General features: G+C 34.7%; 51 protein-coding genes. 16 read left to right on the forward strand and 35 right to left on the reverse strand.

Features of this window, described 5'->3' with window-relative positions; translation table 11 throughout:
* The first annotated feature begins 78 nt into the window (after positions 1-78).
* A complete protein-coding gene (locus ACQKP0_RS20180; protein WP_427407635.1) occupies positions 79-879 on the forward strand; it encodes a CPBP family intramembrane glutamic endopeptidase in 801 nt (266 codons plus the stop codon).
* Between the two features lie 438 nt (positions 880-1,317).
* Here ACQKP0_RS20180 and ACQKP0_RS20185 read toward each other — a convergent pair whose 3' ends face one another.
* From ACQKP0_RS20185 to ACQKP0_RS20205, 5 genes are all read right to left on the reverse strand, one after another.
* Positions 1,318-1,506: a hypothetical protein gene (locus ACQKP0_RS20185; RefSeq protein ID WP_427407636.1), complete on the reverse strand. Its 189-nt coding sequence runs from the start codon at positions 1,504-1,506 to the stop codon at positions 1,318-1,320.
* Between the two features lie 331 nt (positions 1,507-1,837).
* Positions 1,838-2,509, reverse strand: coding sequence for a DUF899 domain-containing protein (locus tag ACQKP0_RS20190; RefSeq protein WP_427407637.1), 672 nt, complete (start codon positions 2,507-2,509; stop codon positions 1,838-1,840).
* Positions 2,510-2,644: 135 nt separating this feature from the next.
* Positions 2,645-2,815: a hypothetical protein gene (locus ACQKP0_RS20195; RefSeq protein WP_427407638.1), complete on the reverse strand. Its 171-nt coding sequence runs from the start codon at positions 2,813-2,815 to the stop codon at positions 2,645-2,647.
* Positions 2,816-3,098: 283 nt separating this feature from the next.
* Positions 3,099-3,974, reverse strand: a complete 876-nt coding sequence (locus ACQKP0_RS20200; RefSeq protein WP_427407639.1) for an aminoglycoside 6-adenylyltransferase — start codon at positions 3,972-3,974, stop codon at positions 3,099-3,101.
* Between the two features lie 304 nt (positions 3,975-4,278).
* Positions 4,279-5,244, reverse strand: a complete 966-nt coding sequence (locus ACQKP0_RS20205; RefSeq protein ID WP_427407640.1) for a helix-turn-helix transcriptional regulator — start codon at positions 5,242-5,244, stop codon at positions 4,279-4,281.
* Between the two features lie 110 nt (positions 5,245-5,354).
* On the opposite strand from ACQKP0_RS20205, the gene ACQKP0_RS20210 reads away from it, so the two are divergent.
* Positions 5,355-6,188, forward strand: coding sequence for an SDR family NAD(P)-dependent oxidoreductase (locus ACQKP0_RS20210; RefSeq protein WP_427407683.1), 834 nt, complete (start codon positions 5,355-5,357; stop codon positions 6,186-6,188).
* A gap of 97 nt (positions 6,189-6,285) precedes the next feature.
* Positions 6,286-6,681 (forward strand): DUF3224 domain-containing protein, encoded by a 396-nt coding sequence (locus tag ACQKP0_RS20215; protein ID WP_427407641.1) that lies wholly within the window; start codon positions 6,286-6,288, stop codon positions 6,679-6,681.
* Between the two features lie 278 nt (positions 6,682-6,959).
* Here the strand turns inward: ACQKP0_RS20215 and ACQKP0_RS20220 are convergent, their stop codons facing one another.
* The 6 genes from ACQKP0_RS20220 to ACQKP0_RS20245 all read right to left on the reverse strand — a co-directional run bounded on the left by ACQKP0_RS20220 (position 6,960) and on the right by ACQKP0_RS20245 (position 11,994).
* Positions 6,960-8,240, reverse strand: a complete 1,281-nt coding sequence (locus ACQKP0_RS20220) for an MFS transporter (RefSeq protein WP_427407642.1) — start codon at positions 8,238-8,240, stop codon at positions 6,960-6,962.
* A gap of 287 nt (positions 8,241-8,527) precedes the next feature.
* The gene (locus ACQKP0_RS20225) at positions 8,528-9,982 is read right to left on the reverse strand and encodes an Msr family ABC-F type ribosomal protection protein (RefSeq protein WP_427407643.1); all 1,455 of its coding nucleotides are present in this window, start codon (positions 9,980-9,982) and stop codon (positions 8,528-8,530) included.
* A 277-nt stretch (positions 9,983-10,259) separates the two neighbouring features.
* Positions 10,260-10,304: an erythromycin resistance leader peptide gene (locus ACQKP0_RS20230; protein ID WP_121128006.1), complete on the reverse strand. Its 45-nt coding sequence runs from the start codon at positions 10,302-10,304 to the stop codon at positions 10,260-10,262.
* 151 nt (positions 10,305-10,455) lie between these two features.
* Complete coding sequence (locus tag ACQKP0_RS20235) at positions 10,456-10,782, reverse strand: hypothetical protein (RefSeq protein WP_427407644.1); 327 nt, start codon at positions 10,780-10,782, stop codon at positions 10,456-10,458.
* A gap of 166 nt (positions 10,783-10,948) precedes the next feature.
* On the reverse strand, positions 10,949-11,413 hold the full coding sequence (locus tag ACQKP0_RS20240) for an NUDIX domain-containing protein (RefSeq protein ID WP_427407645.1): 465 nt from the start codon (positions 11,411-11,413) through the stop codon (positions 10,949-10,951).
* Positions 11,414-11,481: 68 nt separating this feature from the next.
* Entirely contained in the window at positions 11,482-11,994 is a 513-nt protein-coding gene (locus ACQKP0_RS20245; protein WP_427407646.1) for a hypothetical protein, read from the reverse strand.
* Between the two features lie 193 nt (positions 11,995-12,187).
* Between ACQKP0_RS20245 and ACQKP0_RS20250 the strand changes: the two genes are divergently transcribed.
* On the forward strand, positions 12,188-12,424 hold the full coding sequence (locus ACQKP0_RS20250; protein WP_427407647.1) for a hypothetical protein: 237 nt from the start codon (positions 12,188-12,190) through the stop codon (positions 12,422-12,424).
* 74 nt (positions 12,425-12,498) lie between these two features.
* Here ACQKP0_RS20250 and ACQKP0_RS20255 read toward each other — a convergent pair whose 3' ends face one another.
* The 4 genes from ACQKP0_RS20255 to ACQKP0_RS20270 form a co-directional block, all read right to left on the reverse strand.
* Entirely contained in the window at positions 12,499-13,023 is a 525-nt protein-coding gene (locus ACQKP0_RS20255) for a GNAT family N-acetyltransferase (RefSeq protein ID WP_427407648.1), read from the reverse strand.
* Positions 13,024-13,029: 6 nt separating this feature from the next.
* Complete coding sequence (locus tag ACQKP0_RS20260) at positions 13,030-14,931, reverse strand: endonuclease MutS2 (protein WP_427407649.1); 1,902 nt, start codon at positions 14,929-14,931, stop codon at positions 13,030-13,032.
* Positions 14,932-15,393: 462 nt separating this feature from the next.
* The gene (locus tag ACQKP0_RS20265) at positions 15,394-15,561 is read right to left on the reverse strand and encodes a hypothetical protein (protein ID WP_427407650.1); all 168 of its coding nucleotides are present in this window, start codon (positions 15,559-15,561) and stop codon (positions 15,394-15,396) included.
* Positions 15,562-15,591: 30 nt separating this feature from the next.
* Entirely contained in the window at positions 15,592-15,720 is a 129-nt protein-coding gene (locus tag ACQKP0_RS20270) for a hypothetical protein (protein WP_427407651.1), read from the reverse strand.
* A gap of 415 nt (positions 15,721-16,135) precedes the next feature.
* On the opposite strand from ACQKP0_RS20270, the gene ACQKP0_RS20275 reads away from it, so the two are divergent.
* A complete protein-coding gene (locus ACQKP0_RS20275) occupies positions 16,136-16,306 on the forward strand; it encodes a hypothetical protein (RefSeq protein ID WP_427407652.1) in 171 nt (56 codons plus the stop codon).
* Positions 16,307-16,560: 254 nt separating this feature from the next.
* On the opposite strand, the gene ACQKP0_RS20280 is transcribed toward ACQKP0_RS20275, so the two are convergent.
* Positions 16,561-17,544 (reverse strand): nuclease-related domain-containing protein, encoded by a 984-nt coding sequence (locus ACQKP0_RS20280; protein ID WP_427407653.1) that lies wholly within the window; start codon positions 17,542-17,544, stop codon positions 16,561-16,563.
* Positions 17,545-17,892: 348 nt separating this feature from the next.
* Here ACQKP0_RS20280 and ACQKP0_RS20285 point away from each other — a divergent pair, with 348 nt between their 5' ends.
* Positions 17,893-18,333, forward strand: coding sequence for a YtoQ family protein (locus ACQKP0_RS20285; protein ID WP_427407654.1), 441 nt, complete (start codon positions 17,893-17,895; stop codon positions 18,331-18,333).
* Positions 18,334-18,479: 146 nt separating this feature from the next.
* On the opposite strand, the gene ACQKP0_RS20290 is transcribed toward ACQKP0_RS20285, so the two are convergent.
* From ACQKP0_RS20290 to ACQKP0_RS20325, 8 genes are all read right to left on the reverse strand, one after another.
* Entirely contained in the window at positions 18,480-19,295 is an 816-nt protein-coding gene (locus tag ACQKP0_RS20290) for a M55 family metallopeptidase (protein WP_427407655.1), read from the reverse strand.
* The gene (locus ACQKP0_RS20295; protein ID WP_427407656.1) at positions 19,295-21,007 is read right to left on the reverse strand and encodes a sigma 54-interacting transcriptional regulator; all 1,713 of its coding nucleotides are present in this window, start codon (positions 21,005-21,007) and stop codon (positions 19,295-19,297) included. The genes ACQKP0_RS20290 and ACQKP0_RS20295 overlap by 1 nt, the downstream gene beginning before the upstream one ends.
* 52 nt (positions 21,008-21,059) lie before the next feature.
* The gene (locus tag ACQKP0_RS20300) at positions 21,060-22,019 is read right to left on the reverse strand and encodes an ABC transporter ATP-binding protein (RefSeq protein ID WP_427407657.1); all 960 of its coding nucleotides are present in this window, start codon (positions 22,017-22,019) and stop codon (positions 21,060-21,062) included.
* Positions 22,016-22,999, reverse strand: a complete 984-nt coding sequence (locus ACQKP0_RS20305) for an ABC transporter ATP-binding protein (protein ID WP_427407658.1) — start codon at positions 22,997-22,999, stop codon at positions 22,016-22,018. The genes ACQKP0_RS20300 and ACQKP0_RS20305 overlap by 4 nt, the downstream gene beginning before the upstream one ends.
* Before the next feature lie 17 nt (positions 23,000-23,016).
* Positions 23,017-23,925, reverse strand: coding sequence for an ABC transporter permease subunit (locus ACQKP0_RS20310; RefSeq protein ID WP_427407659.1), 909 nt, complete (start codon positions 23,923-23,925; stop codon positions 23,017-23,019).
* Between the two features lie 19 nt (positions 23,926-23,944).
* On the reverse strand, positions 23,945-24,862 hold the full coding sequence (gene gsiC, locus ACQKP0_RS20315; protein ID WP_427407684.1) for a glutathione ABC transporter permease GsiC: 918 nt from the start codon (positions 24,860-24,862) through the stop codon (positions 23,945-23,947).
* Between the two features lie 78 nt (positions 24,863-24,940).
* A complete protein-coding gene (locus ACQKP0_RS20320) occupies positions 24,941-26,530 on the reverse strand; it encodes a glutathione ABC transporter substrate-binding protein (protein WP_427407660.1) in 1,590 nt (529 codons plus the stop codon).
* Between the two features lie 149 nt (positions 26,531-26,679).
* Complete coding sequence (locus ACQKP0_RS20325; protein WP_427407661.1) at positions 26,680-27,714, reverse strand: asparaginase; 1,035 nt, start codon at positions 27,712-27,714, stop codon at positions 26,680-26,682.
* A 544-nt stretch (positions 27,715-28,258) separates the two neighbouring features.
* Between ACQKP0_RS20325 and ACQKP0_RS20330 the strand changes: the two genes are divergently transcribed.
* The 4 genes from ACQKP0_RS20330 to ACQKP0_RS20345 all read left to right on the forward strand — a co-directional run bounded on the left by ACQKP0_RS20330 (position 28,259) and on the right by ACQKP0_RS20345 (position 31,721).
* Entirely contained in the window at positions 28,259-28,558 is a 300-nt protein-coding gene (locus ACQKP0_RS20330; protein WP_427407662.1) for a hypothetical protein, read from the forward strand.
* A 107-nt stretch (positions 28,559-28,665) separates the two neighbouring features.
* The gene (locus ACQKP0_RS20335) at positions 28,666-29,727 is read left to right on the forward strand and encodes a sulfite oxidase (protein WP_427407663.1); all 1,062 of its coding nucleotides are present in this window, start codon (positions 28,666-28,668) and stop codon (positions 29,725-29,727) included.
* A gap of 511 nt (positions 29,728-30,238) precedes the next feature.
* Positions 30,239-31,417, forward strand: coding sequence for a formamidase (gene fmdA / locus ACQKP0_RS20340; protein WP_427407664.1), 1,179 nt, complete (start codon positions 30,239-30,241; stop codon positions 31,415-31,417).
* Positions 31,418-31,448: 31 nt separating this feature from the next.
* Positions 31,449-31,721: an FmdB family zinc ribbon protein gene (locus tag ACQKP0_RS20345; protein ID WP_427407665.1), complete on the forward strand. Its 273-nt coding sequence runs from the start codon at positions 31,449-31,451 to the stop codon at positions 31,719-31,721.
* 144 nt (positions 31,722-31,865) lie between these two features.
* Here ACQKP0_RS20345 and ACQKP0_RS20350 read toward each other — a convergent pair whose 3' ends face one another.
* Positions 31,866-32,288 carry a DUF1801 domain-containing protein gene (locus ACQKP0_RS20350; protein ID WP_427407666.1) on the reverse strand — a complete coding sequence of 141 codons (423 nt, stop codon included), beginning with the start codon at positions 32,286-32,288 and terminating at the stop codon, positions 31,866-31,868.
* Between the two features lie 251 nt (positions 32,289-32,539).
* Here ACQKP0_RS20350 and ACQKP0_RS20355 point away from each other — a divergent pair, with 251 nt between their 5' ends.
* Together ACQKP0_RS20355 and ACQKP0_RS20360 are read left to right on the forward strand one after the other, a co-directional pair.
* Positions 32,540-33,103 carry a PadR family transcriptional regulator gene (locus tag ACQKP0_RS20355; protein ID WP_427407667.1) on the forward strand — a complete coding sequence of 188 codons (564 nt, stop codon included), beginning with the start codon at positions 32,540-32,542 and terminating at the stop codon, positions 33,101-33,103.
* Entirely contained in the window at positions 33,100-33,567 is a 468-nt protein-coding gene (locus ACQKP0_RS20360; RefSeq protein ID WP_427407668.1) for a DUF4188 domain-containing protein, read from the forward strand. The genes ACQKP0_RS20355 and ACQKP0_RS20360 overlap by 4 nt, the downstream gene beginning before the upstream one ends.
* Before the next feature lie 125 nt (positions 33,568-33,692).
* Here ACQKP0_RS20360 and ACQKP0_RS20365 read toward each other — a convergent pair whose 3' ends face one another.
* The 3 genes from ACQKP0_RS20365 to ACQKP0_RS20375 form a co-directional block, all read right to left on the reverse strand.
* Positions 33,693-34,343 carry a DUF3995 domain-containing protein gene (locus ACQKP0_RS20365; RefSeq protein ID WP_427407669.1) on the reverse strand — a complete coding sequence of 217 codons (651 nt, stop codon included), beginning with the start codon at positions 34,341-34,343 and terminating at the stop codon, positions 33,693-33,695.
* A 416-nt stretch (positions 34,344-34,759) separates the two neighbouring features.
* Entirely contained in the window at positions 34,760-35,548 is a 789-nt protein-coding gene (locus ACQKP0_RS20370; RefSeq protein ID WP_427407670.1) for an ABC transporter permease, read from the reverse strand.
* Between the two features lies 1 nt (position 35,549).
* The gene (locus ACQKP0_RS20375) at positions 35,550-36,431 is read right to left on the reverse strand and encodes an ATP-binding cassette domain-containing protein (protein WP_427407671.1); all 882 of its coding nucleotides are present in this window, start codon (positions 36,429-36,431) and stop codon (positions 35,550-35,552) included.
* 250 nt (positions 36,432-36,681) lie between these two features.
* Here ACQKP0_RS20375 and ACQKP0_RS20380 point away from each other — a divergent pair, with 250 nt between their 5' ends.
* Positions 36,682-37,503 (forward strand): TetR/AcrR family transcriptional regulator, encoded by an 822-nt coding sequence (locus tag ACQKP0_RS20380; RefSeq protein ID WP_427407672.1) that lies wholly within the window; start codon positions 36,682-36,684, stop codon positions 37,501-37,503.
* Between the two features lie 253 nt (positions 37,504-37,756).
* On the opposite strand, the gene ACQKP0_RS20385 is transcribed toward ACQKP0_RS20380, so the two are convergent.
* Both ACQKP0_RS20385 and ACQKP0_RS20390 read right to left on the reverse strand, forming a co-directional pair.
* Positions 37,757-38,299 carry a GNAT family N-acetyltransferase gene (locus ACQKP0_RS20385; RefSeq protein ID WP_427407673.1) on the reverse strand — a complete coding sequence of 181 codons (543 nt, stop codon included), beginning with the start codon at positions 38,297-38,299 and terminating at the stop codon, positions 37,757-37,759.
* Between the two features lie 345 nt (positions 38,300-38,644).
* A complete protein-coding gene (locus ACQKP0_RS20390; protein ID WP_427407674.1) occupies positions 38,645-38,797 on the reverse strand; it encodes an anti-repressor SinI family protein in 153 nt (50 codons plus the stop codon).
* Between the two features lie 289 nt (positions 38,798-39,086).
* On the opposite strand from ACQKP0_RS20390, the gene ACQKP0_RS20395 reads away from it, so the two are divergent.
* The gene (locus ACQKP0_RS20395; RefSeq protein ID WP_427407675.1) at positions 39,087-39,911 is read left to right on the forward strand and encodes an aldo/keto reductase; all 825 of its coding nucleotides are present in this window, start codon (positions 39,087-39,089) and stop codon (positions 39,909-39,911) included.
* A 160-nt stretch (positions 39,912-40,071) separates the two neighbouring features.
* Here ACQKP0_RS20395 and ACQKP0_RS20400 read toward each other — a convergent pair whose 3' ends face one another.
* Positions 40,072-40,944 carry an alpha/beta fold hydrolase gene (locus ACQKP0_RS20400; protein ID WP_427407676.1) on the reverse strand — a complete coding sequence of 291 codons (873 nt, stop codon included), beginning with the start codon at positions 40,942-40,944 and terminating at the stop codon, positions 40,072-40,074.
* A gap of 269 nt (positions 40,945-41,213) precedes the next feature.
* On the opposite strand from ACQKP0_RS20400, the gene ACQKP0_RS20405 reads away from it, so the two are divergent.
* Both ACQKP0_RS20405 and ACQKP0_RS20410 read left to right on the forward strand, forming a co-directional pair.
* Complete coding sequence (locus tag ACQKP0_RS20405; protein ID WP_427407677.1) at positions 41,214-42,353, forward strand: hypothetical protein; 1,140 nt, start codon at positions 41,214-41,216, stop codon at positions 42,351-42,353.
* 298 nt (positions 42,354-42,651) lie between these two features.
* Positions 42,652-42,759: a hypothetical protein gene (locus ACQKP0_RS20410; RefSeq protein ID WP_427407685.1), complete on the forward strand. Its 108-nt coding sequence runs from the start codon at positions 42,652-42,654 to the stop codon at positions 42,757-42,759.
* A 536-nt stretch (positions 42,760-43,295) separates the two neighbouring features.
* On the opposite strand, the gene ACQKP0_RS20415 is transcribed toward ACQKP0_RS20410, so the two are convergent.
* The 4 genes from ACQKP0_RS20415 to ACQKP0_RS20430 form a co-directional block, all read right to left on the reverse strand.
* Positions 43,296-44,090, reverse strand: coding sequence for a DUF692 family multinuclear iron-containing protein (locus ACQKP0_RS20415; protein ID WP_427407678.1), 795 nt, complete (start codon positions 44,088-44,090; stop codon positions 43,296-43,298).
* Between the two features lie 197 nt (positions 44,091-44,287).
* Positions 44,288-44,578 (reverse strand): immunoglobulin-like domain-containing protein, encoded by a 291-nt coding sequence (locus ACQKP0_RS20420; protein WP_427407686.1) that lies wholly within the window; start codon positions 44,576-44,578, stop codon positions 44,288-44,290.
* A gap of 447 nt (positions 44,579-45,025) precedes the next feature.
* Positions 45,026-45,748: a MerR family transcriptional regulator gene (locus tag ACQKP0_RS20425; RefSeq protein ID WP_427407679.1), complete on the reverse strand. Its 723-nt coding sequence runs from the start codon at positions 45,746-45,748 to the stop codon at positions 45,026-45,028.
* Between the two features lie 44 nt (positions 45,749-45,792).
* The gene (locus tag ACQKP0_RS20430) at positions 45,793-46,662 is read right to left on the reverse strand and encodes an Hsp33 family molecular chaperone HslO (protein ID WP_427407680.1); all 870 of its coding nucleotides are present in this window, start codon (positions 46,660-46,662) and stop codon (positions 45,793-45,795) included.
* Positions 46,663-46,955: the final 293 nt, after the last annotated feature.

The following is a 46,955-nucleotide window of genomic DNA, read 5'->3' on the forward strand; positions in this document are numbered from 1 at the left end:
CAAACATTAAGTGATAAAAATCAAAGCGTCCATCCGTTAAAATTTAATGTATACTTTAAAATGTGAGGTGAAGAAATCGTGACAGACAAAAAAATCACAGTACAATTTACGATGCTGACATTTTGCATAGCCTATCTTGTGTCAGGTGCTTTGATTGCTCTTGGGCAATTCGGATATTCGGTTCACAATTGGGTTCACTCGTTACAGCAATTCGGGATGAATATCCCTTTTGCAATCTATATTTTGTCGCCCGCTATTGCTTCATATATCGTTCTGAAGAAAAATAACAAAATAGCAGGTTTCAAGGAATGGTTGAGAACTGTTTTTTATGCCAAAAATAGTATATCTCTCTATTTGTTCGTTGTTGCAGGACTTGCACTGTATTTTTTGATACATATTGCAGTTTCAGGCCGCACGGAAATGGTGCTTCCATTTTATACGTTCTTCCTTTCCCTGCTTGGTAATCTTATTATCGGTGGCTTGGAGGAAGCTGGATGGATGTACATATTGCAGCCTGAGCTTGACAAAAAATACGGTTTTGTTTTGTCTTCTGTTTTTGTTGGAATCATTTGGAGTTTATGGCATATCCCTCTCTTCTTCATTCCGGGGACGAATCACGGAGAGGGACTCATTAACTTTTGGATGTTTGCAGTTCAACTCATTGCGTTTCGGTTTTTCAACGGGGCAATCTACAAAATATCAGGAAAAGGCCGTGTGTTTATGTGCGTATTATTCCACACCATGTTCAATGCGGCATCCCCCATCTTTGGCACCATGACTATGACTTGGGCGGGAACCATTGCCGCAAATGCTGTGATTGTTCTTGTTTCAATTGTAACCGTTGTGATATACGACAAAAAGAACAGGCGAATAGTATAAGCATAATCCGTGTTCGCCAAATTCCAGTTTTGTTGAATAGCCGATAAAAATATATTAGAGTTATGTAGGGCAAAATAGGAGGAATTTCATGACAAAGCATATTAACAACACTGAATGGGATGCTACATATTTTATAGGTGATTTAAGTGATTTTATGATTGAGATATATTATGGTTATTCCATTAAACCAGCTAATTGAGTAATGGAAATAGCCTAGTTTCTTCGCATTGTACTGAGAAATTAGGCTTTTTAATATTGAAATTTCCTTAACGTTGTAAATGCGGTTTCCTGGCGCTACCCCTTATTCAACTCCTGTTTTTTCTTAAAAGGATATAACTAAATAAATAAAAAAAACTGGTGATTCCAAACAAAAAAAAATTCCTGGAGTCATTAGCATATATAGACTTAAAGGTAAAGACCAAATGAAGGCAATTAGCATTAATAATTTTCTTGATGTAAAAAAGAGATTATTGCTGTAATTGCGGGTAAAACTAACATAAACAAAGTTATTAATGTCGTACTATTATTTGTTTCATTCGAATAAGGATTAAAGAAATTTAATAATAGCCATAAACCAATAGAAATTATTGCAGCGACTAACCCCAAAAAGGATGCCTTTTTTAGCATTTAATTGACACTCCCCCCTCCATTAGTATTTCTGTTTTTAATATACCACATATATCCAATTCTTTATTGACCCATTCAGCCAGTTAGTTTAAGCGAAAACATTCACAATCTTGTTTTACCTTAACAAAATCTAATCCCTTATTGTGTAGAGGCATATCAAAAAGACGCCTTCTTATTAAAGAAAAGCGCCTATTTGTGGAAAACTGAAAAAACTTTAAGATTAAATTTGTGTTGTGTGGCAACTAATAAAAAAGCTGATATACAAAGTTTTCCTCATACTATGCCCCACTTTTGCACGTATCTCGGACATAACCTTTAGACTACTCCTCTTTCAATCACCATATTCGTCGTGTAGGCGCCACCACGTATAAGGCGGGGTTTGCGGCCACCCCTCAGGTGAATCCTCCCAGTCTTCCTGGCGACCGAAGGGTGTCAGGTCGAGGAAATTGAAGTCGGATCTGATCCTGTCGACTCCTCGTGCCGTCGTGTAATAGGTGCGGTAGACGCTGGCGCCATCACAGAGGAAGACACTCAGGCCGAATCCACTGCCCGCACCGCAGTCGACGTTGAAGTTGTCGCCGTTTGAAGAAAACCAGGGCACAGTCCAGCCCATTCGCTTCTTGTAGGGCTCGATCTGTGACAGTGGTGCGGGGGAGACTATAATTAAGGTGGTATCTCGGGCATGCAAATGAGCTAGATGGCCAATGTTATCTACGAAGGACGAGCAGCCCGGGCAATGGTGGTCGGAACCCGGAGCCATCATGAAGTGGTAAACGATGAGCTGGCGACGTCCATTGAAAAGATCAAACAGGCTCGCTTTGCCATTTAGGCCCTCGAAGACGTAATCTTTGTCAATCCGGACCATCGGCAGCCTCCTACGCTCTGCGGCCAGAGCGTCCAATGCACGAGTGAGTTCCTTCTCTTTGATGAGCAACTTTTCGCGAGCAGCCTGCCACTCGTCTTCTGACACGACTTGCGGAAGCACTGATTTGTTCTTTGGCATATGAATTCTCCTCTCTAACTAATTGTAGCTTTGTAAAAAAAGTATAAAATGAAATATGCGAAACTCGTTGATCGAGCATCATAGTTTTTATCTTTTTTAAATAGATTGAGAAAAATATTTAACTTTACCTAGTTTCTAATCACCTATTTTATAAAAAAGTTTAATCAAAAGCACAGCTAACAAAGTGGCAGCGTTTAACGGTGGTCGACTTATTTTTTTATAAAAATGAAATGGTACATCTTTTTTAAAAACGATACAACTTTCTTTTACACCTTCATGATCTGTTCTATGGATTTTCGGATCCATCCCTCCTTGTTATTGTTATTTTGCAATATCCTGCATTATTGATAAGTTTGTTTGTAATTCTAATTCGTTAAAAACAGAAAATTTCCTTCTAAAACAATCTGGAAGTTTAATGGAATAACTTTATTATCACTTAACAGGTTCTTAATCCACAAGAAAAACCAAAACCCCATCTTTATAAAGATAGGAAATTCCGGTTTATTTTTTTTATAAACGGTTCAAATTTTTTATAAACAGTTCAATTTTATTTCAAAGCCAAAACAACAGCTTTCTTAAAAAATAATTTTTAAAAATTAATAATCTTTTTAGCATCTCTTGGTAAAGATTTAATATGTTTTAAATGATCATATACTTTAGAATATCTAGCTTTTTGGTAGTGGAATTTTAGGTTTTTTGAAACATATTCTGCTGTACTGGAAAACAGATCACACATTGAAAACAATGCCCTCCAACAATCTTCATAATTTCCATTGGTATAAGTGGAAAGAAGCTCTTGCCAACTTTTTTGAGAGAGGAAATTATCTAAATATTTACCGTTTTTACCCACGCTTACTAAAAAGTCTGTTTGAATACCTACCTGCCATTCTAACATTTGAATTAGCATTTCTCTAACATTATTAAGATGCTCCTGTGCATAAAGAAATTCTTCTCTCCATAAGCCCTTTGCAACATAATTTGATACCCACCAAAACTCATTGCAACAATCATCGAAAAATTCAGTAGTTGGGCGTTTTACCCAATAATCCTCATCTGTTGGTTCGGAGATTGGAGGAAGTTGATTATCTTTGTCCAATAAAATCTTTGTAAGCTTATCCTCTTTACAATACACGTCTTTTTCATTTACGGGAACTAATAATAAATCAATACGGTTCCCATCAGAAAACTGCATCAAATAAGAGAATCTTCCTCCTAACTCTGGAGGAAACATGGACATAGCTTCGGGCGTTTGCATAATAAGTTGTTCACCAAAAACATTTATCCAACTAGGATCGGATATGAAGGAATCCATATCGGTTACAAGATAAACAATATCATAGTCCTGAAACAAATCTTTTGGAACATTTGGGTTCACTCGCGAGCCATTCATACCAACGCCACGAATTCGTTTATCATTCATAGCGACTTTTAATATTAAATCCATCATTTCTTTTTCAGTTCTCATTTATTAGTCCTCCAATATTATTTTAGTCTTTTGTAAAAAGGAATATTAGGAGGTCCCCTAGATAAATAATAAATTCTATATAAACGTTATAACTTATTGAATGTTATCTTCATTTGTTTTTCCTCCTTAATACTTAAATCGTATTTGTTTGTTTAACATAATATTTTTTCAAAAAGGAACCCTTTATGTCTGGCACTGTTCGTTATTTTTTCAATTTCAAACATATACCTTATTATTTCAGAAAAAGGGATTTCATTTTCAAAAGACCGAAGCCGATTGTCTTATGATAGAAATAACGAGTGCTCTAGGTTAAGTTATAAAACGAAACAGTGGCTTCAGCCATCTTAAGAATCTTATTGTGTAGCTCTTTGGGTTGAATCACCTTCATTTGATTGGCAAACCCTAATATGTATCCCTTTGCCTCGTCTTCTGTATTGAAAAAAAGCTTTACTGTTATCCATCCCTCCTGATTTTTATTGAGAACCTCTTCAATTTGAACAAATCGGTCGGTAAATTGTAACCTCGGTAAAATGGATGACGCAGCCTCTACCAACACTTCATATTTTGGCAAGTTTTCTATAAAGGCTTTTGTTGAAGATCTCCAGTACCCGGCAAGATTAAAATCTTTTGGTCTTTCAAATGTTTCACTAATAGGTTCTGCAGATTTAATCCGTGAAACCCTGTAATTTCGAATTTCATCGCTATCTTTGGCTGCAATAAAGTACCAACGATTCCCCTTTGCGACTAATCCTAGTGGATTTACAATACGTTCATTTGTTTCTCCGTCTGCACGTTCATAATCTATTTTTAATTTGTTTTCATTCCATATGGAATTTTTCAGGACTTCGAAGGTCTCCATTTTTTCATTCCGCTTGCGCCATGCACTCGTGTCAATATGAATTCGGTTCCATACGTCTTTGGCATTTTCACGATAAATTGAAGGAAGCGATGCGATAAGTTTATTTCTTGCTTCTTCAGAAGTACTTGTCATACCTAGATCATCTAGCAATTGTGTAGAAGGAGACACTAATAATGTACGTATTTCAGATTCTTTTAAACCCGTTAAATTTGTCCGATAGCCTTCCAACAATGACCATCCACCATTTTTTCCACGCTCAGCAAAAACCGGGATACCAGTTCCGCTTAATGCTTCCATATCTCGATGGATGGTTCTCTCCGAAACTTCCAATCTCTCCGATAATTCTTTAGCTGTCATTTGTCCTTGTGATTGTAATAAAAGCAAAATAGATAGCAGTCGATCCCCTCTCATGGCACTCACCTTTACGATTGATTTTTTCTTTATTTAATAAAATATGACAAAGGATGTCAAGAATTCTTCTTTATGATAAAAATATCTTGTAAATGAAAGGAATGGAATATATGAAACCATTAGAAGGAAAGGTCGCTCTTGTAACAGGAGGAAGCAGAGGCGCTGGGCGCGGTATTGCCGTCGAATTAGGTAAAGCTGGAGCAACGGTTTATATCACAGGACGTAGTACCAAAGGATTTCCCACAAATGATTGGCCAGGAACGATTGATGATACTGTTTCACAAATTGAAACCTTTGGTGGAACAGGAATAGCAATTCGTTGTGATCATACGAACGATGCAGAAACGGAATCTGTAATCTCCCAAATTCGCAAAGAACAAGGAAAATTAGATATCCTTGTCAATAATGTTTGGGGTGCGCATGATCTCGGAATCGAAGCAAAACCATTTTGGGAATTGCCATTGAAACATTGGGATACGATGTTCACTGCAGGTGTGCGTGCCCAGTTGGCCACAAATCACTTTGCCATTCCGTTGCTTCGTAAAAATAAGCAAGCACTCATCGTTCATACCACTTTTTGGGATGAAGACAAATACACTGGTCAATTTTATTACGATTTAGCCAAGAATTCATTAGTTCGCATGGCATATGGGCTGTCAATTGAATTAAAACAAGATAATATTGCCGTTCTTGCCGTTTCACCTGGTTTTATGAGGACGGAGCTTGTTTTAAAGCATCATAATATAGATGAGGAACATTGGCAGGAAGCTGGAGAGTTAAACAGAACTGAAACCCCCTATTATGTTGGTCGTGGAATAAAAGCTTTGGCTAGTGATCCCAATATAATGGAGAAGAGTGGTCAGGTACTCAGAATTGGTGATTTAGCTAAAGAATATAAGTTCACAGATATAGACGGCCGATTAATTCCGCCATTTACATTATAGAAGTACCTTAAAAAATATGATTGCTAGTACGGACTAAATGGTATAATGTGGGGAGATTACACGTTCAAATAATATTAATGAAGGGAGTTTTACGCAAATGGAGGTAATATTTACTGTAAGTAAATGGGAAGAAAAGCCAGTAGATGATAGTAGAAAAGATTTCCCTATTAATATTGCCCATGTTGAATATGAAATTGACGGTGAATTAAAAGGGAGAGCTTTTGTTGAGTATTTGCTATATTATTTAGAATCGAGTATAAATGATGGTCACTTAGCAACCGCTAAGATTTCCGGTTTTCTACATTTCGAAGGAACTTATAAGGGAAAACAGGGGACATTTACAGCTATAGAGCAAGGAATATTTGATAAAGGGAATCTAGATTCTCCGGCAACAATCATTAAAGCTACCGGTGACTTAAAAAGTTTGACAGGGTCTTATAATTATCAGTTTACAGGTCCAACGAGTAAAATGATTTTAGACTTTGAATTCTAAAAAAACGATCTATTTTTATAAAAAAAGGCATTCCCTTTGCTTAATGGAATGCTTTTTTCTTTAAACTAAGTTGTTTAATAATACCACATTGCCATTACTTTTAATTTGACACTTTTTTGATAGCGTAATTTTATAAGACAAAATGTATTGTCTTGATCAAATTATGCTTTTGATAGTCCTGGAAATGATAATTAAACTGACGTGAGCTAATAACCCAGGTCAGTTTTATTGTGTTATATCATTAATATTATTCATGCTTTGAAATTAATTCATTAGTATTAAGCCGTTAATTCCTTTGATTGACTCACTTCTTGACGTTGTTCAGTTATAAGTATTCCGCCAATAAGACCTAGTAATGAGAAGATAACTGGAACTATAAAACTATAATGGTATCCTACTGTGCTTGAAGCGGTATGAAAATGATCTAAGACTCTCCCAAAAATACTAGGTAGTAAAACAGCACTTAGAAAACCACCTGTATTAGCAAATCCTGAGACAACACCAACCTCTTTTATAGCAAACGATTTACGAACAACCGCAAATGTAAGAGCACTTCCTCCATTACCATATCCAATGATGAAGAAAAGAACAACTAATATATAGAATGGCGGCTTCCCGCCGAATAAAAGAAAAGCAGTCCAACATAAAAAGATCATCAAATGAACAAGCATATATGGTCGTTTGATGGTTCCTAAACGACTTGAAATCCATGTTGTAAGCGGAGCGCCGATAATTGCCCCAATGAGACCAATCATAATAAGTTGACTCGCACCAGAACGTGTCATTCCATACACATGCATTCCATATGGAACTGCCCATGAACCGATAAATCCAACATAAGTACCGACAGCACCAAAGTGACACAAGAAAGTAGCCCATGCTTGGCGACTAGTGAATATACGTCGTAAGGTAACAAGCGTTTTTTCACGTTTATTCTCTATTTTAACAGATGAACTGCTACTTGATGTCTGGTTTATCAGCATTTTCTTTGGATTCTTAACAAGGACAAAATAAAGAAGAATTCCACAAAGACACAAAAGAATTCCAACTGTGAAAAATGGTGTTCTCCACCCAGTTAAGCTAATCCAAGTAGAAAAAGGAACAGTCGCAAACAAGAAACCGAGGCTCCCTATCATTCCTGCCATGCCAAGTAATTTAACAAATTCATTTACTTTAAACCATTGGCTTAATATTAGCACCAAATTGATCCAAATCGCTGCATCACCGATACCTACTAATAATCTAGCAAAAAGAAGGAACCATTCATTCGATGCGAGACTATAAAGCAATGTACCTAATCCATTCAGTAGAGTTCCTACAATTAGAAAAAAATTGGGACCAAAACGATCTGACAATATTCCAATAGGAATTTGTAAACCAGCATAAGCCAAAAATTGAATACTCGTCAATAATCCGATGGTAGATGCGGTAACATTGAACTCCTTCATTAATTGATCGGAAATTAATCCTGGGGCTGTTCTTTGACTCACTATTAATAAATACGAAAGCAATACTGCAGCAAAAACAACCCATCTATACCTACTATTTTGTTTTTCCAATGACCTCTACTCCTATAATTCTGTTCTTCTAAAGTATTATACTCTACTTTTTTACCTTTAGATGAACGAAATATATGTGGAGGCGTTTTCATTAGAAATATTTTTCTTACATTATTTTGTTGTTAAATTCAAAGTATGATTTTTTAAATTAATAAAAATAAACCAACAATTACAACTTGGTTAAACCATGTAAAAATAAAAATCCTTTTTCAAAATAAAAATCATGCAAATTAACAAAAGATAACCACCAAGATTATCTCGGTGGTTTTACTGGTTTTAACTAATAATCACTTTTGTATAAGCTTTTTCTCAGAAATTTGAAATTGTAAATCGGCAACATTTGTTATAAACTTCTTATCGTGTGAAACAAATATGATTGTTCCTTTATATGAATGGATAAAGTGTTCCAATGCTTCAATGGCGTGGATGTCTAAGAAATTAGTTGGTTCGTCTAATAGTAAAATGTTATATTTCCCTAAAAAAAGCTCACAAAGCTGAAGTCGAATTGATTCTCCTCCACTTAACGATTTAACACTTTTTTGAATATCTGTTCCGACAAACATCATAGAATGTAAAACACTCAGTAGAAAACCTTCATCATATTCTGAGCGATTTTTCAAAAATTGGAGTACCTTTTCTTCGCTAGTAAATTGATAACTCATTTGACAGAAATAACCTAATTTTACTTTTGGCGAAATCGTTAAACCTTCCCCCTGATTTATAATATGCTGCAGAAGAGTACTTTTCCCGCTGCCATTGCTTCCAGTGATCGCTATTTTTTTCCCTAGTGGCATTTGGAAACTTACATTATCTAGTAACACATTGTTATTTATATGGAGAGTTAAACGGTCTGCCATAATTGGAAATTTATTATGCAATTCCAAAGCTTTTGACTGGCGGAACGCGATCGTCCTTTCTTCTTGTACAGCATCAACTTCCTGCAGCTTCTCCATTCGATGTTCAATCGCTTTTGCGGCACGCTGTAAGGCTTTTTGACTCGTGCCTTTAGATTTCGTTTCAAACATTCGATTCGCTTTTGCTTTTGATTCTTTTTTCGACATAGAGGCAGCTTTTGCAATTTTTTCAGCCTTTTTCATTTTTTCTTGGGCTGCTTTTTCGAGCCGACTCTTTTCTCTCAAGTATTGTTCATGTGCTTGCCTTTGTTGGTCATGTTCCAACTGCTTTTGAGTCATATAATCACTGTAATTTCCTGAATATACTTTAACCTTGCCTTCGTTAACTTCCCATATTGTTGTTACGAGTTCATCTAGTACAGCACGATCATGACTGATAAGCAATAGAGCTCCATAGTAATATCGCAGTTCATCAATTAAAAACGAAATGCCATCTTCATCCAAGTGTGTAGTCGGCTCATCAATTAATAAGGATTCGTAATAATGTGTAAACAATTGTGCAAGCTTTAGCCTTGTTTGCTCTCCACCACTTAGCCCATCCTCATTTTGTGGGACATGCAATTTTCCTAGTAACTTAGGATCAGCTTCATCGGTACTTGGAGCCTTCACTTGTTCAAAATATCCGAAGTCTATATGACAATTCACTTTTCCTCTTGACGGCTGAACAATACTTGCAAACAACTTTAATAATGTACTTTTTCCTACTCCATTTTTTCCAACAATGCCGATGCGGTCATATTGATGTACAGCTAGACTGTCAACTTTTAATATCACTTTATCCAAATAGCTAACTTCAACATTTTCTAATTCAAAACAGATTTGTTCCATCTTTGCTACCTCCCGAAATATTGTGATTTCGTATCGATAGCTAGGATCGATACGAGCTTCTAAATCAAGCTCGCATCAAAAAATAATAAAAAATGCATAGTATTTCTCCTCCTACTTTGCTTTCCATGTAATAACTGCATTTAAAATAAAAAAAAGAAAGACAGAATATTCGTCTTCCTTCACATTGCAAAATAATATTTGAATTGAAGATTATTAAAAAAGGACAGACTAATCCCATTTACTCTGTTACACAAACAGAGCCTTTGACCATATTCAATTACTGGTTCAAAGCTGGAAAACGTAGTCTCATTGAATGTGTCATTTTTTAATAATCCTCCTTAAAATTTAAAATACACTGTATATTATAAATACTTACTAAAGAAAAGTCAAAATTATTTGATCTAAGTACCACCGTTTTTGGTTTATGTAGATGGCCTTTTTAAACCCCAAACAAGAAGTAATTTAGATTAAAATTAATTACTTATATCTCCTACTGCTAGTTTTTTGTTTAATAGCACATAATCATTTTTGTTAAAGGTTACCGTTACTCTATCTAATCTATCTCCATTTGGATATAAATATAGCTGTTGATTGAATTTGATACCTAAAGGTACGACTGTTTGATAAATAAGATTTAAAATTTTAAAACATTCTAAATCAACTCCTTCTTTTAAATGATTTTTAACGTGAATAATTACTACATCTTCAATATTTTCAAATCTAGGTTTTCGAGGAGAAATATTATGAGCTTTGCAAAGTCTTTTTAATAGATTTTGATAATAATCATGATTTTGTTTCAAATAAACTACCCCACATTTATATTTGTGTTTTTATTTTTAAAATGCATTATGTTAACACTTTTCATACTTTTTTCTTTAATTTTATTTAAAGAAAATTTGTTCGTAATTTTGAAATATCAACATTCTTAAATAACATTGCCATTACATAAAATCGAATTAATCAATTTTAATTAACATCACCTAGATAGATTGGCGATTTTTCACCATTTAAATAATTGATGATATATTCTTTTAAGTGATTTGGATAAAATCTACATTGGCATAAATCATTAATCGGTATCCATTCAACACCAATTTGGTGAACATCAGGATTTGACGGTTGTCCATCAATCTCCTTGAAATCTTTTAGCTCACAAGCAAAATAATATCCTACTTGATGAACATTGAAATCCACTGATGCATGTTCATGGTTTTTACCTATATATTCTCGTATGAATAGGAGTTCACCCACTTCTACGTCAACTCCAACTTCCTCCAAACATTCTCTTAATAAAGTTTCATGAAATGTTTCACCATGCTCTTGACCGCCGCCTGGACAAAGATAAAAATAGCCTTCATGATCTTGATTTTTTGTTAATAACATTTTCTCTTCATTTATTACGATAGCTTTTACCGAGTTTCTGATATGCATGTGCATCCTCCGAGTAATTATTTATGTAACTACTTGTAATTTAAATAACTATTTATACTAAACCTTCTTTAAACTAAATAATTCCTCCAGTTTTCAATAAAATCAGCCAAAGAAACTATACCCCAAAATACTATAAATACTAAAAATGGAATTGCTAAACTTCTGATAGCTTGTCCCCATTTGTATACACGACTTCCCCTACTTAAATACCTATCGACCAAAAAATAAACGATAGATGCCGTAAGACTTATCCAAAGTAAAATTAAACCAAATATTATATGAAATAGAGCTGAAATAATTACTTCCGTTTTATTCCCGTAATTCCTTGAAATAAAATTAGAAAGATAATCACTTATAATAGAAGAAACCGTTCCATAAATTAAGATAACGGGAAAGCTATATAAAAGGTACATAGGTACAACACCAACAAATTCCAATAAGTATTCCCCTACTGTATTCATTTCCCCGCCAAAAGGATTTGGAACAAATACTCCCAATAGAATAACGAATATTGATCCTGCGATCGAAGCAGATATTATTTTTCGAGGTAGTACCTTTTTAATGGCAACTTGAGATGACAAAACCCGACACCCCCTATGTATCTACCATAAATATTCTTGATCATTCTAATGATTTCCTTCTTTTCTATAATTAACAGGTGTGAGAAACACTCCCTAAAGTTTCAGTTAATAGGAAGCTCTATGAATAACATAGAAACAAACGGGTAAACTAACACAACACGAAAAATTATCGGAAGACAATGGTGGTGTTAATATGTCAGATTTTGTAGATCCAATTCATTATGAAACAGGTACAGCGATTCAAACATTTAATATTATTGAAACAAATAAGAATAATGACGGGTATGAGGTTCTGTTAGATATGGATTTAGATAGCGGTTACGCATTAGAAGGAGTTAAGTTACATATTTCTTACGAAGACCTAGAAGCATATGAGACGAACGATATTCATGAAGGGGTTAAATATGCACTAGGATTCTTTGATAAATAATTGTCAAAGGTAATTTTAAAGGAAAAGCTGTCTAAATGGCAGCTTTTCCTTGCTTTTCCTAAATACCATATTATTCAAAAAAATGCATTCGAATATTGAACAACACCATAGACATTTTGAAGGGAGTTTTCTGTTAATTCAAGGGCCATAAATACCTCATCTGCCACATCAAATGGTGCTTTTATATTCCATAAACTAGCGGGTTTGAATCCAAATCTCGGATAATAATCCTTATGGCCTAAAACAATTGCAGAATGAAACCCGAGCTCTTGTGCCTTCCTTAATGCACTGGAAATTAACTGACTTCCAATCCCTTTATTCTGGTACTCTGGTACAACAGAAACTGGTGCAAGGGCCAATGAATCAACAGATTTATTTTCATTTACTATTTTAATTTTAGATAATAGAATATGCCCAACAATTTCTTTGTCTACAGCCACTAATGAAAGTTCAGCAAGAAATGCATCTGTTTTTCTAATTCGATTTACAAGCTTATGTTCTGTCTGATCGCTTATGCTTTCATTTATAAATGCTTGTTTTACAACCTCTTCAGTCTTGCTATAATCTTCTACATGCTCTTGTCTAATAATGATATTCATATCATTTCACCATCTGTTCTTTTTAATTTCTTGTTGAATTTTCCGAAGCGCTTTTTTGGATCCACGCTCGATATCATGCTGCATTTTCCGTGTCTGATAATCGACAAACAAATTATCTAAATCATACCCTTCTGGATATAAGTCCTTTGCTTTTACCTCCAAAGAAAGACGCTTATCATTTATTTCAATTAATTCCCCTTGATAAAACACGACAACATTATAGAAATGATTTTTTTCCTTATAGACAATCCCGAAGTCATCGTAATCTAATAATTTTACGCGGTCACCTTTTTTGTATTCATACTTCTCATCTATTATTTCTTTGACAATCTTCGGTTTCCGTGTTCTATTTTCATTTATTCGTTCTAAAGAATATTCTTTATTTTCCATGTATCCTTTAGCTCTTTGTAATACTGTATCCCGTACATTCATTTTTTTTGAAATCCAAAGGGCATTACTTTCTCCGGACTGTCCGATGATTAATTTATACATCGGTTCCAATGTTTCATTATTAAATTGCATCGCTGCATTCATAAAATCACTATGCAACTCTGAAAAGCGTTTAATTTCACCATAATGTGTTGTCGCAACGGTAATACACCCCATATGATAAAACTCTTCCAAAATAGAAATTGCCAATGCCGCTCCTTCATTTGGCTCGGTACCACTTCCTATTTCATCAAAAAGTAGAAGTGTATGATTATTTGATAGCCTCATAATTTCGGAAAGGTTTTTCATGTGAGATGAAAAAGTACTTAGTGCATTTTCGATACTTTGATTGTCACCAATATCTACAAAAACATTTTCAAAAACGGAAATTTCCGTTTCCTTATCTGCGGCAATATGAAAACCAGACATTGTCGCTAGCGTTAAAAGTCCTATCGTTTTAAGAACAATCGTTTTTCCGCCAGCGTTTGGTCCTGTAATTACTAATCCTCGATAAGTTTTCCCGATTTCAAAATTAAGCGGTACTACGTCTCCTGACAAAAGCGGGTGTTTGCTGTGGACTAATTTTACATATCCATAATCATTTATTCTTGGCTCCACTCCGCCGATATGTTGACTAAATTTCGCCTTTGCAAAGACCATATCGTATTGGCTAATAAGCTCGATATTAACCTTGATATTATCAAGGTTCTCTAAAATCATTCCTGATAAAGTGGCTAATATTTGATATTCTTCCATCGCTTCCTCTGCTTTTAAGCTTGCTAATTCACCATTTAATTTTGTAACTGTATTCGGCTCGATAAAAACCGTTGATCCTTTAGAAGAAACTTCTACTATTGTTCCAGCGACTTGATTTTTATATGATGCTTTTATCGGAATGGTATATCGCTCATCTTTTTTACTAATAAAGAATTCTTGAATATATTTCTTATTAGCACTGCTATTTAAAAATTTATTTAAACGCTCTTTAATTTTTTCTTCAGTTGATTCAATATTATTTCGTATCCGTTTTAATTCTCTGCTTGCTGAAGAATCAACACGATTTCCTTTAATGGAAAAATTAATTTCTTCTTCTACATTTTTAAATTCGGACATTGAATTTGCATAAGACGCTAGTACAGGAGCATAAAATTCTTTATCCAGCATAAACTTTTTAATTTTCCTGCATCCTCTTAAAAAGTCCGAAATATTTACTAACGCATTGGGATCTAAAATAATGCCTTTTTCAAGGTTTTGAATAATACTCTCAATATTGGATATCCCTAAAAATGGCACACGACCTTCTGCATCTAAAATCGCGCGTGCTTCAGTTGTTTCATTCAGTCGGTTTTTAACTACTTTTATGCTTGAGCTCGGGTCCAATTTATCCAACAATTGTTTACCCAATCCACTGGCACAGTAGGATTTTACCATTTCCTTTAGTTCGTTATATTGCAATTTCTCATAAGTCATTTTATTCACTTTCTATTCTCCTCACTATGATTTACTCACATCATAAATGAAGATACCTACCCATTAGATTTCAATGAGCATTGAATGATTATTTTTTTCATAAAAAAACAAAAAGCCGCGGTGATACCGCAGCTTTCCTTACTTTTACAAGGCATGTGTAAAATACATATATAACGAAATAAACCATCATAAAAAGAGTATGGTTATTTTAGCATAATACACGCTTTATAAAGTATTGTAGGTATCTTCATAGGTTTTGAAATAAATCCATGACAAAATAAGGGGTTTGAAATACATAAATTCCCCCAATTATCATCAAATTTATTTCATTCAATTTTTTCCTATTTAGAACCTACCGCACTCACAAAAAGCACCTCTCATTAATATAAATTTATGCTCATTGAAATCTAATTTATTTAAATTATCATACAATATTTTATTAATTTAGTAAAGGATTAACCTTAATATTTTTTACAATCCTCCACAAGATTGATTCCTATTTTTTGTTTCTTCCGTATCTTTTGAAACAGATTCTAATCCATATCCTGTTGAACTAATTTCTAACTCTTCTTCATTTGCCTTTCTTTTCACATAATTATTTGATTCATCATGATTTTGAGCTAAATGGATTTTTTCCATAATGTATAATCCCCCCTGTAAACTTTGTTTTCATTTGTTTTGATTCTGTTTTTTTGAAGATACTCCCTTATTAGCTTCCTCGTTGGTGATATTTTCAAGTGCTTGACTTACTGTAGTTGTAGTATTTAATTTATGTTCTGGAATGCGTTGACTTTTCATCTTAAAATGCCTCCTTTTCACTTTTATTTTCTTCTTGTTAAGTAGGTTTATACATCCTCTCACCCTATAAAAGCTAATATTGCGTGATAAATGTACTCAACCTTCACATATCTGTTAAAAAAGAAATTGTAGTCGGTAATAAAATTAATTTTAATTATATGTTTAAAATACATTTTGAGAATGAAAAACGGGTAAGGTAAACATATAAAAATACTTGAGGAAATTATATATGCCTTTTCTAAAAGTTTTAATATAAGAATTTCTTGGACTAAGCATTATATCGCGTCATAAAGAAAAAATGGATAAAACTGATAAATATATTAATCCTATAATTTTTAGGTGAATTTCTGAGTAAAAGTAACAAACCATAAAAATAAAATAGATGAAAAATTTCACTAAGAAAGAAGGAAAAAACATGTCAAAAGATAATAGAAATAAATCAAACAAACCTGTAGAAAAAAGCATTAAGGGGTTAAACAGCGAAACAAACAGTTTAAATAGTGATAATGCTTTTAGCGAAAATGGATTAGAAAATGAAAGTCTACTTCGTGAATCAATTAAAAAAGGGAATTCCACAATTATTTAGATTTCCTTAATTTTGGGGATATTTTCAACAAGTAATATGTTGTACAATACCGAACCGTGGATCTAGAATCATATTTTTGTGCATTACGGAAAAAAGATTCCCTATTATATGAAAATAATAAGTATTTTTTGAATCATTATAATATTACTGTAGTGATTCGCACGAATTTGATCGTAAACTGCTCGAAAAATGTTTTAATCCGCACGAAATAACATTTAAACTGCACGATATAGGGACTGAACCGCACCAAACAATCATAAAGAGCTATCTAATAAAAGCTTACTCAGTTCATATTTCCTTGCTTTTCCTTTTCCTGTGCCTGGTAAATTTAACAATGTAATTATATTTGTAGCAATAGTTCTAGAAGGAAGTTGGAGAAAGTTGCGGAGATCCCGGTTGGTAATTGTAGGGCTTATCAGTAGTGCGTAATCTCTTAATGCTGCTAGATGAGCTGTTTTCGAGTAGCCATGACATGATGGACACAGCCAATTTCCATGGACTCTATTCATTGGGATAAAAAAACAACTTGGACATTGCACGCCGGTTAGGAGTTCATTTTTATCTATTTTAAATCTATGTAGTACATCATCTTCTTCAGGTGTATGTTTTTTTACTAGTAACTTCGAAAGCTTTGTCAGTTCTTTTTTTGTGAGTATTTCATTTTTGTATATTTTTTCATATTTTTCAATCTCGAAAATAAGATTAATACTCTTTGTAATATGAGGATAATTTTTAGGGTTACCAATTGTTTTAATTACCGTAGAGGGGTTGCTGATGACGACAAGAGGCAGTATAGGAATGTTAGGAAATTTATTTTGTTTTAACCATCCTTTTAATTGTAATTGATGCCGTTTCACTTGAACTACTGGATCTTCATAAGCTCTTTCTATTTCAACATTTTGTTGAATAAGTTGATGGAATTGATTATCGAAAGTAATTGTCCCACCATAATTTTTCGCTTCAATAATAGGGATAAAAAATGGGGTAAGGATTAAAGTATCGATTTGAAAATATTTATTATGCTGATTTAAGAGTCGGAGTCCGTGCAAAATGTGGTAGGGCCTATCTAATAAAAAACTCAAATGATAATCTAAGGATTTCTCCCCTTTATAGCCGGATCTTCTTCTGGACAATTCATCTAAAATAAATGACTTTTTCGGATGAAAAGATGGTGTTCTTCGCTCTAATGCCTCGAGTTTTTGGATTTTAATCGGTATTGTTCGGCTTTTTTTAATCATTTATTCAACTCCTTAGCTTTTATACTATCTAATTTCTACTAAATGATAAAAATTCCTTCTTATAATCTCCTGAAGCGCATGAAATTTTATGTGAGTTGCATGAACTGGGGTTTGAAGTGCACGAAAATCTATATGAACTGCACGAAATAAAAAGAAAACCGCACGAATTTGATATATAGACCCTGATTCCTTACTTTAAAAGAACTTTATACTTACACAAAATATATTCGATAAGAATTATGACTTGTCCCAACTATTTACGAGTCATACTAGAGTAAATACTTGAGTTTTCTAAAGAGATGTTTAAAATGGAACTGATAATGAGTTTATGAAATCGGAGGAATCAAAATGGAATTAACAGTTTATCTTGCAGGACAAATACATGATAATTGGCGGGAACAGGTTGTACAAAAAGCAAAGGAAAGAAATTTACCGTTGAAATTTGTTGCACCGCAAACCGATCATGAACGTTCCGACAATATCGGGGAAGACATTTTAGGAAAACAACCTAATAATCTATTTAAAGATGATGCAGCATCAAGTATCAATAATTTCAGAACACAAGTACTTATGCAAAAAGCGGATGTGGTTATCGCTTTATTCGGAGAAAAATATAAGCAATGGAATACCGCTATGGATGCAAGTACTGCCCTGGCATTGGGTAAACCAACCATTATAGTGCGTCCTGAATCTTTAATCCATCCGTTAAAAGAGCTTTCTAATAAGGCGAATGTTACCGTGGAAACTATTGATCAAGCCATAGATGTTTTAGCATATATATACGAATAAGTATAATACAGCTGTATCTTATAACTTAAAAAAAGCATAACCCACTCTTCTATATAAATGTATAGAAAAGTGGGTTATCCTTCCCCTCGATGCAATAGCTTGTAAAACTTCAATACCTGTACAATCTTCAAAATTCGAAATAAAAATTAACTTGCAATCATTATTAAACTGCGAATAAATCGATAGCCTTCTATGATATTATTTGCCTTGAATGAAACAGTTGACGGATCAATCTGCTCTACTACCGGTAAAATAGCAGCATTTTCTGCATAGCCTGTCGTGTTAAATGTCATCTCAACCGAAACGGGGCCTTCAATAGAACACGGGACTATATTCTCACGATTTTTCCATGATTTTTGTGTTTCGGATTCAATCATTTCCTGTGCCTTTTTCGGGTGAACACTTTTAGCAGTAAACTGATTAATCGTTTGTTTGACTACTGCCGTGTTAATCATAGGGATGAGTTCACGCGCTTCTAGTGCTAGACGATCACAACCAGAAACACATATAACCGGTATACCGAAGTGGCCCGCAACTAAGGCATTTAAACCAAATTCTCCATATTCTTTCCCGTTTACGACGATGGAACGAACGACTTTCCCATTAAATGTATGGTTTAGTAAGCCGAAATCTCCCTTTTTTGTGTGATAACCTAAAAATATTGCCGCATCAAATGTTTCATCTAAGCCTTCTACCATCGCTAGTTTTTTGGGAGAACCTGAAATTAGCTCTGCCTCAGGATGCAATAGTTCAGGTAATAGGTTCCGCATCGTTCCATGAGAATCATTGACAACTATTTCCGATACACCTACAGAAAGTGCGCCACGAATACAAGCATTCACCTCTTCGGTCATTAACAATCTTGCGCGGTCATGCTCTCTACCATCACGAGCAGTATGCTCACCATGGACAACCCCTGCTACACCTTCAATATCTGCTGATATATATAGTTTCATTTCCATCACCTGTTCTCATATTCTTCTAAAAATCGTTCACCGAGTCTAGAAATAGTTGTACCCGATCTCCCCTGTCTAACATTTAATAGCTTTAGTTCCTGCAGAACCTCTAATCTCATGCGTAACTGTTGCTCAGTCAGTTTTATTTCTTTTTCGATTAATTTTTCCTTTAGCTTTAAGCGACCATATGATACTCTTTCACGCTTTCCTTCATGAAACACCTTTAAAATCCCTATGCTATCTTCTATAAATCCATGCCCCTCGATTTTCTCAATGATCATGTCCATATTTATTTCTTTGTGGGTAAGATCTTGATCGAATGGTTCTTTATCCTCTTGTAAATACAATGGCAACATTTGAATATCAATAATAGTCTCATCCAAAAATGATAGATAAGAAATTGAATTATATAATTCTTTTACATTACCTCTCCATTCATAGTTTTTCAATCGATCCATCACCTTATTTGTAAATGTTAAATCTTGGCGATGTAATCTTTTTTTAATATTTTCTATTAAATCATCTAAATCTTCTATTCTTTCCGATAAACTTGGCATATGAATCTCATATGGAGCAAGAGACAGGGCCAAGTGCTGATCAAAATGTTCCTCATTTTGTAATTTTACAAATGGATGAATGCTGCTGGTAATAATCCTAACATCAACGGAAATCACTTGGCTTCCATTCATACGTACGATTTGTTTAGTTTGAATTAGCTTTAATAAACGCCTTTGCAAAAACACTGGAAGCTCATTGATTGCTTCTATATAAAGTGTTCCTCCGTGAGCCATTTCAATTAATCCGATGGTAACATCTTCACCATTTTCAATTCCGAATAAATCTTTCTCAAACACATCAACCGTACGAAATGCGCAATTGAATACAACAAATGGGCCTGATTGATGGGAGGAAGCATTATGGATAGCTTGGGCCAGCATATTTTTCCCCGTCCCTTCTTCCCCATATATATAAACTGGATGTTTTTGTTTGGAAAAATTAATGGCTTGCTGCATTGGTTCTTTCATAACTGAACTTTGAGCGATAATATCAGAAAAATGATAACCTGCTGTATCACGAACATCCTTTACAATATTCTTTCCATTTTTTCTATCATTAGGAGAAAAACCTTTTGATAGTGAAATAAGCGATTTCATATACCTTTTATATAAGCTTAATGAATCTATATTTAAATTTAGTCGTTTTTTCACTTCTAAAAATACATCAATATCCAGAAGGCGCATGCCAATATCAATCACTTTTCCAAATCCAGTTGGTAAGAGATGTGTTTCATCCGGTGAAATAATATAATCAATAGAAGATGGAAATGGCTTAGATGGATCATACGCAAAGTATTGATGTTCAAAAAATGTCTCCTTTAATGATTTAACCGTTTCTTTGGTGTTTTTCAGCGTATCGTTAACGACAAGGATGTTTCTACCCGGTGGTAAGTCAATGACTTCTTTCATATTTGCGTAGTTTATTTCTCGCTTCGCAATAATACATGGACAACCTTCTGGGATAAATTGTGAAGCAAACCCAAAAATGATATCACTGGAAAGAATGACAATGTCCCCCGGTTCAATCGTATTATTTTGCAAATCTTTTATTGTTGTCGGTGATAGCTGGATTAAATCACGGAATACTTCTTTTAACTGCTTAGTAATTGTTGCTAGGTATCTTTCCTCTATTGAGATAATATGCAGTTTAGATACCGACATATTAACACCTTCCTACCATAATTATTTAGTCCTATAATCTATTATTTATTATCTAATATAAATGGCAGGAAACATAGTGATTTTTTCTTACTTCTTTCCATTCTGGTGCCTTCACTTTACATTCCTCTGTCGCAAAAGGGCAACGAGTATGGAAAGTACACCCAGATGGTGGATTAGAAGGACTCGGAAGATCCCCCTTAAGTATTATCCTTTCTCTTTTAGCTTTCGGATCGGGTACGGGCACTGCAGATAATAACGCTTTTGTATATGGATGTAACGGTTCTTTAAACAACATTTCTTTATCTGCTAGTTCAACCATCCTGCCTAAATACATGACTCCTACTCGATCACTTATATGTTCAACAACACTTAAGTCATGAGAAATAAATAAATACGTCAATTTAAACTGTTTTTGAAGGTCTTTTAATAAGTTTAAAATTTGTGATTGAATCGATACATCCAGTGCTGAAACAGGTTCATCTGCAATAATTAATTTTGGATTGACCGCTAATGCACGTGCAATTCCAATACGCTGTCTTTGACCACCACTAAATTCATGAGGAAACCGATCAGCATGGTGAGCATTTAATCCTACAACATCTAATAATGTTTCAACTCTCTTTTTACGTTCTTCCTTTTCCACCCCATGTACAATAAGTGGTTCCTCGATAATATCGCCTATTTTCATTCGTGGATTTAACGATGCATAAGGATCCTGGAAAATCATTTGAAACTCTTTACGAAAAGTCCGTAATTTATCTTCTGAAAACGCAGTTATATCTTGTCCATTAAAGAACACTTGTCCCTCCGTCGGTTCAATCAGACGCATAATCATTCGTCCTGTTGTTGATTTTCCACAGCCACTTTCGCCGACAAGACCAACTGTTTCACCTTTCTCAATCGTGAACGATAAACCATCTACGGCTTTTACGACAGATCCTATTTTTGAAAAAATCCCTTTTTTCACATCGAAATGTTTTTTTAGATTTTTCACTTCCACTAATGCGGTCATTGTGCCACCTCCGTTTGATGAAGCCAACATCTCGTTGTATGATTATCATCAATTGCCTGTAATTTCGGCTCATTCTCCCAACATGTTTCCATAGCATATGGGCATCGCGGAGCAAATTTACAACCTTTAGGCATTTGATCTGGCGCTGGAACATTTCCTTTAATCGATTTGAGGCGATCAATTTTCACACCAAGCTTCGGAATGGACTCTATTAAGCCTTTCGTATATGGGTGTTTAGGAGCTTCAAATATTGTATTAACATCTGACTCTTCAACAACTTTTCCTGCATACATGATAACGACACGATCACACATCTCTGCCACGACACCAAGATCATGGGTGATTAATAAGATAGATGATTGACTTTCTTCGCGTAATTTGCGCATCAAGTCCAAAATTTGAGCCTGAATCGTAACATCTAAAGCAGTCGTCGGTTCATCTGCAATTAATAATTTCGGACTGCAGGCCATCGCCATTGCAATCATCACGCGTTGACGCATACCACCAGATAATTGGTGTGGGTATTCCTTCATAATTTCACGTGCACGAGGAATACCTACAAGCTCTAACATTTTCACTGCATGTTCTTTTGCTCCATGTGAATCTTTTTTTAAATGTAAACGGATCGCTTCAACTAGTTGTCTACCAATTTTATATACCGGATTAAGAGAAGTCATCGGTTCTTGGAAAATCATAGCAATCTCATTTCCACGAATCGAGCGCATACTTTTTTCCGATAGGTCTATTAAGTCCTTCCCTTCAAAACGAATTTCACCATCAACAATTTTTCCTGGAGTATCTTTTAATAACCGCATAATAGAGAGGGAAGTAACGCTTTTTCCACTGCCAGATTCCCCAACAATCCCGACCGTTTCACCTTTATTAACGGTAATGTTCACTCCATCCACCGCTTTGACCACACCTCTATCACTAAAAAAATGTGTTTTCAAATCCGTTATTTTTAATAGTTCCTTTTCCATTTTTTGCGCTCCCTCCATTAGTCTTTGATTTTAGGATCGAGTGCATCACGTAAGCCGTCACCTAATAAATTGAAAGCCAATACCGTTAAGAAGATAGCGATACCAGGAAATAGAGTGATATGTGGAGCCATATTTATATAATCACGTCCCCCACTTAGCATCGCTCCCCATTCTGGCGACGGAGGTTGTGCTCCTAAACCTAAAAAGCTTAAGCTTGCTGCTGTTAAAATGGCACTGCCGATTTTCATCGAGAAATTAACAATGATACTCGTAATCGTTCCGGGAAAAATATGCTTCCAGATTATTCGTCTAGGTCTAGCACCAATCGAACGTGTCGCTTCTACATAAAGGGTGGACTTGATCGTTAATGTACTTGAACGGACAATCCTTGCAAATGTTGGTATGCCAAAAATAGCCACAGCAATAATGACATTTCCAAGACCTGGACCTAAAATAGCAATGATCCCAATAGCTAGTAAAATACCAGGAAAAGCAAATAATAGATCGCAAAAACGCATAATGATTCCGTCAATCCATTTTCCATAATATCCACTAATCAGCCCTAAGACTGTACCGATAACCGCCCCAATTATTACCGAAACTAAACCGACAAATAAGGAAATTCTCGTTCCAACAATAATACGGCTAAAAATATCACGTCCATAAGGATCAGTCCCAGCCCAGTGCTTGAAAGAAGGCCCTTCTAGAACATGATTATAATCTGGTTCCGCTATTTGATAAGGAACGATATATGGACCAAAGATGGTCAAAATGATTAATATGCCAATAAAAATGGCAGATATAAAGGCTAACCGTTGTTTCTTGAACTTCCTCCAAAACTCAGAAAATGGGGATGACTTTGACTTTTTAATAGAAACATCCCTTGTATGTACGTTTACATTTGTGTTTCCTTCTAGTTCAGGCATCTAATTCTCCGACCTCCCTCTAATAGCGAATTTGTGGATTCAAAAAGCCGTATAGTACATCAACAATTAAATTAATTAGTATAAATTCTAGAGAAAATAAAAGCATTTCCGCTTGAATGACAGGGTAATCTCGGAAGCTTACAGAATCAATTAATAATCTACCCAGACCCGGCCAGCTAAAAACTGTCTCGATGACAACTGAACCTCCTAATAGAAATCCGAATTGTAATCCTGTCATCGTTACAACCGGTATTAAGGCATTTTTTAAAGCATGTCTTTTAATGACTTTCCCTTCTGTCAAACCTTTAGCCCTTCCAGTACGAATATAGTCTTCTTTCAAAACATCCACGACAGACGAACGAGAAAATCTAGCAATGACAGCTGCTACACTCGTTCCTAGTGTTAATGAAGGAAGAATATAACTTTTCCAAGAATCAAGACCACCTGTAGGGAACCACCCGAGCTTTACCGAAAAAAGTTGAATGAGTATTAGCCCTAACCAAAAAGATGGAAGTGAAATTCCAGATACAGCACCAAACATACCTAAGTAATCTTGCCACTTGTTCCTTTTCTTTGCCGAAATAATACCAATAATCAGACCAATGATTACGGCCCACACCATACTCCATAGGGTAAGCCAAAATGTCGGCATAAACCGCATCCCTATTTCAGTAAAAACTGGTTGTTTTGTTTTTAATGAAGTACCTAGATCACCGTGAAAAATATTCACAATGAAGTGAACATATTGTTCATATAGTGGCTTATCTAGTCCAAGATCTTCCCTTATCAATTTAATATCTTCATAACTTGCATCAGGACCCGCTACTAATCTAGCTGGATCACCAGGTATTAAATGAACAAATAAGAATATAAAAATGGATACAAAAAAGAGTATGGGGATAATTGTAATCAGTCGTTTAATTAAATAACGAACCATCTTTACACCTACCTTCACGAAAAAGAATTAAGGTGCCTCATTTGTGTTTAACACTTTTCCTGAGACACCCCATAAATGTTATTGCTTAATTTCTAATTCATTAACACTTAATGAACCATCAGGTAATAGGTAAATCCCGTCTAAGTAATTTTTCTTTCCTGCTAAATTTTGTGGTACAGCTAATGTTACCCATGGAGCATCTTCCCAAATTAGCTTTTGGGCATCTTTATATGCTGCTTCACGTTGGGTTGAATCAGCTGTTTTTAATGCTGCTTTCAGAGCTTCATTAACTTTTTCGTTATTGTAATATGAAACATTATAGTTCAATGGTGGAAATGCTTCTTTCCCTCCAAGAAGTGGACGAATTCCCCAGTCTGCATCTCCAGTAGACGGGGACCAACCACCATAATAAAGCTCTACCTGAGAATCTTCAGGCTTTTGTGGGCCCCAAAGCTTATCAGACATAGTTCCAGATTCCATAGGCACAACCTCAGCCTTAATGTTAATTTGCGCCAATTGTTGTTGTAAAAACTCTGCTGACTTAACAGAAGTAGAACTGTTCCCTACCCAAAGAGTTGTTTTAAACCCGTTTTCGTATCCCGCATCTTTCATTAATTTCTTTGCTTTTTCTAAATCAAAATTGTATGGTTCTTGTTTTGAATAAAACCCTACTTTTGGTGCAATAATAGATGACGCTTTTTCTCCAAAGCCATTCCAAACCACTTTAATAAACGCATCCTTATTAATCGCATAATTCATTGCTTGACGAATACGTACATCATCAAATGGTTTTTTTAGTGTATTCATTGATAAATAGTAAACAATAATAGATGGATCATTCTCGATGACGATGCCATTTTTCCCTTCAATTGATTTCACTTGTTCTGTTGGGATCGGATAAGCATAATCCACTTCACCGGTTTGTAACATTGCTACACGCGAACCGTTTTCAGGAACTGGTTTAAATGTGATTGAATCCACCTTTGGAAAATCCTTTTTCCAATAGTTTTCATTTTTCACAAGTTTTAAATGATCACTTTGATCCCAATCCCCAAATTTAAATGGACCTGTTCCTACTGGGTTTCTCGCAATATCCTTTCCATATTTCTTTAGGGCTGCAGGTGAAATCATTGCCGCTGAAGGATGGGCAAAATTATTTATCATCGCTCCAAATGGTTCTTTTAAAATCACTTTCACCGTATTTTCGTCAATTACCTTTGTTTGTTTAACGAGTTCAAACAAACTATAACGCTTTAAATGGTTATCAGGATTCGCCAAACGATCAATATTATATTTTACGGCTTCTGCGTTAAAAGGAGTTCCATCCTGGAACTTAATTCCTTTTCGTAGTGTAAAAGTAAATTCTGTTGCTTTATCATTTACGTCATATTTTTCCGCTAAGACAGGTACAACATTCATTTCCTTATCAAAACCAAGCAAACCTTCCATCATCATTCTTTCTGCTGAAAGACCTAATGTATCATTTGAATCATGAGGGTCTAAACTAACAAAGTTGGCAGCAACGGCAATCGTAACGTCCTTCCCTACTTTTTTAGCTAACTTTTCTGAACCATCTTTTCCAGATGATTGACTGGAAGAATTGGCGCAACCAAAGAGTAAAAGTGAACAACAAATGAGTGAAATAATTATTGTAAAACCTTTTTTCATATTCTATCCCTCCATATATGTAGATGATTTTCTAACAATCGGTGTCACTATAAAAATAATTGAGTTTCCTAAATTAATAGATAACTACTTAAACAATACAATTTAGTTCTTATTCAAAAACAGGTTGAAACGGGATTAAATATAACCCCCTACGCTTCTTTTAACGTGAAGGTTGGAATCAGTTCTCCTACTTTTTCATTTCTCGCATTAGTCACCTGTGGTCGATGATGATGTTTCAATTGTTCGAGCTCTTTATTAGATAATAAATTTAACTGTTTTAATACCTCAACTGCGGCGGGTTCAGTCGCTCTGCCAAAGCCATCTTCTATTTTGATCGCAATTCCAACACCTGTTTGTAAATCTCCAATACAGTACACTGCTTCTGCGCCTGCTTTCCCAAACATTTTTCCATTGGCAACTTTCATGAAATTAGTACAAAAGCGATCAGTTCCTCCTACCATTTCCGGAGCAGCCATCATCGCAGAAGTAATTCTTTCGACCGCTTGACCACGTGTTTCAGACAATTCTTTAGGTCTTGTCATTTTTGCATAAGCATAAGCGATTCGTTCAAGTGGTAAACCATGAACAGGAACCCCACAACCATCCACCCCTAATTTTATTTCCTCAATTGGATATTCAGCCATTTCGCTAATAACTCGAAGAATTCTTTGTTGCACAGGATGTGATAATTCATGATATGTTTCTGTAGGCTCATTCATATATTTGGCAGTTGCTAACATACCACTATGTTTACCTGAGCAATTATTATAAAGCGGTGTTACTTCCTTACCTTGGAGAATGAGATCTTTAAACACGTCTTCTCTTCGTAAAGGATGTGTTCCACACTTCAAAGCATCGTCATACAATTCAGCTCTTTTTAAAATGGATAAAACTCGCTCTGTATGCTGTTTTTCTGCACTATGCGATGCACAGCAAAGAGATAAATCTGCATTGTCAAAATGATAATAATCTGCCACACCCGTTTCAACGACCGGAATAGCTTGTAATGGCTTCATCGAAGAACGTGCGTATACGGTTCGATAAGGATCTCCAGCGTATTTTATAAGTTTCCCTTTAAAATCCACCACCGCAATATGCCCTTTATGTATACTTTCAACCAAATTTCCACGAGTGACTTGTACCAATTCTTCTGCTACTATTGTCTCCACCTTCTTAATTTTCATTATTTTTATAAAATTCTATAACACATTTCAACCTATTTCAACCTAAAAATATAAAATTATTAAAAAAATCATAAAATATAGTTCATATGTTAGGGAGTTTATCCTGTTTCAACCTTTTTTTAGATTAGGTTTTTTTGTACTAGCGTTGTGGTATTCATTTTTGTTGATGCATTTACAAGCTGAATAAGCCTAGTAGCATTTTTTATATGGCAAAAAATATATTCATTCCCCCCCATATGTATTTATCAGTAACTAATAAATTGTTTTACATGACAAAATGCAAAAATAAAACACCCTATTCTTACAATTGAATTGGGTGTACATTTAAATTTTATTATTTTTTTGGCTATGATAATTAATTTTGTTGTTGTCGATATGATGATGCTTCAATAATTAAATGATAGTTTCTTAATTCCAATTAATGAAACCTATTTCTCATTAAGAACGTATCAATATTAGGATTCCCATAGTTCAATTATAAAAAGGTGAATGAGTGAATGGGGAAATTAAAATGTGAAAATAAAGACAGAAAGGAGCAGTTATCTTGAAAGAACATCAAGAAAATAGTAAAGAATTTCATCCAATCATTTTATCTTTTGTTTTGTTCTTAGTTGCATTATTCGTTTTTTTTACTGGTCGGTCATTTCCAAATATAAGTCTATGGATCCACATCTGTTTGTATTTTTTGATAGACATTGGTTTTATTGTTTCGCTAATTTTAGGTGTCAAAGTTAAAAATACAAGTGTAAAAATATTCAGTATCCTATTAAATACTATATTTATCATACCACTATCAGTATTTTTATTTCTATTATTATTGGCCAATGGAATCTCAGAACCATAAAGACGACTATATCTGAAAATATGTCTGATAAGACAGCCTTAAAACTTTCCTAATTGAAATATTTACCACATATGTATTATTAAAACCTTTCAAGTTAGGAGGAAATTATGTCTTATCCAATTTCGAAACCATACCTAATAACACATAGTTTGCTGCCTGAAAATCAAGAAACACCCATTCAATTTATTACTTCTGATCTAATAAATAAGCAATTCTTTTATAAACGGAACCACTTTCCTTATCCGACATTTTCTCATTTAAACTTTTGGTTACCAGTAAATGGATTAGTAAAGCGACCAATATTACTATCCATGCAAGAGATCCTTCAATTCCCATCAAAAACGGTGAAAGCTGTCCTCGAATGTTCTGGAAACAAACGAAATCTATTTAAGCCTAAAGTATATGGAGTACAATGGGGAAAGGGTGCAATTAGCCAAGGTTATTGGAAAGGTGTCCCCTTACGTTCCCTTCTTGAACGATCTGGAATAAAAGAAGGTGCAAAAGAAATTGTCATAGAAGGATATGACTTTGGAAAAAGAACGGATCAAGATAAGGTTTCCGGTTATGCTAGAAGTTTACCTATTGAAAAAGCTCTCCATCCTGACACTATCATTGCTTATGAATATAATCATCAACCAATTCCATTTAAACATGGTTATCCCCTTCGACTAATCGTTCCACAATGGTATGCAATGGCTTCAGTAAAATGGATTAAACAAATAACAATCATTGATGATAATTTTTCAGGAGCATTCCAATCAATTGATTATGTGTATTATCCAAATAAAGTGAATAACCAAGGAGCTTTCCCCGTCACAACTATACATGTAAATTCAACCATTCAAAAACCATTAGACATGGAAATTCTAAATACCGGTATGCATAAAATAAGAGGCATTGCTTGGACAGGAGACGGTAAAATTACATCGGTAGAAATCAGTACAGATAATGGGCGTTCATGGTCAAACGCAAAAGTTAATTTTACAGATTACAAGAGTTATGAATGGGTAACTTGGTCTTATGATTGGGAAATTACAAAAAAAGGTGAATATACAATTATGTCTAAAGCAACAGATTCAAGCAATCATGTTCAGCCTCAAATTCCATTCTGGAATAGAAAAGGATATGGATATAATGCAATTGATCAAATTAAGGTGAAGGTAGAGTAGTTGGCTGTCCCTATTTTGTCTTTTAGGAACATAGAAGTTTTTTATATTGCATGAGATTTTTACATTCAACATCTACAACCCTCCTAATTTATTCCATCAACTACAATTTTATGGTCGTACATTTTTTCGTAATCTTCAATCTAATATGTACATTAATATCTAAAATCATATTTGGAAGGACTTCCATTCAGTGGATCTATTTTTGGAGAAAGCCTAGCCTGATTCACTAAAACAAGTTTTTTGCAGCTAAAAGAACTTGTTAATATGGAAAACTTACAAAATCAAACCATTATTTTATTTATGAATCTTTCAATACGTTACTTCATATAGTGTATAAAATGGGGACGGACTATAATATTACAATACTTTTTGACTATGGTGCTAAATTCTCTACAACAAAATATTATAAAAGAAACCAAACTGCGATGGTGGATTAATGGTTATTATTTTCGACCTCATTTTTTTACGAAGCAGTAACTAAACTATTCCAAACTTGAAAAGGAGGAATAAAATGCCAAAAACATTATTTGAAATTGATTTAAGTAAACCGATGCAAGAACAAGCACATCCGGGACATAACAGATGGCATCCGGATATTCCTGCTGCTTTTTCTGTCAATCCAGGAACATCTTTTCGAATGGAATGTAAGGATTGGACCGATGGACAAATTAGTAATAATGACAATCCAAACGATATTCGGGATGTCATTTTATCCCGTGTCCATGTTTTAAGCGGTCCAGTTTATGTAAATGGTGTAGAGCCAGGTGATTTATTAGTCGTTGATATTTTGGATATTGGTGCATTGGCAGATTCAGAATGGGGTTACAATGGTATTTTTGCAAAAGAAAATGGCGGAAGCTTTTTAACTGAACATTTTCCAAATGCCGCAAAATCAATTTGGGATTTTCATGGGATATATACTACTTCAAGACATATTCCTGGAGTGAAGTTTGCAGGAATCATCCATCCTGGTCTTATAGGTGTTGCGCCTTCCCTAGAACTTCTGCAAAAGTGGAACAAGCGTGAACAGGAACTAAAAATGACCGATCCTAATCGTGTCCCAGAATTAGCAGCGAGCCCTGATCCGCGTAATGCCGTGCTTGGAACATTAAAAGGTGCAGAATTTGATCGGGTCGCACGTGAAGGTGCAAGAACAGTACCACCAAGAGAAAATGGCGGAAATTGTGATATCAAAAATTTATCTAAAGGTTCACGAATATACTTCCCTGTCTTTGTCGATGGAGCCAAGCTTTCAGTTGGTGATATTCATTTTTCACAAGGTGACGGTGAAATCACATTCTGCGGAGGTATAGAGATGGCGGGGTGGATTGATCTTCGTGTGGATGTGATTAAAGGTGGAATGGAAAAATATCAGATCAAAGAAAACCCTGTTTTCAAACCGGGACCAGTTGAACCACATTACTCTGATTATTTAGTCTTTGAAGGAATATCAGTGGATGAGACTGATGGAAAACAGCATTATTTGGATGCACATATTGCTTATCGCAGAGCGTGCTTGAATGCGATCGAGTATTTAAAAACACTAGGATATACAGGGGAACAGGCATATATGATTTTAGGGACAGCACCAGTTGAAGGACGAATCAATGGAATTGTGGATATACCGAATGCCTGCTGTACAGTGGCAATCCCTACTCAAATATTTGACGAAAATATTTTGCCGAAATGATAAAAGAGATTTCATAGGGAGTGACCATACCATGCCTAGCTATACATTTCATTGTAACAATTGCGGAGAATTCACCCTATTTTTTTCATCAATGAGCGGCAATAAATCACATGCAAAATGTCCAAATTGTCAACTTGATTCCAATCGTGTCTACCTACCACCAAATCTTTATTCATATAGTCAAGAAATTCGAACAAGAATAGAAAAAGGAATGGAACCACGTATAATGACTAAAGAAGAATTAGGTCCAAAAATGATCAAAAGGAATTCGAATTTACAGAGGCCCTGGCAAGTGGGAAATTAAAAACGATTAATATGGTATTTTTGATCAAAAGTAGTTTGCCTTAAAAATAATAATCTATAGGTAAAAAGCCTTATACCTACATTAGTATAAGGCTTTTATTAGTGATTAAAGGACATTCAGTCATGTTCCATAGATTTTAACAATTTACTGCTTGGGATACGTTTCCTTCAAAAAATTTACAGAGCCTATAATTAACTCTTTTAATACTTCTACATCTATATCTGCAAATTTATTGATATAGACACACCCTTTCCCTACCGTATGTTTCCCAAATTCCTCTAACAATTCCTCTCGCTTTGGGTCTCCAGGAGAGAAATATAAACTGATTTTCGCCTTTCTAGGTGAAAATCCAACTAGAGGTGCATCACCTTCGTGACCTGATTCATATTTGTAATGATATGAACCATATCCGATAATACTTGTTCCCCACATTTTCGCTTTATACCCTGTTACCTCCGTAAAGATATCTAATAATTGGTATGCGTCTTCACGTTTCTTAGGGTTTTCGATATTTTCAATAAATTCAATGACACTGCTATCGTTTTCTTTCGTTTTTAATTCGTACATAATCTGTATCTCCCCTCTTCAATAACGACAAAAGTCTAAATGTGATTAAAATTCACTAATTTAAGTACTTCTACAACATTACCATTAATCCCTACTGTGAACAAAAACAATTGTAAAATGTGCAATTTCATATTTAAGTGTATTTATTTCAACTAAAAATTCAATTATTCTTATAATTCACCTTTTCAATAAAATATCTATGTGTTACTATATATCTAAATGATATATATCAAAATGATACAGGTGATTAAATGACAACAATAAATCATACAAAATATGCTATTTTAGGTCTGCTAACTGTTGGGTGTCGATCCGGATATTCGATTAAGCAAATGATTGACGGCAGTTTAAACCATTTTTGGAAAGTAAGCTATGGGCAGATTTACCCCACGTTAAAACAGCTAGTAGATGAAGGTCTTGCAACAGTAGAACAGACAACACAAGATGGGAAGCCAGATAAGAAGGAATATAATATTACACCTAAAGGACAAATAGCCCTACAAGAATGGATCCAAACACCATTGAAAGAAATTCCAACAGAAAAAAATGAACTCCTATTGAAACTATTTTTCGGTAATCATCAAAGTGATTCCACAATCCATGATCATTTAGCACAATACTTACAAAAACTCCTAGAACGGTACAACACCTATGATTCCATTGAACAAATGATTCATAAGAACTTATTAGATCAATCCGGTGCTAAATTTTGGCTAATAACATTGGATTATGGAAAACGAACCACACAAGCATCCATTGAATGGTGTGAAAACACAATGAAAAAAATAAAAAATGTACAGGAGGAAAAGGGATGAGTAAAATATTTCAAGGTCGCTTCACTGCTGATCAAGAGGATGAGATCGTTGTGTTCATTATTGGTATGCGCGTGAACAAATGGTGGGCTGTCCATAAATGGTTCCCTGTCTTTAAAGCGATGCCCCCTATGATCAAAGAACTTTATACAAATAAAGATCTTGGTTTTCTATCCATGGAATCATTTTTTGGGTTTCGAACTACTCTTATGCTGCAATACTGGCGGTCTTCAGAAGATTTATTATCTTATGCGAAAGGCCAAGTACACCTGACCGCCTGGAAAAAATTTAATCAAATAGCAAGAAATAATGACGCAGTCGGAATATATCATGAAACCTATATCATTCCGAAAGAAAACAGCGAAACCCTTTATGGAAATATGCCGTTATATGGACTTGCACGTGCCCTTGGAAATAAGCCTGTTACACCTGAACTTAATACGGCGCGTAAACGACTAAAAGCATAACACTAAGGACCCCATTGAAAAACGATTCAATGGGGCTTTTTAATACTAGAATTTGATTTTCCTAGTACCACCACTTCCCCTTTAATTTCTTTACATTTGAAGAAACTATGAAATGTATCCTACTTTTAAAGTTTAAAAATAATCTGATACACAAATAGTAAAATTAGGAGAAAAAGAAAAGTTAGAAAAATTTTTGTACCCCTTCTCAATACTAATACTGGTATACCTGATGTATGAGCAAAATGAAAAGCCGTTAATCCAGCTAAAATTCCCATTGTGAGAAACCACGGCTCATAAAATAAAAGATCCCATAAAACTAAACTTTTCGCATTGACTACACTCCAGCCTTGAAAATGAATCGTGATAATGCCTAGTAAATGAAGAATCTTTGTAATGATTCCGCTAACACCATGCGCAATTAAGAAGGCGGTACCAGCAAGAGTCGGGAGCAATAATAGTAGTCTAGGAATTTTTCTCCCTCCAATTATTGGCACCCGATAAGGAACAATTTTTCCCCAAGGCTTGATTAGTAAAAGCAAAGCAAATCCACATGCCATGATGACGACACCAGCAACGTAACTTGCCATATATCCAGATGCTGGGTCTTCGAATTGACCAGGCAGTCCTATCGATCCACCTGCAGCTTGATAAAACCGAACAAATACTGCGTACATTAAAGCCCAAAGGAAACCTAAATAACCTGGCCATACTGATTTCTTCATAAAGCGCTCAAATTTATTTAATTCATCTGATGGAATATGTTCACCTTTTATCATGTTTTTCATTCCTTTTTTATTCGGTAAATAAACCTAAATACTTCCGATAATGTGAGAAAAACTAAAAAACAACAAATACAAATTCAGAGAATTATCGCTCATTAGCTGAAGAAATTAGTAATTTAATATCAAAAGCGGACATTGAGTCCGTTATTTTTATTAAATGGCCATAATTTAAGTGCTAAGCAGGCTTCGACTTTACAATTGGATTTTAGCTGAAATTATCTGAGTTGGATAGACACTAGTTCCGTTATTTAAGACAAAATGGGTTAATTTATTATATGTGGTTAAAACAGCATGTAGATTGTATCTTCCGCGGTTCAACCGTTGATTAAACTATTTTTAATCTACATAAAGTTTTCTCTATATTTCTAAAATATCCTTCTATAAAAAGGGACACGGAGTCCCTTTTCTCTCTATCGTCGTCCTGTTTTCCTACGAAACATCCATGTGCACCAAATAAAGGATCCAAGAAGAATAATTGTGCACCACCCTATTGCCCACCATGCACTATTATTAATTGGCGTGTTAGTAAGTAACCCGCGAATGGTTTCTATTACTGGTGTTATAGGCTGGTGAGCAGCTACCCCTTGCAGCCATTTAGGCATCGTTTCTGTTGGAACAAACGCACTAGAAAGATACGGAAGGAAAAGCAATGCAAATCCGTAACTACTAGCTGCAGAAGGACTAGAGGCAGCTAAACCAATTGCTGCGTAGAGCCATGTAAATGTCAGAATGAATAGTGTAATAACTCCAATTGCCCCTAGCCATTCCACCAGGCTTGCAGATGGTCGAAATCCAACTAAAAGTGCAACACCAAAGACTACCGCAGTTGCAAAAAGATTCCTTACCAGACTGGCAATAACATGCCCAGTGATAACATGAATGCTTTTAATCGGCATCGTTCTGAACCGGTCTATAATCCCATTAGTCATATCCTCAGCAACATCCACCGCTGTACTCGATGATCCGAATCCTGCACACAACAGGATAATACCTGGAACCACATATTTGACGTAGTCTCCACTTGGATCAATTGCCCCTCCAAATACATACGTAAATAACAACATAAGCATAATTGGAAGTGCAATAGCCATCACCAGTGCCTCAGTGTTGCGCAAACTATGTCGAATGCTCCTTCCAATAAAGACAGCATTAGTCACACCAAAAGAAGGCACTTTTGTTTTTGTAGTTGGGATATTCATCCTAGGATACCTCCTTTTTAGAAGATGTTAAGTCAAGAAATACATCATCCATGCTCGGACGGCGGATATTTACACGTGCTCCCTCTGGGACTTTATCAGCAAACATATCTAGTACAAGTTTTAGCTCTTGGACACTTCCATCTATCGGTACCTCACGGATGACTTCGTCGTTAGCGTTACGTATTTCGACTACTTCGCCTCCAATACGTGATTTTAATTCTTCTGCTGTCCCTTGAGCCACGACACGACCATTTGCAATAACTGCTATGTCATCGGCTAGTTGATCCGCTTCTTCTAAATATTGAGTCGTTAAAAAAATTGTAATCCCTTTTGCAGCAAGGCTTTGAATGATATCCCAAAGTGCTCGCCTACTCCTTGTATCAAGACCAGTTGTTGGTTCATCTAAAAATAATACTTGTCTCGCAACCACTAAGCTAATAGCAAGATCTAAACGTCGGCGCATGCCACCTGAGAAAGTCTTCACTCGCTTATGTGCGGCATCTAAAAGATCAAAAAACTTTAGAAGTTCTGTTGCACGTGCACGGGCTTCGGAAGCCGAAAGTCCTGAGAGCCTTCCCATCATACGTAAATTTTCTTCCGGTGTTAATTTTTCATCGACAGCAGCATGTTGCCCTGTAAGACTTATTGATCGTTTTACTCCTTCTTTGTCGGTTACAACATCGTACCCTACCACATGAACGCTTCCTTCATCTGGAACAACCAATGTGGAAAGAATATTTATTAGTGTTGTTTTCCCAGCACCATTTGGTCCAAGTAATGCGAAGACTTTCCCTGCTTTTACAGAAAGGTCAATTCCGTCTAAGACTACATGGTTACCAAAACTTTTTCGTAATCCTGCTACTTCAATGGCAAAAGTATTCATAAATCATCATCCCCTTTGTGTATAATATAAACTGTTTATTGCATACACAGTATATTGCATATACAATTACATTGCAACCACAAATTTTTTAAAAAATATTCAGATATCTTTTTTGAATCATTCTGAAATATGGGAATAATGTTGAATTAGTGTAAATGGCTATCATTACTGTTTTCGCAAATAAAAAAATGATAAAAAGTTGATCGTTGTGTATAAAGTTCTAATCCTAGAAGAACTGCACTGATACATTTTGATTACTAATAGAGAATACTTTCACATTAAGGAGGAAAAATCCATGGATGATAAAATAGCAGAAACTTTACCATATGGTGTCGCACTTAGCTGGGGCTTGGGCAAACAACCACAACGAGGCCCGAAACGGGAATTGAGTCTACAACAAATTGTCGATGCAGCAATTGCCATCGCTGATAAGGACGGGCTTGCTGCAGTCTCTATGAGCAAAGTTGCAGCTTCGCTTGGATTCACACCTATGTCCCTTTATAGATATGTTCCTAGTAAGGACGATTTGCTTTTGCTTATGCAGGACGCAGCATGTGATATCACTATCCCGCCGATTAGGGATGGGGCAAGTTGGCGCGAGAACATACGCGAATATGTTCAAACTACCATAAAAGTATTTAGAGACCATCCATGGTTTGGAGACATACCAATCTTCGGTGCCCCTATTACACCGAACCATCTTAAGATTGTAGATTGGATACTTCGGGGGGTACGAGAACTTTCTTTAAACGATTATGAAAAGATGTCGATTATACTTCTAGTTAGCAGTTATGCTCGCGCATGGGGCATTTTACAACGAGATATGGAACAAGCCATTCAGGCAGGAGCTACTGCTAGTACATTTAGTGGGCAGGATTATAGCGAGGCACTTAAACAGCTGGTCACAGCCGAACGCTTTCCAGATCTATATCCTCTCATTATGTCTGGTACCTATACTGGAGAGAATATTGAAGAGACCAACGATGATGACGATTTCGATTTTGGACTTGAACGAATTCTAGATGGCATTGAGCATTATCTTGAGTTGAAAAAAAAGCATAATAACATATAAAGCTTTCTTTATTTGGGACAAGGGGACAGACACCTTGTCCCAGTTTTTGTTATACAATCGAAAGCATTTTAATTAATGATTTGTCCATTCACTGGCACCATAATATGTTAACGAGTTTAGTAAAAGGACATTTTTAAAAGAACGATTGAAACGTTGAAATTATCTTCATCAAAAGGACTTTCGAAAACACTTCAACGAGAGATTTATCCTCGATCTCCCATCAATCAATCATTAATAGGAAAAGTAATAAAATTTATCCCTTCCATTCTTCCGCTAACATGCCATATACCACATGGTCAACATAATGATCGTATAACCATTCAGCTTGGCGGATGCATCCTTCGTTGACAAAACCAAGTCTTTCAGGGATTAAGCGACTTTTTTTATTTTCAGAAGCGGCTCTAATTTCTATTTTATTTAATTTTAGTTCGTTAAATGCATAATCAATTAATGCTCTAGCAGCCTTCGTCATTATTCCCTTTCCTTGATAACCCTCACCAAGCCAATAACCAATTTGAGCCGTTTTGTTAGACCAATTGATCTGATTGAATCCAGCTGTCCCAACAATTTCCCCATTATATAAAATCACCGTTGTCATACTTCTATTCGCAGCATAACCATTTAAGCATCCGGAAATAAAATTTTGTGTATCTTCAAGTTTAATAGTCGAATCAAGCCACGGCAACCATTCTCGTAAATAGCTCCGCGACTGATTCGTTAATTCAAATACTCTATTAGCATCTCTTAACTCAATTAATTTTAATGCTAACTCCTCATCAATTTTATAAATGAACATGTTTTCCCCTCGCTTTTTATGTATCTAATGAGCTTTGTAAACGGAATACTTTCCATTGATGCATATGTTTGCCTATCTGTACTTCCGATGAAATCTCAGTTTGTGTTCCAACAAGTAACAAAGCCATTTTATAAAATATACACTATCAATATTAGTTTATCTATTATTAAGAGACGATTGGATGGAAGAATCTCGGGGATAATCAATAGAAAAAATATAGAGAAATCAAAATAATGTTTACAAACCAAAAGCAATAATCAATATATATTTCGATCCTCACTTGCTAGTTCATTTGTCATGATACTATCTAAAAAATAGTATACTGTTAAGGATACTTCTATTATATTAATCATTTACTATATTAATATAGGGACAATGGACCTGACCCTTCGTCCCTAAAAATAATCTTATATCTTCAATTGTTAGGCCTAGTTTTTTTGCTTCTAACAATAATTCAATCCATTCTCGATCTAAGTCAATGTCTTTGCATTCCTTCATTCTCTCTCCTCCAATACATCTTTTTACCTTCCAAATATCTAAGTGAACATGTAAAAATGAAATTTTATTTCCATTTAGTATCATTCTGTTTTTTCTGAAAATTATACAAAATAAAACTATACAATTTCTGTACAGCATTTAAAATCATTTGCAAAATTAAAGAATCACTAGCAAACTTTATAAACCTGTTCAACGAATTTTGAAACTCATTATTTGAAAGTTGCCCTATGTATTTGTTATTCTAAAACAGTATTAGTAACTTCATCATATTAAAGGAGAGAGATGCTGGATGAATTTTGTTACGTTAAACAATGGATTAAAGATGCCTCAACTTGGCTTTGGTGTATGGCAAGTGAAAGATGAGGAAGCAACTGCTGCTGTTGCAAAAGCGATTGAAGTCGGCTATCGTTCAATTGACACCGCAATGATTTATCAAAATGAAACTGGTGTTGGGAAAGCAATCCAACAATCATCTGTACCTCGTGAAGATCTTTTTATTACTACGAAAGTTTGGAACAGTGATCAAGGTTTTGAAAACACATTACGTGCATTCGATGAAAGCCTAGAAAGATTAGGTCTTGATTATGTAGATTTATATTTAATTCACTGGCCAACTCCTAATTTTGATCAATATGTTGATACATATAAAGCATTGGAAAAGCTCTATCATGATGGTCGAGTAAAGGCAATTGGCGTTTGTAACTTTGAAATTGAGCATTTAGAACGAATTTTAGCTGAATGTGAAGTAAAGCCTGTTCTCAACCAAGTGGAATGTCATCCGTACTTAATTCAAAAAGAATTAAAAGAGTTTTGTGCAAAACATAATATTTTCGTTGAAGCATGGAGCCCACTTCAACAAGGCGGAGAAGTGTTAAATAACGAAACTGTTCAAAATATTGCACAAGCACATGATAAAACACCTGCACAAGTTGTATTGCGCTGGCATTTACAAAATAGCACTATCGTCATTCCAAAATCTGTAACACCATCAAGAATCGAAGAAAACTTCAATGTTTTTGATTTCGAATTAAGTACAAACGAAATGGAAGCAATTACTGAGCTTAACCGCAACGAACGTAAAGGTCCACATCCAAACGACATGCACGTCAAATAATGAGCTGGGACAGAGGGTCTGGTCCTTTGTCCCATCCGGCAAGCATTATTATTATAAAAATGAACGCTGATGCTCGTATATCAGCGTTCAAAAAATACATTACAAGAATATTTTTTTGGATTTACATGAAAATTTAAACATTTCTCATTACCCACTAAATCTATGCTTCCGTCTTTAAACTCAATGGTACCCCAATATCCACTTTTTCTTTTTCCAAAAATCCCTTTATATAGTGGTAAATCTCCGTTGGCCGTTCTTCTGGGATAGCATGTCCGGTTTCCTTTAATACTATCAACTCAGAATTGGCCAAGTCCTGACTCAGCGTCTCTCCAACATGAAGCGGCATAGATTTATCGTTGTCTCCCCAAATTAATAAGCACGGTGTTTTTATTTGGTTCAATATTTCCGAAGAAAGATCGCCCTCGCGGTGGCGAATCATTCTTGTCAAGGCGACGAAGATTTCTTTTTGTAGAAAAGGCTCTAAATAGCCGTTTATCATATCATCATTAATTAAATCATGATTAAAGAGTGTATCTTGTAAGTTTTTCTTCACACCGGTTCGTGCAAACCAATATTTCAAGATGTAGTGAAAATATGGGATGTAGCTTGATATTATAAGTGGAAGCTTTGACTTTTTCAAATAAGCTGAGCTGCAAAGCAGGATCGCTTTTTCAGCAAGCTCTTGCCTCTTGTGAAGAATGTTCAACACAATTTGTCCACCCATCGAATGGCCCACAAAGATCATTTTTTTCAGACCCAAATGCTCTGTTAAGTTGATAACCGTATCCGCTAAATTCTTATAAGAATATACATATCGATGACATTTGCCGCTTTTCCCAAATGGTGGAAGGTCTAAAGAAAGCACTTGAAACTCCGTTTTCAAGAGAGGAATCAAATGACGGTAAGTAAAAGTAGAAGAAAGAAAACCATGCAATAATACGAACGTTTTCTCAGCTGTTTGGTTAGGATAAAATTCATAATATACATCAATATCATTTATTGACTGATGACCTGCTATTACAGATTGCTCCACTACCTCAACCTCCTGACTTTATTCCAAAATTATAGAAGTTAATATTCCCCAATAATTGTTCATTACATCCCCAGAAGTAAAAGTCAGAAAAGTAAAATTAGATATGACATACATAAATAACTATAAAAAATCATCCTATTTAAATAATTTAGGATTTTTGTTTAAGTTAGAAAATAATAGGTAATTATTCCTTCTTCTAACAAGTTTAATATGAGTCCTTTTTCCTATCCTATTTTTGGTAAAATATGAATATAAAGGAGGAATGTTCTATGGAAATGCAAACCAAAGATAATCGAATATATACAAATCAACTGCCAAAATGGGCAATTGTTTTTCATATTGGGTTTATTTCTCTTTTTTTAGTTATTGGAATCGGATTTTTAGCTATAGCTATAAAAGGAGCAATAACTAATGAGTTTGGTTTCTTCTTAATATTTTTTGCCTTCAGTGCAATTTTCCTTGGATTCAGTAGGTTTTGTTATAAAAACCTTCAAAACTATACGAAATATTTAATGCAAATCGAACTTGGTGAAGATGGATATAAATATTATTTTCATAATAAAAAGAATAAGGATAAAACATACGTTTTTATCCCCTACGAAAATATGGAATATGTGTTGATTGGAATGGACTACCAAGTTATGCCTAGGCAAAGAGTAGGGCATGATGTTCCAACACTCCAATCATTAAGAACAGCAAAAATAATAATTTATGGTGTCAGTTCAAATGGTCATCCAGTGGTATTAAGCTTTACTCACGGGAATCAAATTTACTTAATTGAATGGATTCATGTATTCCAGGAACATAATGTAACGATTTTCCAAACAGACAAAGCTTTAACAGCCACCCCTAATACCCCAGAAGGGATTCAAGAGGTACCTAAGCAGTTATATGAAGGGAACCTTTTATTTGAAGTTGGATCATTATCAAAGGATATGGATAATATTTTTTTAAATAAAAAGCAACAGGACGTGATCGAGAAAAATGTAAAAAAGCGGCGGAAAAAAGGGCTTTTGTACACAATGATTCTTTCCTTATTACAAATCATCATGATTTGTTTTTGGTTTCCAGAGTGGGATATTGAAGGAGGATCATTTGACGATGATTCTGGTTTGATACTTGCTTTTCTGTTCACTATTTTTACCCAGATTTTTATTTATCTGTACATGCGGCGAGTCAAATGGTATGACCCGATTAAGGATATGATTATTATCACTGTTGGTATTGTAATTGGCAGCCTCCTTTCACCTGCTGCTCGTCCAACTTTTCATTCCGCTGTAGAACACTATGGAGCCATGGTTGTTGGATGGTTTCTTTTTTCCATCTATGTCTTTAAATTATTTGGATGGTTATCCAAAATAGAAAAAAACAGAAAGAAAAATACTCACAAAGAAAGGGCTAGTTTTTAAAAAACTAGCTGTTACGTGACAATAAAGTTGTTTAATTTTGAAGCTACAAATACGCATTACACCGTACATAAATGTAGACAGAGTAAAATTAAGTTGTTTAATAATTTATCAGTGTAAAAATAAAAGTCTTGCTACACTTACTTATGTAACAAGGTTTTTTATAGAGGTTGCATTTTTAATTAATACGTTTATGTTTATCTTCAAAAATAATAAAGACATTCGAAAAACATAAGAAGAAAATCATCACTTTTTTGAGAGTGAAGGGTTTCCTGTTCCAATTGGATTTAATGAATCCGACCTGAATTTAGGAAACCAGAAATTGTTTTCAGATGCATTCTGCCTGAATTATTTACACGCAATGACTTTACATGGATTATTAGGACACTGCATAAAGCAATTCTGTTAGAAAAGACTTAAGGGATTTAACAGTAAGTGAGGATGGCAAAAAAATGCTCACTGCGGTTTTTGATGCTGAAACTCAGAAAACTATTTCAGCAAGTTCAAACTTTGAAAGAAAAAACCCTTACAGCTCCTAAAATGGAGCTGTTATACTTTTTGTCTAATTTTTTTACCAACCTGCAATGTTACTTGAATAACAAGAAGGCTTTACTCTTTATTGAAGTAAATCCCCCGTTAGCCATCCATGCAGCACAAAATCAGTGCTGCACCACAGAGAATGAAAATGGTTAGGAAGTCTCAATACTGATACTGACCTTAACCCAGGCAACCCTAATCCATAGACTTATTAATTAACGCTCTCCTCTTTTTTTACGATTGAGCAGAGTCTTCTTAGGTATTGTCATTTTATTATTTTTGAAGAAAATTATTTTCATGGTAGTTCAATAAAAAAGGCTGCCTTAAAAGACAGCTCGGTTCTTAAACTATTGCTACCCTTTAGTGAAATAAGCCATTATCAATTTTCCCAACTTATTATATTAAGTCTTATAATAAGGGTACTTGTTTGGATAAAACATCTTCATCCGTTCTCCATTCACATTTTGGACCAACCCCACCATATTCAAAAGCTACAATCCAAGGTTCATTCCAGTATCCGCCTTTTATTTTTTGAATAGCCCATATTGCCAAATTCCAATCTTCCTCAGTCATCGGCATACTATCACGAAGTCGACCTTTATCGTCTTTTTGTATTCCTGTAATATGAAGCTCTTTAAGTTTAGATACTGGAAGCTGTGAAATATAATCTTTCACGTTTAAACCAAGGCTCATTGATGTCATTTGTGCGTGTGCTGTATCGAGTAGCAATCCACAGCCTGTTTTATAAACAATTTCAGTAATCGAATCGGGTTTTATAATTCCTTTCATCATATTTTCGCCTTTTCCTCGACAGATTACATTTTCAACAATTACATTTTCAGCTCCAAATTTGTCGGCAACAATTTCAATATCACGAACGACTGCATCCACCATCATACCAATATAGTAAGGATTGTCGGTAAGGACATCTATTTCAGGATAATCTTTGGCAAAAGCAACAGCGTGCACATTTACAAAAGGTGTTTGTGTTGAATTTCTCAATTCATTGATTACTTCCCAATCAACATTATTCATCTGTCCACTACCCGCGTTTAAAGCAAAATGAATATAACAGGGCTTTGTTTTTTTCGCTTGCTGTATAAGTTCCTTACTAAAATCTGGACATTTAAATATATCAACTTCTATTGATTTGTTTTTTATCAACCCCTCTGCCTTAGGGGAATAATTGACAGCAACCTTCATAAAAATCACCTCATAATAAATTTTTAAGAATTACAAAAATCAATTTGACCAAACTCTGAGGTGTAGAACTCCTTCTTCAAGATTAGCACCCGTTACTTTAAGCGAATTTCTTCGCAATTTATTATCTCTTGTTTTTTAATTTACTTGAATTCGGTAGATATAGGAATTCCTTCTAATTAATGGTTATCGAATATGTTTTAACAATTGCTAGCCAAAAATAAAAAGACTAAAATCTTGTGAAAATGTTCCCCAGGATTCAAGCTCTTTTTGTCATCGGACCAGGTAGCGTTTTTTACCAACGGAATTACATACCCAGAATCATTTTTGTATATTTCTAATTCCACAGGAACTCCGAATGTAATACGATTGATGCTGTCATTTATTATTTTATAGGGCATACTTTTATTTTGTATTGACAATGGATAGGATTTTTTACTTAAAACCAGCTTTACTTTATTATTGGTTAATTGACCTGACCATACTTTGATTACTTTAAACCATTAAAATCACCACCGTTACCACAAGCAGTTAACAATAAAAACACAATAACTGTACAAACATAAGTGATAATTGTTTTGTATTCTTCATCCAATCTCCCCTCATCGCTTTATATGCCAGAAGATTTGATTTATTCCAAGGGTTTAATGGACAAAAACAGAAAAATGGTTTTCTACACACGTTCCCTTCTATATCTAATTTTTCTTATTAAGTTAATCTGCCACGCTATCTTAATAATTTCCACAAAAATAGCGTTAATCCTTCTTCGATTAACGCTACCCGTTAGTTAAAATGAAACCATTCACAATCTTTCTTCTTTTAAAAAAGGAGCTACCACATCAACTCATTTTCTACACTAAAACCCCCATAAAATATAGAAGCAGCCTAACAGCATATCGTTACCCCGATATTGCCCTTGTCAATAAGAATTAAATAATTCATTCTAATGCTTCCTGTATATACTTATATAATTCGGCATTCATCCCAAACTGCAAACTATTATCAGGATTTTCAGCATGGAATTTTTCAGTTTGTTTCCTTAAATCTTGGTCATACCCTGTGAATGAGTAAACAATATCACTCCATTTTTCTACCAATGCTTTTACCTTACTACTTTTAGGGGGTGTTCCATTTTCTTTTTCAAATTGTATTTGTTCCAAAATTATCCTAAATTCTTGTTCTACTTCTTTTAAAGTATCTTCATCATATTGATCATAATAACTCTTCATCATGTCTAATTGCTCTTTTGTAAAGTATTTTCCTTGATACATTTTCATTGCACCTAATAGTTTTGTTAATTCTTCAATGGACATTATTTTTTTACTACGAATTGTTTTTAAAGCACTTTCTAATTCATAAAGTAGATTTTGTTGAACTTGTATATCACTCTTTATACGAGTTATTTGAGATTCTATAATGTTGATGGCAATACCTTTTTCTTTGTTCATAATGACAGTCTTTATATCATCCAAAGATAACCCCATTTGTTTTAAAGCCAAGATCTGTTGAAGTATGACCAAATCCGTTTTTGTATAAAGCCTATGTCCAGACTCTGTATATTGAGAAGGAGAAAGCAAATCAATTTGATCATAATATCTTAAAGTTCTTATCGTTAAGCCCGTCAATGTTGCAAGCTCTCCTACTTTCCAGTATTCTTTCATACTTATTTCATCCTTATAAAATGTATTAATCGCACTGATTATCATTATTTCAAAATTCCTTGAATTTCATTATAACTGAAGCTATATGTCCTCCCACAGATTTGACAAGCTGTGTCAATAGCCTCTTTATTATTTATTGCCTGTTTTAATTCATTCTCGCTTAAAGAATGGAGCATCCCGAAGAACATTTCTTTTGAGCATCCACAGAAAAATTGGACAGGACTATATCCTATTACTTTTACATCCTTAAATAACTCACTTAGCTTTTTATCAATATTGTTCTTGCTATATTTATTCAAGTTAGTAAAGAACTCTCGATTCGTATTAACTGTGTGTTTTACATGATTAATTAGGTCAGGCTTAGCACCTGGAAGTAATTGAGCAAATATAGCATTACTGAATAGTACACAATTGTCATTTCCAAATCCAATATTGGCTCCTATATATGTTTGAGTTTGCTCACTCTGAATAAAATAATGTGAAATGTCATCAACAATGTTTCGGTATGGCATATCAGTTATGCCAGTAAATTGATTTATTGCAGATCCTTTTATCACACGAATAGTTCCTTTATTACCAATAAGTCGCTCAAGAGATATTTTATTAATATAATCATAAGGGGCTTTCAGTAATTCCCCATTGAGATAACCACGAACATTTCCTTTTGCATCCGCATCGGCAAAAATTTTATATTTTGGATCACTCATTGTCATATGAAGACTTATTCTTTGATCCCCTTTTAAGGTTCCTGAAATTAAGCTCACAACTGAAATGGTTTTTCCTAATGTTAGTTTAAGAGTTTTGTTTGTTTCTTTGTTAAGCCGAAGAATATCATTAATTATTATTGTATTATCAACAAAAAATAAACGAACTTGTTTGTCATAAATTAGTGTCTTAACAATTGTGTTTTTCATTTTACTTTTCCTTTCTCTTATTCACTGTTAAGTACACTATAAAACATAACGTTACGTAAGGTTCAAGTTTAAAAAAAATTCTGTTTAATCGATTTCCACATGATTATCCGATTTAGATGTTTGAAACTTAATTCAATTATTATAACATTCCCGCAATAGTCCGAATACCCAAAAATCCGTATTCCTTCTTTAAGTAAACTGCCCGTTCGTATTATAAGGTCAGCCAGAAAATATTTCTGGTTGACCATTTTTTATATGGTTTTATTATAACAGTAGCCAGGGTAGAACGTATC

The organism is Heyndrickxia sp. NPDC080065 (genome assembly GCF_050281185.1).
In the GTDB taxonomy this organism is placed as follows: Bacteria; Bacillota; Bacilli; order Bacillales; family Bacillaceae_C; genus Heyndrickxia.

Excerpts from the sequence above, each read along its gene's own strand:
- ACQKP0_RS20185 (WP_427407636.1), bottom strand. The coding sequence starts at position 1,506 with ATGCTAAAAAAGGCATCCTTTTTGGGGTTAGTCGCTGCAATAATTTCT.
- ACQKP0_RS20190 (WP_427407637.1), bottom strand. The coding sequence starts at position 2,509 with ATGCCAAAGAACAAATCAGTGCTTCCGCAAGTCGTGTCAGAAGACGAG.
- ACQKP0_RS20195 (WP_427407638.1), bottom strand. The coding sequence starts at position 2,815 with ATGGATCCGAAAATCCATAGAACAGATCATGAAGGTGTAAAAGAAAGT.
- ACQKP0_RS20200 (WP_427407639.1), bottom strand. The coding sequence starts at position 3,974 with ATGAGAACTGAAAAAGAAATGATGGATTTAATATTAAAAGTCGCTATG.
- ACQKP0_RS20205 (WP_427407640.1), bottom strand. The coding sequence starts at position 5,244 with ATGAGAGGGGATCGACTGCTATCTATTTTGCTTTTATTACAATCACAA.
- ACQKP0_RS20210 (WP_427407683.1), top strand. The coding sequence starts at position 5,355 with ATGAAACCATTAGAAGGAAAGGTCGCTCTTGTAACAGGAGGAAGCAGA.
- ACQKP0_RS20215 (WP_427407641.1), top strand. The coding sequence starts at position 6,286 with ATGGAGGTAATATTTACTGTAAGTAAATGGGAAGAAAAGCCAGTAGAT.
- ACQKP0_RS20225 (WP_427407643.1), bottom strand. The coding sequence starts at position 9,982 with ATGGAACAAATCTGTTTTGAATTAGAAAATGTTGAAGTTAGCTATTTG.
- ACQKP0_RS20240 (WP_427407645.1), bottom strand. The coding sequence starts at position 11,413 with ATGCATATCAGAAACTCGGTAAAAGCTATCGTAATAAATGAAGAGAAA.
- ACQKP0_RS20250 (WP_427407647.1), top strand. The coding sequence starts at position 12,188 with ATGTCAGATTTTGTAGATCCAATTCATTATGAAACAGGTACAGCGATT.
- ACQKP0_RS20255 (WP_427407648.1), bottom strand. The coding sequence starts at position 13,023 with ATGAATATCATTATTAGACAAGAGCATGTAGAAGATTATAGCAAGACT.
- ACQKP0_RS20265 (WP_427407650.1), bottom strand. The coding sequence starts at position 15,561 with ATGGAAAAAATCCATTTAGCTCAAAATCATGATGAATCAAATAATTAT.
- ACQKP0_RS20270 (WP_427407651.1), bottom strand. The coding sequence starts at position 15,720 with ATGAAAAGTCAACGCATTCCAGAACATAAATTAAATACTACAACTACA.
- ACQKP0_RS20275 (WP_427407652.1), top strand. The coding sequence starts at position 16,136 with ATGTCAAAAGATAATAGAAATAAATCAAACAAACCTGTAGAAAAAAGC.
- ACQKP0_RS20280 (WP_427407653.1), bottom strand. The coding sequence starts at position 17,544 with ATGATTAAAAAAAGCCGAACAATACCGATTAAAATCCAAAAACTCGAG.
- ACQKP0_RS20285 (WP_427407654.1), top strand. The coding sequence starts at position 17,893 with ATGGAATTAACAGTTTATCTTGCAGGACAAATACATGATAATTGGCGG.
- ACQKP0_RS20290 (WP_427407655.1), bottom strand. The coding sequence starts at position 19,295 with ATGGAAATGAAACTATATATATCAGCAGATATTGAAGGTGTAGCAGGG.
- ACQKP0_RS20295 (WP_427407656.1), bottom strand. The coding sequence starts at position 21,007 with ATGTCGGTATCTAAACTGCATATTATCTCAATAGAGGAAAGATACCTA.
- ACQKP0_RS20300 (WP_427407657.1), bottom strand. The coding sequence starts at position 22,019 with ATGACCGCATTAGTGGAAGTGAAAAATCTAAAAAAACATTTCGATGTG.
- ACQKP0_RS20305 (WP_427407658.1), bottom strand. The coding sequence starts at position 22,999 with ATGGAAAAGGAACTATTAAAAATAACGGATTTGAAAACACATTTTTTT.
- ACQKP0_RS20310 (WP_427407659.1), bottom strand. The coding sequence starts at position 23,925 with ATGCCTGAACTAGAAGGAAACACAAATGTAAACGTACATACAAGGGAT.
- gsiC (WP_427407684.1), bottom strand. The coding sequence starts at position 24,862 with ATGGTTCGTTATTTAATTAAACGACTGATTACAATTATCCCCATACTC.
- ACQKP0_RS20320 (WP_427407660.1), bottom strand. The coding sequence starts at position 26,530 with ATGAAAAAAGGTTTTACAATAATTATTTCACTCATTTGTTGTTCACTT.
- ACQKP0_RS20325 (WP_427407661.1), bottom strand. The coding sequence starts at position 27,714 with ATGAAAATTAAGAAGGTGGAGACAATAGTAGCAGAAGAATTGGTACAA.
- ACQKP0_RS20335 (WP_427407663.1), top strand. The coding sequence starts at position 28,666 with ATGTCTTATCCAATTTCGAAACCATACCTAATAACACATAGTTTGCTG.
- fmdA (WP_427407664.1), top strand. The coding sequence starts at position 30,239 with ATGCCAAAAACATTATTTGAAATTGATTTAAGTAAACCGATGCAAGAA.
- ACQKP0_RS20345 (WP_427407665.1), top strand. The coding sequence starts at position 31,449 with ATGCCTAGCTATACATTTCATTGTAACAATTGCGGAGAATTCACCCTA.
- ACQKP0_RS20350 (WP_427407666.1), bottom strand. The coding sequence starts at position 32,288 with ATGTACGAATTAAAAACGAAAGAAAACGATAGCAGTGTCATTGAATTT.
- ACQKP0_RS20355 (WP_427407667.1), top strand. The coding sequence starts at position 32,540 with ATGACAACAATAAATCATACAAAATATGCTATTTTAGGTCTGCTAACT.
- ACQKP0_RS20360 (WP_427407668.1), top strand. The coding sequence starts at position 33,100 with ATGAGTAAAATATTTCAAGGTCGCTTCACTGCTGATCAAGAGGATGAG.
- ACQKP0_RS20365 (WP_427407669.1), bottom strand. The coding sequence starts at position 34,343 with ATGATAAAAGGTGAACATATTCCATCAGATGAATTAAATAAATTTGAG.
- ACQKP0_RS20370 (WP_427407670.1), bottom strand. The coding sequence starts at position 35,548 with ATGAATATCCCAACTACAAAAACAAAAGTGCCTTCTTTTGGTGTGACT.
- ACQKP0_RS20375 (WP_427407671.1), bottom strand. The coding sequence starts at position 36,431 with ATGAATACTTTTGCCATTGAAGTAGCAGGATTACGAAAAAGTTTTGGT.
- ACQKP0_RS20385 (WP_427407673.1), bottom strand. The coding sequence starts at position 38,299 with ATGTTCATTTATAAAATTGATGAGGAGTTAGCATTAAAATTAATTGAG.
- ACQKP0_RS20390 (WP_427407674.1), bottom strand. The coding sequence starts at position 38,797 with ATGAAGGAATGCAAAGACATTGACTTAGATCGAGAATGGATTGAATTA.
- ACQKP0_RS20395 (WP_427407675.1), top strand. The coding sequence starts at position 39,087 with ATGAATTTTGTTACGTTAAACAATGGATTAAAGATGCCTCAACTTGGC.
- ACQKP0_RS20405 (WP_427407677.1), top strand. The coding sequence starts at position 41,214 with ATGGAAATGCAAACCAAAGATAATCGAATATATACAAATCAACTGCCA.
- ACQKP0_RS20415 (WP_427407678.1), bottom strand. The coding sequence starts at position 44,090 with ATGAAGGTTGCTGTCAATTATTCCCCTAAGGCAGAGGGGTTGATAAAA.
- ACQKP0_RS20425 (WP_427407679.1), bottom strand. The coding sequence starts at position 45,748 with ATGAAAGAATACTGGAAAGTAGGAGAGCTTGCAACATTGACGGGCTTA.
- ACQKP0_RS20430 (WP_427407680.1), bottom strand. The coding sequence starts at position 46,662 with ATGAAAAACACAATTGTTAAGACACTAATTTATGACAAACAAGTTCGT.